The 55432-nt window shown below is 69.5% G+C and carries 55 protein-coding genes and 2 pseudogenes (1 of these 57 cut by a window edge); 41 read left to right on the plus strand and 16 right to left on the minus strand.

Annotated features, from left to right (window positions below; all coding sequences use genetic code 11):
• The first annotated feature begins 115 nt into the window (after nucleotides 1-115).
• Complete coding sequence (locus ACZ573_RS06830; RefSeq protein ID WP_365957164.1) at nucleotides 116-529, plus strand: CBS domain-containing protein; 414 nt, start codon at nucleotides 116-118, stop codon at nucleotides 527-529.
• Between the two features lie 249 nt (nucleotides 530-778).
• Nucleotides 779-1963 carry a zinc-dependent alcohol dehydrogenase gene (locus ACZ573_RS06835; protein ID WP_471300642.1) on the plus strand — a complete coding sequence of 395 codons (1185 nt, stop codon included), beginning with the start codon at nucleotides 779-781 and terminating at the stop codon, nucleotides 1961-1963.
• Between the two features lie 340 nt (nucleotides 1964-2303).
• Here ACZ573_RS06835 and ACZ573_RS06840 read toward each other — a convergent pair whose 3' ends face one another.
• From ACZ573_RS06840 to ACZ573_RS06860, 5 genes are all read right to left on the minus strand, one after another.
• Entirely contained in the window at nucleotides 2304-3104 is an 801-nt protein-coding gene (locus tag ACZ573_RS06840) for a hypothetical protein (RefSeq protein WP_471300019.1), read from the minus strand.
• A 189-nt stretch (nucleotides 3105-3293) separates the two neighbouring features.
• Complete coding sequence (locus tag ACZ573_RS06845) at nucleotides 3294-3854, minus strand: hemerythrin domain-containing protein (RefSeq protein ID WP_471300022.1); 561 nt, start codon at nucleotides 3852-3854, stop codon at nucleotides 3294-3296.
• Between the two features lie 91 nt (nucleotides 3855-3945).
• On the minus strand, nucleotides 3946-4989 hold the full coding sequence (locus ACZ573_RS06850; RefSeq protein ID WP_471300025.1) for a PHP domain-containing protein: 1044 nt from the start codon (nucleotides 4987-4989) through the stop codon (nucleotides 3946-3948).
• The gene (locus ACZ573_RS06855) at nucleotides 4986-5879 is read right to left on the minus strand and encodes an SDR family oxidoreductase (RefSeq protein WP_471300028.1); all 894 of its coding nucleotides are present in this window, start codon (nucleotides 5877-5879) and stop codon (nucleotides 4986-4988) included. The genes ACZ573_RS06850 and ACZ573_RS06855 overlap by 4 nt, the downstream gene beginning before the upstream one ends.
• Before the next feature lie 34 nt (nucleotides 5880-5913).
• On the minus strand, nucleotides 5914-6543 hold the full coding sequence (locus tag ACZ573_RS06860; protein ID WP_471300031.1) for a flavodoxin family protein: 630 nt from the start codon (nucleotides 6541-6543) through the stop codon (nucleotides 5914-5916).
• A gap of 625 nt (nucleotides 6544-7168) precedes the next feature.
• Here ACZ573_RS06860 and ACZ573_RS06865 point away from each other — a divergent pair.
• Complete coding sequence (locus ACZ573_RS06865) at nucleotides 7169-7738, plus strand: cysteine hydrolase family protein (protein ID WP_471300034.1); 570 nt, start codon at nucleotides 7169-7171, stop codon at nucleotides 7736-7738.
• Here the strand turns inward: ACZ573_RS06865 and ACZ573_RS06870 are convergent.
• Entirely contained in the window at nucleotides 7730-10117 is a 2388-nt protein-coding gene (locus ACZ573_RS06870) for a molybdopterin oxidoreductase family protein (protein WP_471300644.1), read from the minus strand. The genes ACZ573_RS06865 and ACZ573_RS06870 overlap by 9 nt on opposite strands.
• A gap of 207 nt (nucleotides 10118-10324) precedes the next feature.
• Between ACZ573_RS06870 and ACZ573_RS06875 the strand changes: the two genes are divergently transcribed.
• Both ACZ573_RS06875 and ACZ573_RS06880 read left to right on the plus strand, forming a co-directional pair.
• Nucleotides 10325-10975 carry an acetate uptake transporter family protein gene (locus tag ACZ573_RS06875; protein ID WP_471300037.1) on the plus strand — a complete coding sequence of 217 codons (651 nt, stop codon included), beginning with the start codon at nucleotides 10325-10327 and terminating at the stop codon, nucleotides 10973-10975.
• Nucleotides 10976-11651: 676 nt separating this feature from the next.
• Complete coding sequence (locus tag ACZ573_RS06880; protein ID WP_471300040.1) at nucleotides 11652-11978, plus strand: plasmid stabilization protein; 327 nt, start codon at nucleotides 11652-11654, stop codon at nucleotides 11976-11978.
• Nucleotides 11979-12105: 127 nt separating this feature from the next.
• Here ACZ573_RS06880 and ACZ573_RS06885 read toward each other — a convergent pair whose 3' ends face one another.
• Nucleotides 12106-12510, minus strand: coding sequence for a cofilin family protein (locus tag ACZ573_RS06885; protein ID WP_471300043.1), 405 nt, complete (start codon nucleotides 12508-12510; stop codon nucleotides 12106-12108).
• Nucleotides 12511-12780: 270 nt separating this feature from the next.
• On the opposite strand from ACZ573_RS06885, the gene ACZ573_RS06890 reads away from it, so the two are divergent.
• The 4 genes from ACZ573_RS06890 (at nucleotide 12781) to ACZ573_RS06905 (ending at nucleotide 14753) form a co-directional block, all read left to right on the plus strand.
• A complete protein-coding gene (locus ACZ573_RS06890; protein WP_471300046.1) occupies nucleotides 12781-13056 on the plus strand; it encodes an isoamylase early set domain-containing protein in 276 nt (91 codons plus the stop codon).
• A 13-nt stretch (nucleotides 13057-13069) separates the two neighbouring features.
• The gene (locus ACZ573_RS06895; protein WP_471300049.1) at nucleotides 13070-13546 is read left to right on the plus strand and encodes a hemerythrin domain-containing protein; all 477 of its coding nucleotides are present in this window, start codon (nucleotides 13070-13072) and stop codon (nucleotides 13544-13546) included.
• A 50-nt stretch (nucleotides 13547-13596) separates the two neighbouring features.
• Entirely contained in the window at nucleotides 13597-13974 is a 378-nt protein-coding gene (locus ACZ573_RS06900; protein ID WP_471300051.1) for a hypothetical protein, read from the plus strand.
• 83 nt (nucleotides 13975-14057) lie between these two features.
• Complete coding sequence (locus tag ACZ573_RS06905; protein WP_471300053.1) at nucleotides 14058-14753, plus strand: DUF6766 family protein; 696 nt, start codon at nucleotides 14058-14060, stop codon at nucleotides 14751-14753.
• A gap of 137 nt (nucleotides 14754-14890) precedes the next feature.
• On the opposite strand, the gene ACZ573_RS06910 is transcribed toward ACZ573_RS06905, so the two are convergent.
• Nucleotides 14891-15223, minus strand: coding sequence for a hypothetical protein (locus ACZ573_RS06910; RefSeq protein WP_471300057.1), 333 nt, complete (start codon nucleotides 15221-15223; stop codon nucleotides 14891-14893).
• Between the two features lie 76 nt (nucleotides 15224-15299).
• On the opposite strand from ACZ573_RS06910, the pseudogene ACZ573_RS06915 reads away from it, so the two are divergent.
• Nucleotides 15300-16214, plus strand: a pseudogene (locus tag ACZ573_RS06915) (IS630 family transposase); the annotation flags it as partial.
• 93 nt (nucleotides 16215-16307) lie between these two features.
• On the opposite strand, the gene ACZ573_RS06920 reads toward ACZ573_RS06915, so the two are convergent.
• A complete protein-coding gene (locus ACZ573_RS06920; protein WP_471300646.1) occupies nucleotides 16308-16814 on the minus strand; it encodes a gamma-glutamyl-gamma-aminobutyrate hydrolase family protein in 507 nt (168 codons plus the stop codon).
• A 144-nt stretch (nucleotides 16815-16958) separates the two neighbouring features.
• On the opposite strand from ACZ573_RS06920, the gene ACZ573_RS06925 reads away from it, so the two are divergent.
• Nucleotides 16959-17561, plus strand: a complete 603-nt coding sequence (locus ACZ573_RS06925; RefSeq protein WP_471300060.1) for a LysR substrate-binding domain-containing protein — start codon at nucleotides 16959-16961, stop codon at nucleotides 17559-17561.
• Nucleotides 17562-17875: 314 nt separating this feature from the next.
• Here the strand turns inward: ACZ573_RS06925 and ACZ573_RS06930 are convergent, their stop codons facing one another.
• Together ACZ573_RS06930 and ACZ573_RS06935 are read right to left on the minus strand one after the other, a co-directional pair.
• Nucleotides 17876-18400, minus strand: coding sequence for a hypothetical protein (locus ACZ573_RS06930; RefSeq protein ID WP_471300063.1), 525 nt, complete (start codon nucleotides 18398-18400; stop codon nucleotides 17876-17878).
• Nucleotides 18397-18891 carry a winged helix-turn-helix transcriptional regulator gene (locus tag ACZ573_RS06935; RefSeq protein ID WP_471300066.1) on the minus strand — a complete coding sequence of 165 codons (495 nt, stop codon included), beginning with the start codon at nucleotides 18889-18891 and terminating at the stop codon, nucleotides 18397-18399. The genes ACZ573_RS06930 and ACZ573_RS06935 overlap by 4 nt, the downstream gene beginning before the upstream one ends.
• A 602-nt stretch (nucleotides 18892-19493) precedes the next feature.
• Here ACZ573_RS06935 and ACZ573_RS06940 point away from each other — a divergent pair.
• The 4 genes from ACZ573_RS06940 (at nucleotide 19494) to ACZ573_RS06955 (ending at nucleotide 24740) form a co-directional block, all read left to right on the plus strand.
• Nucleotides 19494-19904: an acyl-CoA thioesterase gene (locus ACZ573_RS06940; RefSeq protein ID WP_030834061.1), complete on the plus strand. Its 411-nt coding sequence runs from the start codon at nucleotides 19494-19496 to the stop codon at nucleotides 19902-19904.
• Between the two features lie 364 nt (nucleotides 19905-20268).
• Nucleotides 20269-20748: a hypothetical protein gene (locus tag ACZ573_RS06945; protein ID WP_471300069.1), complete on the plus strand. Its 480-nt coding sequence runs from the start codon at nucleotides 20269-20271 to the stop codon at nucleotides 20746-20748.
• Nucleotides 20749-21921: 1173 nt separating this feature from the next.
• Nucleotides 21922-22968 (plus strand): histidinol-phosphate transaminase, encoded by a 1047-nt coding sequence (locus ACZ573_RS06950; RefSeq protein ID WP_471300071.1) that lies wholly within the window; start codon nucleotides 21922-21924, stop codon nucleotides 22966-22968.
• Nucleotides 22956-24740 carry an aldehyde dehydrogenase family protein gene (locus ACZ573_RS06955; protein WP_471300649.1) on the plus strand — a complete coding sequence of 595 codons (1785 nt, stop codon included), beginning with the start codon at nucleotides 22956-22958 and terminating at the stop codon, nucleotides 24738-24740. Before ACZ573_RS06950 ends, ACZ573_RS06955 begins: the two co-directional genes overlap by 13 nt.
• A 12-nt stretch (nucleotides 24741-24752) precedes the next feature.
• Here ACZ573_RS06955 and ACZ573_RS06960 read toward each other — a convergent pair whose 3' ends face one another.
• The gene (locus ACZ573_RS06960; protein WP_471300074.1) at nucleotides 24753-25223 is read right to left on the minus strand and encodes an Lrp/AsnC family transcriptional regulator; all 471 of its coding nucleotides are present in this window, start codon (nucleotides 25221-25223) and stop codon (nucleotides 24753-24755) included.
• Nucleotides 25224-25373: 150 nt separating this feature from the next.
• Here ACZ573_RS06960 and pdhA point away from each other — a divergent pair, with 150 nt between their 5' ends.
• The 15 genes from pdhA to ACZ573_RS07035 all read left to right on the plus strand — a co-directional run bounded on the left by pdhA (nucleotide 25374) and on the right by ACZ573_RS07035 (nucleotide 41271).
• Nucleotides 25374-26510 (plus strand): pyruvate dehydrogenase (acetyl-transferring) E1 component subunit alpha, encoded by a 1137-nt coding sequence (gene pdhA / locus ACZ573_RS06965; protein WP_471300077.1) that lies wholly within the window; start codon nucleotides 25374-25376, stop codon nucleotides 26508-26510.
• 5 nt (nucleotides 26511-26515) lie between these two features.
• Nucleotides 26516-27535: an alpha-ketoacid dehydrogenase subunit beta gene (locus ACZ573_RS06970; protein ID WP_471300080.1), complete on the plus strand. Its 1020-nt coding sequence runs from the start codon at nucleotides 26516-26518 to the stop codon at nucleotides 27533-27535.
• Complete coding sequence (locus ACZ573_RS06975) at nucleotides 27532-28941, plus strand: dihydrolipoamide acetyltransferase family protein (protein ID WP_471300083.1); 1410 nt, start codon at nucleotides 27532-27534, stop codon at nucleotides 28939-28941. The genes ACZ573_RS06970 and ACZ573_RS06975 overlap by 4 nt, the downstream gene beginning before the upstream one ends.
• A 96-nt stretch (nucleotides 28942-29037) precedes the next feature.
• Nucleotides 29038-30744, plus strand: a complete 1707-nt coding sequence (gene paaN / locus ACZ573_RS06980) for a phenylacetic acid degradation protein PaaN (protein ID WP_471300085.1) — start codon at nucleotides 29038-29040, stop codon at nucleotides 30742-30744.
• The gene (locus tag ACZ573_RS06985) at nucleotides 30737-31921 is read left to right on the plus strand and encodes a thiolase family protein (protein WP_471300088.1); all 1185 of its coding nucleotides are present in this window, start codon (nucleotides 30737-30739) and stop codon (nucleotides 31919-31921) included. The genes paaN and ACZ573_RS06985 overlap by 8 nt, the downstream gene beginning before the upstream one ends.
• On the plus strand, nucleotides 31918-32688 hold the full coding sequence (locus ACZ573_RS06990; RefSeq protein WP_471300092.1) for an enoyl-CoA hydratase/isomerase family protein: 771 nt from the start codon (nucleotides 31918-31920) through the stop codon (nucleotides 32686-32688). Before ACZ573_RS06985 ends, ACZ573_RS06990 begins: the two co-directional genes overlap by 4 nt.
• Nucleotides 32685-33551: a 3-hydroxyacyl-CoA dehydrogenase family protein gene (locus ACZ573_RS06995; RefSeq protein ID WP_471300095.1), complete on the plus strand. Its 867-nt coding sequence runs from the start codon at nucleotides 32685-32687 to the stop codon at nucleotides 33549-33551. The genes ACZ573_RS06990 and ACZ573_RS06995 overlap by 4 nt, the downstream gene beginning before the upstream one ends.
• Nucleotides 33542-34387: an enoyl-CoA hydratase/isomerase family protein gene (locus tag ACZ573_RS07000; protein WP_471300097.1), complete on the plus strand. Its 846-nt coding sequence runs from the start codon at nucleotides 33542-33544 to the stop codon at nucleotides 34385-34387. Before ACZ573_RS06995 ends, ACZ573_RS07000 begins: the two co-directional genes overlap by 10 nt.
• Nucleotides 34388-34422: 35 nt before the next feature.
• A complete protein-coding gene (gene paaA / locus ACZ573_RS07005; protein WP_471300098.1) occupies nucleotides 34423-35397 on the plus strand; it encodes a 1,2-phenylacetyl-CoA epoxidase subunit PaaA in 975 nt (324 codons plus the stop codon).
• Nucleotides 35394-35720: a 1,2-phenylacetyl-CoA epoxidase subunit PaaB gene (paaB, locus tag ACZ573_RS07010; protein ID WP_030830736.1), complete on the plus strand. Its 327-nt coding sequence runs from the start codon at nucleotides 35394-35396 to the stop codon at nucleotides 35718-35720. Before paaA ends, paaB begins: the two co-directional genes overlap by 4 nt.
• Before the next feature lie 12 nt (nucleotides 35721-35732).
• Nucleotides 35733-36599 (plus strand): 1,2-phenylacetyl-CoA epoxidase subunit PaaC, encoded by an 867-nt coding sequence (paaC, locus tag ACZ573_RS07015; RefSeq protein ID WP_471300101.1) that lies wholly within the window; start codon nucleotides 35733-35735, stop codon nucleotides 36597-36599.
• A complete protein-coding gene (gene paaD, locus ACZ573_RS07020) occupies nucleotides 36593-37129 on the plus strand; it encodes a 1,2-phenylacetyl-CoA epoxidase subunit PaaD (RefSeq protein ID WP_030302963.1) in 537 nt (178 codons plus the stop codon). The genes paaC and paaD overlap by 7 nt, the downstream gene beginning before the upstream one ends.
• The gene (paaE, locus tag ACZ573_RS07025) at nucleotides 37129-38265 is read left to right on the plus strand and encodes a 1,2-phenylacetyl-CoA epoxidase subunit PaaE (RefSeq protein WP_471300105.1); all 1137 of its coding nucleotides are present in this window, start codon (nucleotides 37129-37131) and stop codon (nucleotides 38263-38265) included. The genes paaD and paaE overlap by 1 nt, the downstream gene beginning before the upstream one ends.
• A 298-nt stretch (nucleotides 38266-38563) precedes the next feature.
• Nucleotides 38564-40027 carry an amino acid permease gene (locus tag ACZ573_RS07030; RefSeq protein ID WP_471300108.1) on the plus strand — a complete coding sequence of 488 codons (1464 nt, stop codon included), beginning with the start codon at nucleotides 38564-38566 and terminating at the stop codon, nucleotides 40025-40027.
• Nucleotides 40028-40365: 338 nt separating this feature from the next.
• Nucleotides 40366-41271: a LysR substrate-binding domain-containing protein gene (locus ACZ573_RS07035; RefSeq protein WP_471300110.1), complete on the plus strand. Its 906-nt coding sequence runs from the start codon at nucleotides 40366-40368 to the stop codon at nucleotides 41269-41271.
• Nucleotides 41272-41300: 29 nt separating this feature from the next.
• Here the strand turns inward: ACZ573_RS07035 and ACZ573_RS07040 are convergent, their stop codons facing one another.
• Nucleotides 41301-42143, minus strand: a complete 843-nt coding sequence (locus tag ACZ573_RS07040) for a LysR family transcriptional regulator (protein ID WP_252308826.1) — start codon at nucleotides 42141-42143, stop codon at nucleotides 41301-41303.
• A gap of 72 nt (nucleotides 42144-42215) precedes the next feature.
• Here ACZ573_RS07040 and ACZ573_RS07045 point away from each other — a divergent pair, with 72 nt between their 5' ends.
• The 6 genes from ACZ573_RS07045 (at nucleotide 42216) to ACZ573_RS07070 (ending at nucleotide 48418) form a co-directional block, all read left to right on the plus strand.
• Nucleotides 42216-43079, plus strand: a complete 864-nt coding sequence (locus ACZ573_RS07045; protein WP_030830723.1) for a PhzF family phenazine biosynthesis protein — start codon at nucleotides 42216-42218, stop codon at nucleotides 43077-43079.
• Between the two features lie 725 nt (nucleotides 43080-43804).
• Entirely contained in the window at nucleotides 43805-44236 is a 432-nt protein-coding gene (locus tag ACZ573_RS07050) for a GNAT family N-acetyltransferase (RefSeq protein ID WP_471300113.1), read from the plus strand.
• 220 nt (nucleotides 44237-44456) lie between these two features.
• Nucleotides 44457-45014, plus strand: a complete 558-nt coding sequence (locus ACZ573_RS07055) for a 2'-5' RNA ligase family protein (RefSeq protein WP_471300115.1) — start codon at nucleotides 44457-44459, stop codon at nucleotides 45012-45014.
• 623 nt (nucleotides 45015-45637) lie between these two features.
• Nucleotides 45638-46141: a hypothetical protein gene (locus tag ACZ573_RS07060; RefSeq protein ID WP_471300116.1), complete on the plus strand. Its 504-nt coding sequence runs from the start codon at nucleotides 45638-45640 to the stop codon at nucleotides 46139-46141.
• 840 nt (nucleotides 46142-46981) lie between these two features.
• Nucleotides 46982-47926: an endonuclease/exonuclease/phosphatase family protein gene (locus ACZ573_RS07065; RefSeq protein WP_471300118.1), complete on the plus strand. Its 945-nt coding sequence runs from the start codon at nucleotides 46982-46984 to the stop codon at nucleotides 47924-47926.
• Nucleotides 47927-48043: 117 nt separating this feature from the next.
• Nucleotides 48044-48418 carry a hypothetical protein gene (locus ACZ573_RS07070; RefSeq protein WP_471300121.1) on the plus strand — a complete coding sequence of 125 codons (375 nt, stop codon included), beginning with the start codon at nucleotides 48044-48046 and terminating at the stop codon, nucleotides 48416-48418.
• A 147-nt stretch (nucleotides 48419-48565) separates the two neighbouring features.
• On the opposite strand, the gene ACZ573_RS07075 is transcribed toward ACZ573_RS07070, so the two are convergent.
• The gene (locus tag ACZ573_RS07075) at nucleotides 48566-49174 is read right to left on the minus strand and encodes a DJ-1/PfpI family protein (RefSeq protein ID WP_471300123.1); all 609 of its coding nucleotides are present in this window, start codon (nucleotides 49172-49174) and stop codon (nucleotides 48566-48568) included.
• A gap of 515 nt (nucleotides 49175-49689) precedes the next feature.
• On the opposite strand from ACZ573_RS07075, the gene panD reads away from it, so the two are divergent.
• From panD to ACZ573_RS07090, 3 genes are read left to right on the plus strand one after another with little or no spacing between them, the layout of a single operon-like run.
• Nucleotides 49690-50109, plus strand: coding sequence for an aspartate 1-decarboxylase (gene panD / locus ACZ573_RS07080; RefSeq protein WP_471300125.1), 420 nt, complete (start codon nucleotides 49690-49692; stop codon nucleotides 50107-50109).
• A gap of 15 nt (nucleotides 50110-50124) precedes the next feature.
• The gene (locus ACZ573_RS07085; RefSeq protein WP_471300128.1) at nucleotides 50125-50466 is read left to right on the plus strand and encodes a GNAT family N-acetyltransferase; all 342 of its coding nucleotides are present in this window, start codon (nucleotides 50125-50127) and stop codon (nucleotides 50464-50466) included.
• On the plus strand, nucleotides 50463-51296 hold the full coding sequence (locus ACZ573_RS07090) for an arylsulfatase (RefSeq protein ID WP_471300131.1): 834 nt from the start codon (nucleotides 50463-50465) through the stop codon (nucleotides 51294-51296). The genes ACZ573_RS07085 and ACZ573_RS07090 overlap by 4 nt, the downstream gene beginning before the upstream one ends.
• 25 nt (nucleotides 51297-51321) lie before the next feature.
• Here the strand turns inward: ACZ573_RS07090 and gndA are convergent, their stop codons facing one another.
• Nucleotides 51322-52767 (minus strand): NADP-dependent phosphogluconate dehydrogenase, encoded by a 1446-nt coding sequence (gene gndA, locus ACZ573_RS07095; protein WP_471300133.1) that lies wholly within the window; start codon nucleotides 52765-52767, stop codon nucleotides 51322-51324.
• 196 nt (nucleotides 52768-52963) lie between these two features.
• On the opposite strand from gndA, the gene ACZ573_RS07100 reads away from it, so the two are divergent.
• On the plus strand, nucleotides 52964-54229 hold the full coding sequence (locus tag ACZ573_RS07100; protein ID WP_471300136.1) for a transglycosylase family protein: 1266 nt from the start codon (nucleotides 52964-52966) through the stop codon (nucleotides 54227-54229).
• A 24-nt stretch (nucleotides 54230-54253) separates the two neighbouring features.
• Here ACZ573_RS07100 and ACZ573_RS07105 read toward each other — a convergent pair.
• Nucleotides 54254-55066: pseudogene (locus ACZ573_RS07105) on the minus strand (DMT family transporter); the annotation flags it as partial.
• Nucleotides 55067-55357: 291 nt separating this feature from the next.
• Between ACZ573_RS07105 and ACZ573_RS07110 the strand changes: the two are divergent.
• Nucleotides 55358-55432 carry the beginning of an SDR family NAD(P)-dependent oxidoreductase gene (locus ACZ573_RS07110; RefSeq protein ID WP_471300140.1) on the plus strand. It continues 1425 nt past the right edge of the window, so 75 of the gene's 1500 nt are visible here — the first part of the coding sequence; its start codon is at nucleotides 55358-55360; the stop codon falls past the right edge of the window.

Consider the following 55432-nt stretch of genomic DNA (forward strand, 5'->3'; position numbering starts at 1 on the left):
TGCCGTGGCGAATCGCCGGGTGTGGGCTGCTTGGCGGATCCGGTAGAGGGCAGGCGCACGGATACCAGGCCACCGGACCTGCCGCGTGGCCGAATCGAGTCCCGGGAGATGCATCGTGACTACCGCACGCGAGATCATGACGCCGGACGCCACCTGCATCGGTGCCGACGACAGCATCCTGGACGCGGCGAAGAAGATGACCGACCTCGGAGTGGGTGCGCTGCCGATCTGTGGCAGTGATCAACTGCTGAAGGGCATGCTCACCGACCGCGACATCGTCGTGAAGGTCCTCGGCGCCGGGAAGGACCCCGCCACCTGCACGGCAGGTGAGCTCGCCCAGGGCGAGGCGGTCACCATCGGTGCCGACGACGACGCCGCCGAGATCCTGCGGACCATGACCGAGCACAAGGTTCGGCGCCTGCCCGTGATCGACGGCCACACGCTCGTCGGCGTCGTCGCCCAGGCCGACGTCGCCCGCTCCCTCCCAGACCCGCAGGTCGGCCAGCTCCTCGAAGCCCTCTCCAGCTGACGCTCACGCCCAGGCGGCTCGTGAAGGGCTCTGGCCGCCCGGGCGAGCGGTAGGCCGAAGCCTGCGACGGAGACGAGGGCATGCCCGGCCCCGGGCCACGAGGGGCCAGTCGACGTCCCCGCGGGATCAGAGACGCGGCCGCCGTTACCGGCGTCGCCCCCAGGTCCCTCTCCCGCGGAGGCGAAAGCGCTGATCCTGCGGCGCCGGCCGCGAGGTGCCGCACTACGCATACGTGACCCAGGAGGCATGATGAAAGCCGTGACCTGGCAGGGCCGCCGCAAGATCGAGGTGGCAACCGTTCCGGACCCGCACATCGCCGATCCCATGGACGCCGTGGTCGAAGTGACGACGACGGGCCTGTGCGGATCGGACCTGCATCTGTACGAGGTGCTCGGGCCCTTCTTGGACGCGGGGGACATCCTGGGCCACGAGCCGATGGGGGTGGTCGCCGAGGTGGGGCCCGAGGTCCGGGAACTGAAGGTCGGCGACCGGGTCGTCGTACCGTTCAACGTGTCCTGCGGGACCTGCTTCATGTGCGAGCGGGGACTGCACTCGCAGTGCGAGACGACCCAGGTCCACGAGCACGGCAGCGGCGCGAGCCTGTTCGGATACACCAAGCTCTACGGGCAGGTGCCCGGCGGGCAGGCCGAGTACCTGCGCGTCCCCTTCGCCGACAGGCTCCCGATCCGTGTTCCCGAAGGGCCACCGGACGAACGGTTCGTCTACCTGTCGGACGTCCTGCCGACCGCCTGGCAGGCCGTCGTCTACGCCGACGTCCCGCCCGGCGGCAGCGTCGCCGTCCTGGGCCTCGGGCCCATCGGCGACATGTGCACCCGCATCGCCGCCCATCGCGGGGCCGGCAAGGTGATCGGCATCGACCTGGTCCCCGAACGGCTCGCCCGCGCCGCGGGCCACGGCGTCCAGGTCTACGACCTGTCCCGCTACGGAGACCAGCTCGTCGACGCGGTCCGCAGTGCTACCGGCGGCCGGGGCCCGGACGCCGTGATCGACGCCGTTGGCATGGAGGCCCACGGCAGTGTCGCAGCCACGGCCGTACAGACCGCGACCGGCCTGCTCCCGGACGCCATGGCTGCCGCCCTGATGAAGAAGGACGGGGTCGACCGCCTGGGCGCCCTGAAGCTGGCCATAGAGCTCGTACGCCGCGGCGGCACGATCTCCCTGTCCGGCGTCTACGGCGGAGCCGCCGACCCGCTCCCGCTGCTCACGATGTTCGACAAGCAGATCCAGCTGCGCATGGGACAGGCCAACGTCCGCCGGTGGGTCGACGACCTGATGCCCTTGGTGACCGACGGCGATCCTCTCGGCGTCGAAGACTTCGCCACCCACCACCTGTCCCTGGACGAGGCCCCGCGGGCGTACGCGGACTTCCAGGCGAAGCGGGACGGCATGGTGAAGGTCCTCTTCCATCCCTGACGGCTGAGAGGGTCAGCGCGCCTCAGCTCTCCTTGCCCCATCGCACCGACTGGAGGTGATGCGGAGGACGCACACATCGTCCCGGCGATCGCCCGGGGCGGTGAGGGCGGTCACCAAACCGCTGAGGCTGGGCTCGGGCGGCGGTGTCGCGGTGACCGCGTGGACGAGGCGGATGAGGCTGGCGCCAAGATCCTCCCCAGGCCTTTCGATCAGCCCGTCCGTGTAGAGCCCGTCCGTGTAGAGGAAGACCAAATGACGACCACACCGCCGGCATTCTGCTCACGCCCGGCATCCCTGCCGCACTGCCCGCCGGCGAACGCCTGAACGCAGACGTCCTGCGCTACCTCCGCACCGGAGTCGAGGCCGGCATGGTGGTCCCCGATGCCGTCGACACCGATGCGACCGGTGTCAGGATGCTGCGTGAAGAGGGCTGAACAGGCCAGCCCGGAGGCGGCAGGCGGGGCCGTACGCACTCGGAAGCGGAAGGAGGCGGCCATGTTGATGGCCGTACCCGGCGGCTGGGAGCGGCTGTTCCCGGACAGCGGGACCGTGGGCGCCGTCTGGTCACCGGCCGACGGCGCCGGTCAGCTGCGTCCGGCCAGCGGGGAGCCCTGCTGGGGCATAGCTGCCCTACCGCGTAGCGGGCCGTCTCGTCGTCCAGCAGGTCCAGCAGCAGCGCCCGGTGGAGGGCGGCGACCGGTTCGGGCAGGTCGGGATGGCGCAGCAGGGGCGCGGCGTCGTGTTCGTGGTCGCCGGGGCGGGTGAGCCGGGCAACGTCACCGGCACCGGCCTGGTCGCGGTCGACGAGGTGGTGGGCGTCGACGGCCAGGGTGGGGGCGGCGAGGAGGCAGGCGGCCCAGCTGACGCCGGTTTCGTCCACCCATGTCCGCCAGTCGGCGTCGGCGTCGTCGCCGTGATCGGCGCCGGTCAGCCGGTCCAGCCGGGCGCTTCCGCCCGGGCCGAGGAGATGCAGAAGCTGGGCGTCGAGCGCGGTCGGGTAGCGCAGGGCCGCGGCGAGGGTGACGGCCTGGCGGGCCTGGGCCTCGGCCAGGGCCTGGCTGAACGCGCCCGGGGAGGGCGGGAAGGCGGTGAGCAGCCAGCGGGTGCCGGCGGCTATGACGGGCGTGAGATCGGCAGACACGGCGGCTTCCTCGGGGGCATGCTCGCCTGGGCCCGGCCGGGGCCGCGAGCTGCGGCGCGCAGCTGCGCCGCTCCGCTCGTGGCTGACCAGCGTAGCCGCAAGCGACGGGCGTGCGGCATGACGCACGTCACGCTCCGTCCGGGGGGCGGGCCGGACGTGTACCCGCGGCCCGCCGTTCCGGAGCGGAGGTCAGGACTTGCCGCGGCCGGTCACGAAGTCGCGTGCCCGGTCCACCAGGCCGGCGCCCGGTGCGAGGAGTTTGCTGGCCGTGGGGCTGCTCGGTGCGGCGGGGTGCGGGCGGGTGGGTGCCATGGCCTTGGCGCGACGGATCTTGTCACCGAGATCGTCCAGCTGCTGCGGGGTGCAGGCCCTCTCCAGCATCGGGAAGAGGTTGCTCTCCTCGTCCTGGACGTGGGCGGCGACCTCGTCCATGAGCTGCTGCAGGAGCGGGCTCATCTGTGCGTCGTCGGTCTTCATCTTCTCCAGCCGCTTGAGCATCTTCTCGACGCGGCCGTGGTCCTCGATCTCCTTGTCCGCCATCGGTCCGCCGCCCTCGACGTGCTCGCGTACGGCCGGGTAGAGGTACTGCTCCTCGGCGACCGAGTGGCGCACCAGTTCGATGGTGATCTCGTCGATGAGATCGCGGAGCTCCTGCCCGGTGCCGGTCATGGCCTGGATCCGGGCGAACATCCCCTCCACCTCGCGGTGGTCGGCCATCAGCTCGTCGATCACATTTCCGCCGTGTCCCATGTCGCCTCCATGTGTGTTCGGGTCGGGCCTGCCCGGCCCGATCCGATCGGTTCCCCGCAGGACGCGCGGGTGTCCGGCCGCAGGGGATGTCTCACCCGCTCGGCGGAGGCAGCACTCGCGGGAGGCGGCTGGTGCACCGCGCGCCGCTTCTGCTGGTCAGCAGCCGACCGAGCGGCCACGTCGTGATCAGCCGATCCGCGCCCAGGCCGATCCGGGCGGCACGTGCGTAACCGGTGCTCTGCCAATGCAGCTGTTCGGGAGCGTGGGCGTCGGTGTCCACGGCGAAGCGGCAGCCCGCGGCGGCGGCCTGCGCGAGCAGGTCGTCCGGCGGGTCGCGCCGTTCGGGCCGGCAGTTGATCTCCACCGCTGTGCCGGCCTCCGCGCAGGCGGCGAACACGGCCTCGGCGTCGAAGCGGGACTGCGGGCGGCCCCGGCCGGTGATGATCCGCCCGGTGCAGTGCCCCAGGACGTCGACCCGCGGGTTGTGCACCGCGGCCAGCAGGCGGGCGGTCATCGGTTCAGGTTCCGAGCGGAGCTTGGAGTGCACGGAGGCCACGACGATGTCGAGCCGGCCGAGGAGATCTTCGTCCTGGTCGAGTGAGCCGTCGTCGAGGATGTCGCACTCGATGCCGGTGAGCAGCCGGAAACCGGGGCCCGTCCGGGAGTTCACGGCGGCCACGGCTTCCAGTTGGGTTTCGAGTCGCTCGGGGCTCAGTCCGTGGGCGATCGTCAGCCGCGGCGAGTGATCGGTCAGGACGGCCCACTGGTGGCCCAGGGCGCGGGCCGCGTCGGCCATGTCCTCGATCGGGCTGCCGCCGTCCGACCAGTCGGAGTGCAGGTGACAGTCCCCGGTGCTCGCAGCCGCGAGGTCCCAGCCGGCCAGGGCGGCGGGGTCGGCTTCGGCCTCCAGGCGGGCCAGGTAGCGCGGCATCGCGCCGGTCGATGCCTGGGCGATCACCTCGGCGGTGACCGGGCCCACCCCGCGCAGTCGTGCGGCCTGGGCGGCGTCCACCGGGCCCGGTGGCAGGTGGCGGACGGCGTCGGCCGCCGTGTGAAAGGCCCGCACCCGGTACGGGGACGCCCCGCGCCATTCGAGGAGGAAGGCGATCCGGCGCAGCGCTTCGTCCGGGGTCATGGCAGGGGTGTTCCACCGGTGGCGTTGACGATTTCGCCGGTGATGTAGGAGGCCCGGTCGGAGGCGAGGAAGACGTACGCGGGTGCCATCTCCGCCGGCTGTGCGGGCCGGCCCAACGGCGACTGCTCGCCGAACTTCGTCGGGTCGGGCATCGTGGCGGGGATCAGCGGGGTCCACACCGGTCCGGGAGCCACGGCGTTGGCCCGGATGCCGCGCTCGGCGAGCATTTGGGCGAGGCTGTGGGTGAAGGAGATGATCGCGGACTTGGTCATGGCGTAGTCGAGTAGGTGCGGGCTGGGCTGGTAGCCCTGTACCGATGCGGTATTGATCACGGAGGCGCCGGCCGGCATGTGGGCCAGCGCGGCCTTGGTGAGCCAGAACATCCCGTACAGGTTGGTCTTCATCACCCGGTCGAACTGCTCGGTGGTGATCGCCTCGATCCCGTCCGGCTGGGCCATCTGGTAGGCGGCGTTGTTGACGAGCAGGTCGATGCCGCCCAGTTCGCCCACTGCCTTGTCGACGAGGGCGGTGCACTCGGCTTCGTGCCGGATGTCGCAGGCGACGGCCACCGCTGTGCGGCCGGCCTGGTGGATCAGTCGGGCGGTCTCCTCCGCCTCCTCGGCTTCCTCGGGCAAGTGCGTGAAGAGGACGTCGGCGCCTTCCCGTGCGAAGGCCAGGCAGACAGCCCGGCCGATCCCGGAGTCCCCTCCCGTGACCAGCGCCTTGCGGCCGTGCAGCAGGCCGTGGCCCTGGTAGGTGTCCTCGCCGTGGTCGGGGCGGGGATCCATCGCCTCCGTCGAGCCGGGATGGCTCTGGTCCTGCTCGGGAAACGGGGGGCGGGCGTGGAGCGACACCGGATCGGTGAGGCGGGGCTGGTCGTGGCAGGGCATCGCGGTCTCCTTCCGGCATGGTCAGTGCGGGGTGTCAGGCAGAGGGCGGGTAGGGGGCGGCCTTGAGGCGGCGCGCGAGGTGCGCGGTGTTCGCGGCCAGGGTCCTGGTGGTGGCGGCGGTCTTCTCGGGCGTCTTGTCGAGGTCCTGGTAGTCGGTGCCCTGCATGGCTTCGCCGACCCAGTAGGTGACGGCGTTCGGAGCGAGGGAGAAGCCGACGTCGCCCAGGCCCTGGAAGAGTTCGGCACTGACGTGATGGGCGCCGTCCTCATTGCCGACCACACACACCGCGGCGGCCTTGCCGTAGGTGAGCATGCGGCCCTCGTCGTCGCTCTCGCCGAGTTCGGCGTCGAGCCGCTCCAGCACGCGCTGCGCGATGCTGGAGGGGTGGCCGAGCCAGATCGGCGTCGACAGGACCAGGATGTCGCAGCCCAGAATCGTGTCGCGGATCTCCGGCCAGGCGTCACCGTCCCCCATGTCGACCTCGACGCCCGGCTTGACGTCGTGATCGGCGATACGGATCACCTTTCCGGTGACCCCGTGATCGGCCAGGGCGGCCATGGTCTGTTCGGCCAGCAACTGGGAGCTGGACGGCTTGGGCGAGGGCGAGAGCGTGCAGACCAGCGCGACGGCGCGCAGCGGGGTGGTTTCGGTAGTGGTGTCCATGTGGTCCGGCTACCCGGATCGTCACCGCGTATCCCGCTCCCTGTGTGGCGAGAGCGTCGATCTAGGGCGGGGAGCGCGTTCCAGCCGCTCCTACCGCCCGGCGGCCCCGGGCGGTAGGAGCGGCCGGCGGTGCCCTTCCGCCTTGAGGGTGTCGGATAGGACCTTGTCGGCCACGCTCTGAGTCATATTCGGCGTCTACCCGTGCCGGGCAGACCACGCCAGGGCACCCCGACAGGGCCGGCTGACCGGTGGCGCCCCGCAGCGGCGGCCGTCCCACGGAGCGCAGCCGCCCTGAGCCGTACGCGGCGTGGCCTACGCGCCAGACATCGGCCGAGGCGGGAAACTGTCGGCCACCTCGTCTCTGTTCTGGATGGAGGACCCCCATGCTGCTGACCCACACCCCCGATGGAGGCGTGCTCGTCGTCCGGCTCGCCCCTGCCCTGGCCGTACGCCACCGCGGGGCCGTAACGCTGGCCGGGGAGGAACACCTGCGAGCCCATCGGCCGGACCACCCTGCGCCGGCTCAGGCATTGTGCGAGGTACGGGCCCGGCCTGCCGCGCCTCCAGGACACAGGCCGCGGCCGTGAGTGGCGGTCGCGTTCCCGGCAGCCGTCCCTTGGGCCGCGTGGCGGACGGCGCTACAGGTCGCACAGCGCTCATCGTGATCGACATGCTCAACACCTATGAGCACGAGGACGCCGAGGCGCTGGTGCGGTCCGTGCGCGAAGCCCTTCCGGGCGTCGGGGCGCTGCTCCGGCGGGCGAGGGATGCGGGGGCGCCGGTCGTGTACGTGAACGACAACTTCGGCCGCTGGCGCTCCCACCACGGCGAGATCCTCGAAGCCGCCCTGGCCGGCCGTTACTCCGACCTGGTGGAGCCGATCGCGCCGGACGAGGAGTCCCTGTTCGTCGTCAAGGCGCGGCACTCGGTCTTCTACGAGACGCCCCTGGCCTACCTGCTGGGCCAGCTCGATGTGCGGCGGGTGGTGCTGTGCGGGCAGGTGACCGAGCAGTGCGTGCTGTACTCGGCCCTGGACGCCCACATCCGGCACCTCGAGGTCGTCGTTGCCCTCGACGCGGTCGCCCGCATCGACGCCGGTCTCGCCGAAGCGGCCCTGCGCATGATGGAACGCAACATGTCGGCCGAACTCCGCCCGAGCGGCGAGATCACCTTCGAGGGCGCCCCTTCAAGCTGACGGCGGCCCGGACGATGTCGGCCGCTCGGGGCCACCGGCTCGTTCGACAAGGGTGAGGGCGGCCGCGGCGGTCTTGAACTGCGGCTGTTTGGAGACGGGATCCCAGGCGGTGGCGATCAGCTCGTTCGCGGCACGTCCCACAGCCCCCGGGGCCGGGGCGTTGCCGGCGGGGGTGTCCCAGTACCCGTAGTGGAAGGGGACGAACAGCACGCCGGGGCGGATGGAGCCGATGCGCAGGCGCCCGCGCAGCGCACCGCACCGCGTGGTGAGCTCCACGAGGTCGCCTTCCGCCAGTGCGAGGCGGGCAGCGTCGGAGGCTGCGATCTCCACCCACACGTCCGGCGCCGCGGCCGCGAGTTGGGGAACCCGACCCGTCTTGGTACGGGTGTGGAAGTGGTAGAGGGTGCGCCCGGTGGTCAGGTGGAAGGGGTGGCTCTCGTCCGGCCACTCCTTCGGCGGGACGTAGGGGGCGGCCCGGATGAGCGCCTTCCCGTCCGGGTTCATCGACCGGTACCGCTCCCCGCCCAGCGGCTCGCCGGTCACCAGGTCCTTCCCGTACGTCTCGCACAGGTCCGGGTGGGCCCAGTCCACGCCGTCGCGGTAGAGGCGGTCGGTGCCGTCGGGGGCGTGCTCGGTGCACGGCCATTGGAGGCCGCTGGGCCCGCGGAGCTTCTCGTAGCTCAGGCCGGTGTAGTCGCAGGGCCGTCCGGCACTGCACCGCTTCCACGCCTCGAAGGCCTCTTCCGGGCCGTTCCAGTGGACCAGGGGTCCGCCGTCCTTGTCCTCGAAACCCATGCGGGCCGCGTAGTCGAGGAAGATGTCCAGGTCCGGGCGGGCGTCGCCGGGCGGGTCCACGGCCTTCTCGGACAGGTGGACGGTGCGGTCGGCGTTCGTGAAGGTGCCGGTCTTCTCACCCCAGGTCGCAGCGGGCAGCACCACGTCGGCGAACTGCGCGGTCTCGGTCAGGAAGAGGTCCTGGACGACCGTGAACAGGGCTTCCTGGGCGAGGACGGAGCGGATGCGTGACAGCTCGGGCAGGGACACGGCCGGGTTGGTGGCGCTGATCCACAGCATCCGTACCGTGCCCTCCTCCGCCAGCCGGAAGATCTCCATCGCGTGGGTGGGCGGCCCGTCGTACGGGATGGCCGACGGCTCCACGTTCCACACGCGGGCGAGGTCGGCCACATGTGCCTCGTTCTGCCAGTTCCGGAAGCCGGGCAGGTCGCCGTCGGCTCCGCACTCGCGGGTGTTCTCGGCGGTGGGCTGGCCGTTCATCTGGAGCACCCCCGCCCCGGGACGGCCGAGCATGCCGCGGATCAGGTGGAGGTTGTTGACCTGGACGGCGGCCGCGGTCGCCTGGTTGGCCTGGTAGAACCCCTGCAGCACGGTCGACAGCAGCCGGTCGGCGGTGCCGAGCACCTCGGCGGCCTCCTCGATCACGGCGGCCGGCAGATCGCAGATGCCCGCGGCCCACCGCGCCGTGCACGGTTCGACCTGCCGGCGCAGAGCCTCGAACCCGACCGTATGCCGGGCGATGAAACCGGGGTCGGTCCAGCCGCGCCGGATGACCTCGTGCAGGAGCGCGTTGAGCAGCGCCACGTTCGTGCCGAGCCGGGGAGCCAGGTGTACGGTCGCCCGGCGCGCCACCGGGGTCAGCCGCGGGTCCACGCACAGCAGCTGCGGCGGGTCGGGGCCGTCCAGCCGGTCCAGGATGCGCATCCACTGGACCACTTGCGTTTCGGCGATGTTGTGCCCGAACAGGGCGATCGCATCCGCGTGGTCGATGTCCTCGTACGAGCCGGGCTGGCCGTCGCTGCCGAAGGACTCCTTCAGCGCCTCCGCCGCCGTCGCCGTGCACAGCCGGGTGTTGCCGTCCAGGTGCGGAGTGCCGATCCCGGCACGGGCCAGCACCGCGAGGGTGTAGTACTCCTCCAGGAAGAGCTGCCCGGACGTGTAGAACGCGATCGCTTCCGGCCCACGGGAACCGATGAGCTCCCGCGATCTGGCGACGATGCGGCCCATCGCCGTCGGCCAGTCGCTCTCCACGAGGCGTCCGTCCTCGCGGACCAGCGGCCGGGTCAGGCGGTCCGCGGAGCCGTTGGCCTGCCACGCGTACAGGTCCTTCGGCTCCAGCCGGCCACGGTTGACGCGGTCGCCGGCCCGGCCACGGACCCCCACGATCCGCCCGTCCCGGACGGCGATGTCCATCGCGTCACCATCGGAATGCAGGAGCGAAGCCGACCGCACCCACCCGTCGACCTCGCCCTCGGCCACGCCCGTTGCCAGGTAGGAGTCGGTACGTACGGGCCACTGCCCGCCCCGCCGGTAGGGGGTGCGGCGTCCCCACGGATCGCCGATCCGATCGCCGGACACATCCACCGGATTCCGCCTCACGACCGCTCCTCTCCACTGGGCGGCGCCTGCACCGGGGCGGCGCGCCGCCGAACCCTCGCTGAGCGGCGCCTACCCGGCGCCGCGCCGCCTCACACCGGCTCGCGCCGCAGGCGTGACACGCGCGGAGCGGGGCAGGTGCCCAAGGCGGACAGGCCTGACCGCACCAGTTGCCGGCCGGAAGGAGAACGGACCATGGCCGCGCCCACTTCGCCGCGCCACGTCACCACGACCGTCGTGCGGCCCCTCGGCACGCCCGTACCGCTGGGATTTCTGGCTCTGGCGGGAGCAGCGTTCGTCACCGCGGGCCTCCAGCTCGGATGGGCGCCGCCCCCTGAACGGCACGCCGCCGCCGTGGTCATGATCGCGTTCGCCTTCCCGCTGCAGATCCTGGCGTCCGTACTGGGCTTTCGCGCCAGGGACACCGCCTTCGGCACGGCCATGGCCGTCCTCGCCGGGAGCTGGCTCGTCCAGGGTGGCCTTCTGAGCGTCGGGCCCGTGCCCGGTGCACGGCACGTCCTCGGCATGTTCCTGCTGGTCACCGCCGCGAGCCTGCTCGTACCGATCGCCGCCGCAGGCACCGGCAAGCTTGCGGCCACGGCCGTCATCGGCTGCGCCGCGCTGCGGCTGTTCGCGGCCGGGATCCACGAGCTGACCGGGGCACCGGGATGGGAGAACACCGCCGGCGTCATCGGGCTCATCCTGACGGTAGCCGCCCTGTACGCGGCGGCGGCCTTCGCGTTGGAGGACGCCCGGCACCGGCCCGTCCTCCCCGTGGGACGCCGCGGCCCCCGCTACGACGCTGTCGGCGAAGGCATCGAGCCAGGAGAACGCCGAGAACTGTGACCGGCACCAGCCCCATCGGGCGTACCGGTACGGCGCCAACCGTTCGGCGGCGCGTGTGCGGAAGGCGACCGGTAGGCGATCGGCATGAATCCGTTCGCCGACAGACCCCCCCGCCCTCCTGGCCCGCGGCTACGCCTGGGTACCCGGACTTCACCGACGTCATGGCGATGGCCACGCCGTCCCGACCCGGCTGATGGTCTGGCCAGCCGTGCTGCTGCACGGCCCGGACGCCGTGGACTCCTTCTACGACGAACGCGACGTTCTACGTCACGGCGCCCTGCCCGGTCCTGTTCCGGGCACCCTCTTCGGCAGGGGACCCCTTCGAGTCCGGTGTATGGCGGGCTCGCCTGGCGTGGTGATCGCCGCAGGGGAGTGGCGCCAGCCTTCTGAAGGTGCTGGTGCCTTCGGCGCGCTGCACGTCCATTTCACCAGGCACGTGCACGACGATCGGCGCTTGCGCGGCACTGCCGTCGCTCGAGGACCGGACCGACCTCCCCGCGTCGGCGCCGGAACTGGACGCATGGCTTCTCCCCGGGCAGCTACGGGCCAGCCCGGGAGTTGCCACCGCCGTCCCGACGTCAGGCGGCCGTCGTCCGCGGGGACCAGCGGGAGATGCGGGAACGTTCCGGGTGCGCACACGATGGCCTAGTACGCACCGTCTATGAAGGGATTCGTCGTGCCCAGAGGATCCAGCTCCAAGCGCGAGCGCCAGTACGAGCACATCAAGGAATCCGGCGAGAAGCGCGGTATGTCCGAGTCCCGTGCCGAGGAAATGGCCTCCCGCACCGTGAACAAGGAACGCGCGCGATCCGGGGAAAGCAAGACCTCGAGCCGCAGCTCGACCCAGGGCAAGTCTGCCTCCCAGCGGGGCGGCCAGAAGTCCAGTGGCGGCGGCCCGTCCGAGCGGACCAAGGACGACCTCTACCAGGAGGCGAAGAAGCGCGGCATCGAGGGCCGCTCGACCATGACCAAGCAACAACTGAAGAACGCCCTAGGCCACTGACTCCGGCCGCCGCGCACTCCCACCAGGCCAGCGGAGCGCCCAGCGTCCGGGCCGGGCTCGCTCCGCTCAGTGGCCGGCACGCAGCCGCGTCCCGGGTGGCGCTGTTCTGCGCCGCCGTCGTGCAGCCTCAGCCGACCAGGGCGACGAGCTTCCGGTACTCCAGCTGGTCCGTTCGTTCAGCGGTCAGGTGGACGCGGGCATCTGCAAGGCAGTCCTTGAGGGACGCGAAGGCCGCTGCGTAGTTGTCCGTCTCACCGCCGCCGGCAGCAGTAGGCTGCCAAAGGATCAACAGCTGTTCGTGTCTGCGTGCGCCCTCCCGGGAGGCGAAGGACAGCTCGTGGGCGACCAAACGCGGCTCCCCGTCCGGCAGGGCCTGGATCAGCTCCTCGTGGGTCAAGTTGGCCTCGACCTCCACCACCAAGGCGCCCGCAGGATCCGCACGGCGCAATACCACCGTGTTGGTCTCCCGTGTCTCCTTCATGTGCCGGAGGGCCTCAATGGCCCCTGCGGAGAGGAACGCACGACTGCTCACAGGAATCTCGCCTCACTTCGTGGCCGCTACCCCGGCTTCAACGGTGCGGGCCCCGCCGGGGTTGCGGTGCGCGGGCTCGCACGACGTGTCCGACGGGGTGACGACAGACGATGCGGAAAGGCGGCCACGAGCGCCGGCCCGGCGGGCGCTTCGCCCCTGCCTCCAGGTGAGTGACCGTCTCCCTTCCGGCGGCGTGTGCGGGGTCGGGGCGAGGAGCACTGTGCGAGGGTGCTCGGGCCTCCGCCAGCACTCGCCAGTCAGGAGTCATCCATGCTCGAACGCAAGCAACTCAAGGGCCGCACGCAGGTCACCTTCGTTCTCCCCGCCGACAGCCCGGACGGTCCGGTCAGCGTGGTGGGGGATTTCAACCACTGGGACCCCGCCGCGCACCCGCTCCAGGTCCGGGGCGACGGCATGCGCGCGGCCACGGTGGTCCTGCCCACGCACAAAGGCCACTCATTCCGGTACCTGGCGGCCGGCGACTACTGGTTCGACGACGATCAGGCCGACGGCCATGACGGCACGAACAGCCGCGTCAACACCTGACGAGGAGTGCCCCATGGATGCGATCGTGCTGCTGCGCGAGGACCACAAGACTGTCGAGAAGCTGTTCAAGCGGTTCGAGAAGACCTCCGACGACGACACGGCCGAACGCCGCCGGATCGCCGACGAGGTGATCGAGGAGCTCACCGTCCACGCCTGGATCGAGGAGAAGTTCTTCTACCCGGCCGCCCGCGAGGCCGCGCCCGACACGACGGACCACATCCTGGAGAGCATCGAGGAGCACCACGCCGTGGTGTGGATGCTGTCGGAGATCAAGGGCATGGACCCGGGCGACGAGCGGTTCAAGGCCAAGATGAGTGTGCTGATGGAGCAGGTCCGCCACCACGTCGAGGAAGAGGAACAGGACTGGTTTCCGGAGGTCCGCAAGGCGATGGGCCGCAATCGGCTCACGGAGCTGGGCGGTGAGCTGGAGGCCGGGAAGAAGCAGGCCCCGCGCGATCCCCTGGCCGTTCCCAGCGCCGACTCGCAGTGATCCGACCACGGCACCGGACAGCCGGCCGCCCCTGCGGCAGACTGGTCCTGGTGGCTGCGGCGGTACTCGCAGCGGCCGGGTGCGGGGCCCCTGCGGCACGACAGAACGCCGCAGCCGCGGCAGGAGCCGCCTTCGAAGCCGCCGTCGCGGCCGGCGACCACGTCCGGGCCTGCGGGCTACTGGCTCCGCAGACCCGCAAACAGCTGGAGCAGGACGAGCAGAAGGCCTGTCCCGCCGCATTCGCGTCGCAGGAGTTGCCCAGGACGCGCGGTATCCAAGGCGTTGAGGCGTACGGGCGGCAGGCGATGGTGCGTATGACGGGCGACACCCTGTTCCTGTCGCTGTTCACCGGAGGCTGGAAGGTCGTGGCCGCCGGCTGCACACCGCGGCCCGACCAGCCCTACGACTGCCTGATCAAGGGGGCATGAGGCGTGCGGATCCTGTTCGTCGCCACCCTGGTGGTCATCCTGGGCGGGCTCGGCTACTTCATCACCATCGGGGTGCTCCAGCGATGACCGGCAGCCGCGAACCGCGCAAAGGGTTCTGGCGGGAGAACAGCCTGACCCTCGTCTTCGGCATCGCCTTCCTGGTGGTGCTCGTCTGCCAGGCCATCGCCGGGCACGCCGAGTTCAACGAACAGATGACGGTCGACGGCCTCCAGCCGCTCAGCTTCGGCGAATACCTGACGTCATCCGACTTCGCCGTGGACGTCACCGAGAACTGGCAATCGGAGTTCCTGCAGTTCTTCCTCTATATCTTCGGCACGGTCTACCTCGTCCAGCGAGGCTCCCCGGAGTCCAAGAAGGTCCACAAGGCCGGCGCCGAAAGCGAGCGGGAGCAGCGCATGGGCGACCACGCGCGCCCCGACTCGCCGCACTTGGCGGGCACCAAGGACTGGCGCCAAACCCTCTACGCCCGCTCCCTGGGCACCGTCATGGGCACCCTGTTCGTGCTCTCCTGGCTGGCCCAGTCCATCACCGGCACCGCCGCCTACAACGACCAGCAGCTCCGCCAACTCGAGGACCCCGTCAGCTGGGCCGGCTACGTGGCCACCCCCGACTTCTGGAACCGGACCCTGCAGAACTGGCAGTCCGAACTCCTCGCCGTCGCCGCCATGGTGGTTCTGTCCATCTACCTCCGCCAGCGCGGCTCCCCTGAATCCAAACCGGTCGGGGCCGCCCACACCACCACCGGCATCGAAGGCTGACCAGCCCCGGACGGCCAGCGCATCCACCCTGCGTGGCGCCTCATCGCCCTGACTCCAGGCGCCCTGGAAGGCGTCGTAGACCCAGAGCGCTTTCCCGAGCTCTTCCTGCGCCAGGACGGTTCGTGGAGGGGGGTTGGTCAGGCCGGCTGGTCACCGAGGTAGAGGTAGCAGGCACAGTCCATGCAGTCTTCGGGGCTGCCGATAGGTAGGCCGGTGGGCAGGAGGTTGTCCTCGTACTTGCCTCGGCTGGCGAGGTAGAGGGCGAAGCCCCAGGTGTGCAGGACGCCGGTGAAGCGCAGGCGGCATAGCGGCAGCGGTTCCTCCTCGCCCGGCAGTTCCCTCGCCACGTAGGCGAATCCTGAGCGGAAGCGCACCTGGACGCGGGCGAGCTGGGGCCAGCCTTCCTTGGCGCGGACGTTCAGACGGTGGCGCAGGTGATCCTGCATGGACTCGGGCGGATTCTTCGGCACGGGTCCATCCTGCTGGGTCACCCCCGCATACGCCATGATCATCACTTTGGTCGGGGCGGGCGGGGGTGTGGCCGGGATGGTAGAGGCGGTCGTAGTGGAGTTGGACGAGAGGGTGCGCGAGCGTCTGATCCGTACAGCGATTTCCCTGAAAGCGCAGGTGCGGGCGGTGCTCCGGGCGCGGATCGTGCTGGCGGCGGCTGAGGGCCTGAGCAATGGGGCCATCGCGGGGGACCTGGCGGTCAGCGTGAACACGGTCCGTAAGTGGCGTGGACGGTTCGCCGCTCTGGGCCGGGACGGGCTGAAGGACGCCGCCCGCTCTGGCCGGCCCAAGGTATACGGGCCCCAGGTGGCGTTGGCGATCGTGGCCGCCACCAGTGCGCCCCCGCACCCGGAAGCGACATGGTCGCACCGCACGATCGCCGCCCAGGTCGCCGGCACTGTCTTCGTCACCATTTCTGCCTTCCAAGTCGGCCGGATCCTGGCCGACTTGGACCTCAAGCCGCACCGGGTCCGCGGTTGGCTCACCCGCCGGGACACCCCTGACTTCCGGGACCGTGTCGCGGACGTGTGCGACCTGTACCGTGACCCGCCTGAAGGGGCGGTGGTGCTGTCCATCGACGAGAAGACCGCGATCGCCGCCCGCGCCAGGCGCCACCCCGGTCGTACCGCCAGGCCGGGCAAGCCCGCTCGCGAGGAGTTCGAGTACCGCCGCCACGGCACCGCCGCGCTGGTCGCCGCCCTGGACGTGCGCACCGGCGAGGTCCTCACCGAGATCATTGCCCGCAACGACGCAGCGACGTTCACTGCCTTCCTCGACCAGCTCGACACGGCCATCGCCCCAGACCACTACATCCATGTCGTGCTGGACAACGGCTCCTCCCACACCGCCAAGCACACCAAGGCGTGGCTGGCCGACCACTCGCGCTGGCACGTGCACTGGACCCCGCCGCACGCCTCCTGGCTCAACCAGATCGAGCTGTTCTTAGCGCAGGGCAGGCAGCGACGCTGCCGGTGTGCTGGCAGCTGCCGCTCCGCTGCCGGATGTGGTGGCCGAGCTGACAGCGGCGCGAGGCGTTACAAGACGTTAGGCCGCGACCGCCAGGCCTGCGCCGAGGAGGTCGGCTGCCTGGTGGTGGTGCGTGGCCACCTGCCTGGTCCCGGGCAGGAGTGCGGCCAGACGGGTGCCCGGCACGGTGGTGATGGCATGTGGCGCGAAGAGTCCGAGATACCCGTTGTGGGCGTCGTGACCCACCTTCTCGGGCAGGTGCTGGATCAACGTGCCGCCCGCGTGAACGTTCATCAGCTGCATGCCCCTGCAGATTCCGAGGACGGGAATGTCATGGTCCAGACTGTTCTTGAGGACAGCGCGCTCCCACCGGTCGCGGGCGGGGACCGGAGTGCCCGCTAGTGGGTGGGGCTCGGCCCCGTACAGGGCGGGTTCCAGGTCCTCACCTCCGGCGAGGATGACGCCGTCCAATCGCGCGATGACGTCCGCCGCCGCGCCCGGCGCATCGGGCGGCAGAAGGACGGCCCGGCCTCCGGCAGCCTGAACGCATGTGGCGTACGCCGCGGGGAGCAGTGCGGCGGGCAGCTGCCACTCTCCCCACCGCGCGTCGGGAAGATGTCATTTCTTGTGCTTAAGGAGGAACGCCAGCAGGATTCTGCCACCGGGCAAAGTGTGATCCGTCTCGCTCCCTGCCGTGGCCGTCCCCTTTCCCCCGAGGTGTGCCGTCCCGTGCGTCCCACGCCGGCCGGCCAGGTCCTCCTCGATGCCGAGCAAGGGGTACGCTCCGCGCTGGCCGCAGCTGCCCTGGAACTCGACGCCCTGCGCGCCGGCACCTCCGGCCGGATCCGGCTCGGCGCTTTCGCCTCGGCCGCCACGAGTATCGTCCCGAAGGCTCTCGCGCAGTTGCAAACGTCGTACCCCGACGTCCGGGTCAGCCTCTCGCAGCTGGAGCCCGAGGCCGGCTACGGCCGGATCAAACGGGGAGACGCCGACCTTGCCCTGACTTATGACTACGACTTCATTCCCCAGCCGCCGCCGCGCACACTGCGCCGGACCCTGGTTGCACGGGACCCCGTCGTGGCGGTGCTTCCCGCCGGCCACGAGCTGGCCAGCCGTGAGGTCATCGACCTGGCGAGCCTGGCCGGCGAGACGTGGGTCGCAGCGCCCGAGGCCGCGCTGCGGCTGGAGCTGCTTGCCCAGATGGCCAAGACATCAGGCTTCGAGGCCCGACTGGAGTACGAGGGCGACGACTTCAACACCATCCTGGGCTTCGTTGCCGCGGGCCTGTGTGTCGCGGTACTGCCTCGCTTGGCCCGGGCAGTCATTGCCTGAGCCCCCGAAGCCGTTCGGCGGTGCACTCGCACATTCGATCATTTGCGAATGCATGGATCGTGGCGCCCGTCACCCAGGTCGGGTGCTGCCAAACAATCGCCCTCGGGAGGCTCCTGGGGAGCTGACCGCTGTCGTGCAGTGACGGGACGCGGAGACCTCTTTCCGCATCAGCGCTGCCGTGATTCGACGTGGCGACATCGTGGCGCTGACCGATCACCGGTCTCGTGGCCGCGAACATGGCAGCCCGGCGTGGGCATGAACGTCGCCCCCCGACATGGACGCCTCCGCGGTGGAGGAACACCGCCGACAGCCGATCACGCCGGTGGGCGGTCGACCTGGACTGGTCGACGTGACCGATCAGGACTGGCCATGGGCATGAAGACCCGATCTCCGCCGGCCACGACCGAGTCGAGCCATGCGCCCGCCACGACGAGCACTCCCGCCGTGCCCGGCCGTCCCTGCCGGCTCGCAACCCGAGGCCCAAGCACGCGCAAGAAACGGGTGGCGGCTGTGAGCGGGCGCATCATGAGGGTGAGGCGTCGGATACGGCCCTCATCGTCGAGATCGAGATACTGGGTCTCCTCCAATCGCAGGCGACCGACATGACCCGCGGCGCGCAGAACCGCGTGCCGTCCTTCCTGGAACTGTGCCTCGTAGTGGATGCCGGTGAACACTTCGAACACGCTCGTCAGGAGTTCCTCGAGTTCACGGTGCCCCCGAAACGTGAACCGGTCGGTCAGTGGCGAAACGAGCTCGACGTCCTCGGACAGAGCGGCTACTGCCGCTCTCGCATCCCCCGCCTCGCCGGCCATTCGCCAATCTGCGACGTGATCAGTCATGCCATCCCCGCAAGGCGCTCGGCAATGACGAGAGTGCCGGGCGCTGCGCGCCCGCCCGGGCCCGGCTGGACCGAGACGCCCTCCGGATGAACCGTTCCACTGCAGGTACGACACGTGACGGACACCTCTACGACCTCTCCGCAGTGGTGCCGAAACACGATCGGCGGCCCATCCGGCGCGTGCCAGCGGTCGCCCCACGGGATGAGTGCCAAAAGCACCGTCACGAGCTCCCGTCCCGATGTGGTGAGCACGTAACGGAACCGCTGAGGACGCGCGGAGTACTCGACCCGTTCCAGCACATCGCCGTCCACGAGTCTGTCGAGCCGATTCTTCAGCAGTGCGCGGGACACGCCAAGGTCGCGGACCAGCTCATCAAATGTGTCAATGCCGAGAGAGATGTCGCGCAAGACCAGCGGTGACCACCAGTCACCCGTGACATCCAGGGAGCGCGACAGCGAACAGTGGAACGCTGCGAATGAGGCACGAGGCATGGCCACAACCTAGTGCATTCATATTCTGAACGCACTCACGAACTCGTTCGGCGGCTGCGCTGGGGCAGCTCCGGGAATTGCCATCACCCTCGCGGGCGCGAGATCCCGCACTTCGCGTGCGACCGCTGGTTTGCCCTGAGCTGCATCGGGCGGCGGCTGGCGCATGGCGTGATAGCGCTTTCGGCGAGGCGATGCCGGCACTCCGATGGCGGGATGCCGTCCTGCCAGCGCCCACGATCAGTCCGCGAATACTGTGCCGCCCGACTCATGTGGTGATCAAGTGGGAGTTTCCGAGTAATACCGTTGGAAAAAAATGACTGTTTATGGCCGTGTTATGTTTGCCGGGCTTTAGCGGCTGCGGGCCGCGGGTCGGCACCACGGGCTCGCCCTTGACGGAGCTGCAGCGGGTGGGTGGGACCGTGCGCGCCTCACTCCACCGCACTGCTGCGGACCGGGCCGAAGCAGGGTCCGCGGGGCTTTGTCCTTCACGGGAACCCGTGAGCGGGACGACCACCGACCATGCCCGAGTGCACCGCTGAAGAAATGCCCATCGCCCTGCCCCGATTCCGGGCGGGTAATAATGACGAAATGAAATGACTGGAATGACTCGCCATCAATACCGCTGCTCAGTCCGTTGGTCGGACATGGACGTCTACGGGCACGTCAACAACGCCGTCTTCCTCACCTATCTCGAGGAAGCGCGCAGCGACATACTGGGTGGCCAGGCCGCAATAGCCGGTGTGGACACCTTCACAGCGGGCTGCGTCAGCGCGAAGCACGAGATCGAGTACAAGGCGCCCTTGGAGTGGCGCGAAACGCCGGTCACCGTCGAGGTCTGGGTTACCGGCCTCAGGGCGGTGTCCTTCAGCCTCGCCTACGAGGTGAAGGACGAAGGGACTCTGTATGCGAGGGCAGCCTCCACGATGGTTCCCTACGACCTGGAGGGCAAGCGCCCGCGGCGCCTCACCGAGGCTGAACGCGCCTACCTCACAGGTTTTCTGCCGCAGCAATGACCGCTTGACCGAGCCGGCCGGCGGCACACCCACATGGGCGACGACCGCCGACCACGCCCGAATTGGCCCACTGAACAAGCGCCATCGTCATCCCGTGATGCCGGGCAGGGAATAACGACGTAATGAAATGACTCGAATGACACCCTGCTGCTCGGCTTGGGGGCGCGACCTCGCCGTTCTCAATCCGTCTCCGCCCCGCGGCTCATCGATCGTGCCGCGGGACGAGTAGGTCACAACCTCCGATGAGGCGGGAAGTCTGACCCGCCTCACTCGCACAAGAAAGAAACAAGTGAAGAATCGCTTTGTCCCATTCTGTGTTGCGTGTCTGTTGAGTCTGAGTGCGTGTTCCGCAAATGGTCAGGGAATGCAACCCGCCGAGATGCCGTCGAGCACAACTCAGGCGGCGCAATACCCGAACACGGATGCAGGCTTCCGGAAGCTGATCATAGCTGCACGTTTTGACAAGGATGTGGTGACTTCATTGGAGCCGAACGCCGCTGACTACGCAGCGGTCTTCGAGCCGGAGTTCGCGGCCAAAGCCGAGAAGATGTACGAAGAGTGGATCTGGTCCAAGCCCCCCACCACGCTTGACGTCGACCCTGAAAAGACCGAAATCAAGGTGGCGAAGGCTACCACGGACGCCATCAGAGATTGGCCGAATGAGGTTAGCGAAGAATTCCCCGGTGGATACGAGAGGGTGGCCCCTCACCTCAAACCGGGAACGACGATCTACCGGTGGAAGTATCTGGAGCCAGGCGAAGTACTCGGTAAGGCGTACGACGGAATGGCACACGTCAATGGGCGCTGGGTGTGGTTCCCGAAGCCGTGGCGCGTCCTCGACTAGCCTGACCCGAGACCGTGTCCACGTGGCGAGGCGTCATTGGCCTCGGTCTGGGGCGGGGACGTCATACGCGCCGGTCAGTGGTTGCGCCTGGCGGGCGCCCGGTGCTTCGGGCGTCTGCGATCAGTCCGCCCGGGCGCTCAGGGCGCCCGGACCGTCGGCGGCGACGAGGGGATCACGGCAGGCAGCGTCCGGAGGTCACGATGCGGCGGTGAGGGGAGGCAGCCCGTGCTGTGCGCTGCGCGTTGATCAGGCACCTCATCGACTCCATGGCCTGGGTGGCCGATCCGCGGGCGGGCCCGGTTGAGGCGGTCGGCTCACACCCCGCTGGTGCGGCAGGCTGGGGTATGGGCCGCTGATGTCGCCTGCGGCGGTGCCGAGTTGGTGGAGCCTGTTCTGTCAGGCCGGCTCCGCTCTGGTCGTCGACTGCAGCGCGGTTCCGGGCCCGCAGGAGAGGCGGGAGTCTACCGCGCGCGTAGTGAGCATGGCTTATCCAACACAAAGGTGTCTTTACTTGCGCTTACTTCCGTGCGATTGCAGGATTCTGCCGCGGGCAGGGAGCGTGAGTCGCACGTGCCACCTGCCGCAGCCTCTTCGTCGAGCAGCGCGCGTGGTTCCCGTGTGTGATGCCTGTTCCCGAGTCCGGATATGTCACCTCCTCACGGTCCGACATCCCGGGCGGGGGGCGGAGCAGACAGAGAGCACCGGCGGGTGCCCTGCGGGCAAGAAGGAACAACGAGTGCACCCACCACTCGGCCGTTCCCGCACTGTCGGCCGTCAGCCGCGGGAGTCGCCACCGGTGACGGCAACTACCTTGGGGGAGTGGCGACTTGGGCTTGGTCCTCTTCATCGGAGCGGACGGGTGCAGGCACCTCGTGAGTGCGTGGGGACCAGTTCTGACGGACCGTGTCGGCGGCAGGCGTCGGGGCAACCAGTGAGTCCTGCCTGTAGCCGAGAGTAGTCATCGACGCCTGGTGGGCCGCTCCCAGTCTGTCTCGTGACGGGGGGCCGAACCAGCAGGCGAGGAGACGGCTTGCCGTGCCGGTTGCCGGATTGATGCGATCTGTCGCCGAATTCTCCAAACAGTTGAGCGTTTGACCTCTGCTGTTCACGCTTTACCTGTCAAGCGCCCGGAGGCACGGCCTCGGGCCCCACCGATTCAGAAGCGAGTCGAGCATGGTGCGTGTCCGTACATCCTTGGCACAGTTGCCCGCCTATGTCCCGGGCCGCAAATTGCCCGGCGCGGTAGTGCTGGCCAGCAACGAATCCCCGTACGGGCTGTTGCCCGGTGTAGCCGCAACGCTTACGGAGCTGGCCGGCGGCATGTCGCGCTACCCCGACCTGAGCGCCACCGCACTCGTGCAGGCGATAGCCGGGCACCACGAGGTCGAGCCGGATCGGATCGCGGTGGGCGCCGGATCCTCGGAGGTCTGCGGACAGCTGCTGCACTCGGTAGTCGGCTTCGGCGACGAGGTCGTCTTCGGATGGCGGTCCTTCGAGGCGTACCCGATTCTCACGGCGGTCGCAGGCGGTGTGGCGGTACGGGTCCCACTGCTCGACCACGCGCTGGACCTCGACGCCATGGCCGCGGCGATCACCGACCGGACCCGGCTGGTCTTCGTCTGCAACCCAAACAACCCCACCTCGACCGCAGTCGGAGAGCGGGCGCTGCTCGACTTCGCGGACCGTGTCCCGGAAGACGTGCTGATCGTCGTCGACGAGGCCTATCGTGAGTACGCGGATCCGGCGCTGGTCCCCGATGCCCTGGCCCTGCTCGGCGACCGCCCGAACGTGGTGGTTCTGCGGACGTTCTCCAAGGCCTACGGACTGGCGGGACTGCGCGTCGGCTACTGCGTGGCGCCGCCGTGGATCGCCGCTCATGTGCGCAAGGCGCAGGTACCGTTCAGCGTCAGCGCCCTCGCCCAGGAGGCCGCCGTCGTCGCCCTCCGCGAGCGCGCGGAAGTCGCCCGGCGGGCCGCCCTCACGGTCGTCGAACGGGAGCGCGTGACCCTGATGCTGCGCGCCCTCGGCTTCGAAGTTCCGGGCTCGCAGGCCAACTTCGTGTGGCTACCGCTCGCGGACGAGAGCGCTGACTTCGCCGTCCACTGCCTTGGGGGGCACGTCGTGGTCCGCCCGTTCCTCGGGGAAGGTGTCCGGGTGACGATCGGACTGCCGGAGGAGAACGAGGCTTTCCTCGATCTCGCCGCGACCTGGAGAGGCTGAAGGCCGTGCGCCCCAGTCCGTATGAGCGGCATCGCGAACTGCTTCAGCAAGCCGTGCGGGCCCTCGCCGCCGGTGAATGCCGGCGGCCCTTCACGGAGGCGACCGGACAGGATGCTGCCGACGCGGGCATGAGATCGGTCCGAACAGCTGTGAAGGTCTTCGACTCCCTGCTGGGACGGCCCTTCGAGCTCGACCAGCCCGGCGAGCTGGGCCGGGTGTGCACCGAGTCCTCGCCATACGGAATCGGCATGGGCATCGGTTACCCGCGATGCGACCCCGCAGCTCTGGTGGCGGCTGCCGCCCAGGCGACGGCCGGGTGGCGCGCCGCCGGCCCCCACCGACGCGCCGGGCTGGCCGTGGAGATACTGCGCCGGCTGAACACCCGCAGCCATGAGCTGGCCCTTGCGGCGCAGCACACCACGGGGCAGCCGCCGCAGGCGGCGTTCAGGTCCGCGGGGCCGCGCGCCCAGGACCGTGCGCTGGAGGCCGTGGCCCTTGCCTTCGCGGAGTCGGAGCGCGTTCCAGCGGACCTGAGCTGGGAGAGCGGTCAAGGGACCCAAGGGAGCGGGCAACCGTCGCCGATGCGGGGCACCAGCACACTGGTGCCCCGCGGAGTGTCGCTGCTCATCGGTTGCCCCGACTATCCGCTCTGGAACGGCTACCCGGGCCTGTTCGCCAGCCTGGTGACCGGCAATCCGGTGATCGTCGCCCCGCATCCGCGTTCCGTGCTGCCGCTGGCCATCACCGTGCGCGTCGCCCGGCAGGTGCTGGTGGAGGCCGGTCACCCACCGGACATCGTGACCCTGGCGGTGGCGGAACCAGCGGAACGGCTGCACGAGAGGCTGGCCACGGACCCGGCGGTGCGCATCGTCGACTTCACCGGATCGGCGCAGTTCGCCGGCTGGCTGAAGGAACACGCCCGCCAAGCCGCCACGTTCGTCGACCGGACCGGCCTGAACACGGTGATCGTCGACTCTACCGGCGACTACCGGGATCTCGTGCGCGGCCTCGCCCACTCCCTGTGCCGGTGCAGCGGCACGGTCCGCACCACGCCGCAGAACATCCTGGTGCCGACGACGGGCATCGCGACCGACCAGGGGCGCAAGAGTCTGGGGGACTTCGGCGCCGACCTGGGCGAGGCCGTGGACCGCCTGCTCGGGCATCCCGCACGTGTGGCCAGGCTGCTGGGCGCGATCGCCAGCGATACGGTGCGGGCGGGGCTGGCGGAGGCCACGCGGTACGGCACCGTGCTCCATGCCTCCGGAGCGCTGCGCCATCCGAACCATCCGGCCGCCGATGTGCGCAGCCCCCTGCTCGTCCGCCTGGCGGCGCAGGACGAACGGATCTACGCCAGGGAATGGCCGGGACCCGTCTCATTCCTTGTCGGTACCGACTCGACGTCGCACAGTCTGGCTCTCTTCCGCCGCACGGTGGGCCGCCACGGGGCGTCGTACGCCACGGTGCACTCGACCGACCCGCTGGTGCTGGCGGTCGCCGAGACGGCAGCACTGGACGCCGGGGTGCACCTGGTGCAGAACCTCGCAGACGACTTCCCCGCGGACCCCTCCTCAGCAGGCGCGGATTTGCCCCCCGAGGGCGCCCACTTCGTCACCGGGCGGTTCCGGGTGGTGCGGTCTCGGCAGCATGCGGCCGGGACGGCCCCGGCTCCTGTCGTGGAGGCGGCCCCGAGACCGACCCCCATCGGGGCTGCGGAGTCGCCTCGGGCTCCGGCGCCGGACGCGGGTTCCGCAGCCGAGCTGGTCGACGTCTGAGTGACCGAGCAGTCAGGCAGTCCAGTGCGTCCCGCGTCCCCGCACCTCGTCGAAGACCAGCCAGGTGCGGGTCGAGCGCACTCCCGGTACCGCCTGGATGCGCTCCAGCACGACCCGGCGCAGCACCGAGTTGTCCGGAGTGCGGACCAGCACCAAGACGTCGAAGTCGCCCGCAACGAGGGTGACATGCTCGACGTAGGGGATCTCGCGCAGTTCCCGGGAGGTGTCCCGCCACGCATTCTGATCGATCGTCAGCGTCACGTACGCGCTCGTGCCGAGGCCGGCCCGCTGCGGATTCAGCCGCGTGCTGAAGCCCGTGATGACCTCCTCGGCCATGAGCCTGTTGATCCGCGTGTACGCGTTGGCCCGCGAGATGTGCAGCTTGTCCGCGAGTGCCTTGATCGACACCCGGCCGTCGTCGAGGAGCCCCGCCAGGATGTGCCGGTCGGTGTCGTCGAGCCGGACGGCAGTTCGTCCGGTCATCGACTCCGAGGGTGAGTTTTGCTCGGACACTTTGCCCTCCCAGAGTGCTTGGTTCGGCAGTCCGTCGCCGGTTCGCCAGGAACCTTGAACACATATTCAGCATTGATGACGATACTCGCGTCAAGTGTCCAGAGAAAGTGAGTGCCCTCCATGTCCGTGAAGAGCCTCCGCCAGACGGTCCAGGGCCTCCTGCCGTCCCTCGTGCCGGTGCGGTTCGTGGCCGAGGACGGCACGCCGGTGGCCAAGCCCGCGGCCGACTACACCGAGCCTGCGCCGGATGCGCTGCGCGAGGCCTACCGGCGGATGGTCGTGGGACGCAGGTTCGACACCCAGGCCACCGCGCTGACCAAGCAGGGGAGGCTCGCGGTCTACCCGTCCAGCCGGGGCCAGGAGGCCTGCCAGATCGGAGCCGTACTCGCGCTGCGGCCGGACGACTGGTTGTTTCCCACCTACCGTGACTCCGTGGCCCTGGTCGCCCGCGGCATCGACCCGCTCGAGGTGCTGACGCTGCTGCGCGGCGACTGGCATTGCGGATACGACCCGGCCGCCGCCCGCGTCGCCCCCCAGTGCACCCCGCTGGCCACTCAGGTGCTGCACGCGACCGGCATGGCGGAGTCGTTGCGGCGCACAGGCGGCGACGGTGTGGCGATGGCCCTCGTCGGGGACGGGGCGACCAGTGAGGGGGACTTCCACGAGGCGCTGAACTTCGCTGCTGTCTTCCGCGCGCCGGTCGTCTTCTTTGTCCAGAACAACAAGTACGCGATCTCCGTGCCGCTGGCCCGGCAGTCCGCGGCGCCCGCCCTCGCGTACAAGGGCATCGGACACGGGATGCGTTCCGAACAGGTCGACGGCAATGATCTGGTCGCCGTGCTGGCGGTGCTGACCGCGGCGGTCGAGCACGCCCGTGCCGGGCACGGACCGGTCCTGGTCGAGGCGCACACCTACCGCATGGACGCGCACACCAACGCCGACGACGCGACCCGCTACCGGGACGCGGCGGAGGTCGAACGGTGGAGCGCCGCCGATCCGGTCAGCCGTCTTGAAACGTACCTGAGGGCCCGCGGCGCCCTCACCGACGAGGACGTAGCGGCGGTGCGGGAGGAGGCCGAGGCCCTGGCGACCGAGCTGCGCGGGGGCATGAATGAGGAGTCCGTGCCCGACCTGCTGGAGCTCTTCGACCACGTCTACGCCGAGCCGACTCCGCAGCTGCGCGAACAGCGCGCCCTGCTCGCGGCCGAGCTGGCCGAAGACGCTGCTTCCCCCGCACTCGATACCCAGGAGAACTGACGGCCATGGCCAAGGTCACGATGGCGCAGGCGCTGAACACCGCACTGCGCGACGCACTGCGCGAGGACGAGCGCGTGCTCGTTTTCGGCGAAGACGTCGGTCCGCTCGGCGGCGTCTTCCGGATCACCGACGGGCTGACCCGCGACTTCGGCGAGCAGCGCTGCTTCGACACCCCGCTGGCCGAGGCCGGCATCGTAGGACTGGCCGTCGGCATGGCGATGGGCGGCTTCCGGCCCGTGGTGGAGATGCAGTTCGACGCCTTCGCCTATCCGGCCTTCGAACAGATCGCCTCACACGTGGCCAAGCTCCGCAACCGGACCCGGGGGCGGCTCGCACTGCCGATGGTGATCCGTATCCCCTACGCGGGCGGCATCGGGGGAGTCGAGCACCACTGCGACTCCAGCGAGGCGTACTACGCGCACACCCCGGGCCTGAAAGTCGTCACCCCGGCGACGGCCGAGGACGCGTACTGGCTGCTGCGCGACGCCATAGCCGACCCCGACCCGGTGGTCTTCCTGGAGCCGAAGAAGCTGTACTGGTCGAAGGAGGACGTCAACCTCGAGCGGCGCGGAGCGCTGCCGTTCGGGCAGGCGGCGATCCGGCGGAAGGGCCGCGACGCCACGGTCGTCGCGTACGGGCCGTCGGTGTCGGTGGCCCTGGCCGCGGCCGAAGCGGCGGCGGCCGATGGCATCGAGCTGGAGGTCGTGGACCTGCGCACGCTGGTGCCCTTCGACGACGAGACGGTCACGGCATCGGTACACCGGACCGGGCGCTGCCTGGTCGTCCAGGAGGCCCAGGGCTTCGCCGGCGTGGGGGCGGAGATCGCCGCACGGGTGCAGGAGCGCTGTTTCCACTCGCTGGCCGCGCCGGTCCTGAGGGTGGCCGGCTTCGACATCCCGTATCCGCCGCCGAAGCTGGAGCACGCGCATCTGCCCAGCGTCGACCGGATCCTCGACGCCGTCGACCGTCTCCAGTTCGGCGACGAGCCGGACACCCGGCATCTGCTGAAGGGAACGGCCGCATGAGCACCGCAGCGCTTCAGGAGCAGCTGTTCCGGCTGCCCGATCTCGGCGAAGGGCTGACCGAGGCCGAGATCATCGAGTGGAAGGTCGCGGTCGGTGACACGGTGACGATCGACCAGATCGTCATCGAGGTCGAGACCGCCAAGGCCGCAGTCGAGGTGCCGGTCCCCTACGCGGGCACCGTGCTGCAACTGCACGCGGAGGCGGGTACGGCGCTGGAGGTGGGGAAGCCGCTGATCACGGTGGGTAGGCCGACTTCCGGCCGGCCCGACGGCGCGGGGGAGGGCCTGGGCGCCCAGCCTCCCGTCGATTCGACGTCGGCCGACCCTGCGGCTGACCGATACCGGGAGGAGGAGCAGGCCGGGTCCGGCAACGTCCTGATCGGCTACGGCACCGGGCACGGCCCGGCACCGCGTCGCCGCCGCCGACGCGGGGGCGCCGCGACGGGAGGCGGCACTGGTGCCGAGGCGGCACCGTCCGGAGAGCTGCACGCTCCCCGGGTCATATCCCCCCTCGTACGCAGGATGGCGCGGGAACACGGGATCGACCTCGCCGCGTTGGCGCCATCGGGTCCCGCAGGGGTCGTGCTCAGACGAGATGTCGAGCAGGCCGTTGGGCGGGCCGGCCAGCTGGCGACGGACCCCGATACCGCACCGGTCACCCCGGACCGGCAGCAGTCGGCGGACCGCGCACCGCACGCTCGGCCGGCGCCGGCCGGCCCTGAGCGCATCCCGCTGCGCGGAGTCCGCCGCGCGGTCGCGGACAAGCTTTCCCGCAGCCGCACCGAGATCCCCGATGCCACCACCTGGGTCGACGTGGATGCGACGAGCCTGCTCCAAGCCCGGAAGGCCATGCAGGCCGCAGACCCCGGCCGCCGCATCGGGCTGCTTGCCCTGCTCGCCCGAATCTGCGTCGCCGGACTGCACCGCTTCCCGGAGCTGAACTCCACCGTTGACACCGAGCGGCGGGAGATCGTCCGCTTCAGCGAGGTGCACCTCGGCTTCGCCGCCCAGACCGAACGCGGCCTGGTGGTCCCCGTCGTCCGCGACGCACAGCGGATGACGACCGCACAACTGGCCGCCGAGCTCGCCCGGTTGACCGGGCTGGCCCGCGACGGGGCCCTGCCGCCCGACCGTCTGACCGGCGGGACCTTCACCCTCAACAACTACGGCGTGTTCGGGGTCGACGGATCCACGCCCATCATCAACCACCCTGAGGCCGCTCTGCTCGGCGCGGGCCGCATCGTGGACAAACCATGGGTGGTGGACGGCGAGCTGGCCGTCCGCAAGGTCATGCAGCTCTCCCTCAGCTTCGACCACCGGGTCTGCGACGGCGGTGTGGCCGGCGGGTTCCTGCGCTTCGTGGCCGACTGCGTGGAACGCCCGGCGATCCTGCTCGCCGACGTCTGATCCAACCCTGCTTCCCCCGCTTCCCCGCTTCCCCCTGCGTCCGCCCCGGGCGCCTCGCACCCATCAACCTACCGAACGTTCGGCCAGGAGCTCTCAGTGCCCACCGACCAGAATCCCGACTTCTTCGTCCGCCACGCGGCTCTGCTCGACCAGGCGGTGGAGTGTGCCGCCGACCGCACCTACTGGACGCCGTACCAGGAAGCCCCCAGCGCCTCTGCGTACGGAGCAGAGGTATCGCGGCTGGGCGAGGCCGCCTTCCAAGGCCTCCTCGGCCGCCCCTTCCGCATCGAAGGACATCCGAGCACCGGCACCGTCCCCGCCACCGAAGTCTCGCCCTACGGCTTCCCGCTCGGCATCAGTTACCCGTACCTGCCGCCCGAGGTGGCCGTCGCGACGGCCAAGTCAGCCGCAGTGGCATGGCGCGCCGCGAGCCCGGACACCCGGGCCGGCGTCGCCGCCGAGATCCTTGCTCGGCTGAACGAGGCGACGTTCGAGATCGCGTACGCCGTCCAGCACACCACCGGCCAGCCCTTCACGATGGCGTTCCAGGCCGGCGGTCCGCACGCCCAGGACCGAGGCCTCGAAGCGGTCGCCCACGCGTGGAACGAGCAGACACGCCATCCGGTCGCGGCCCGCTGGAGCAAGCCGCAGCGCAAGGGCGGCCCACTCGTCATGGACAAGACCTTCACCACCGTGGGACGCGGTGTGGCAGTGCTGATCGCCTGCAACACCTTCCCCACCTGGAACGGCTATCCGGGACTGTTCGCGAGTCTGGTCACCGGCAACCCGGTGGTCGTCAAGCCTCATCGACGTGCCGTGCTGCCACTGGCAATCACCGTGCGGATCGCCCGTGAGGTGCTGGCGGAGGCCGGCTTCGATCCGGACGTGGTACTGCTCGCCGCCGCGAAGCCCGACGAGCGCACCGCCCCCGCCCTGGCCACCCACCCCGATGTGCGCATCGTGGACTACACCGGCTCCAGCGAGTTCGGCGACTGGTTGGAGACCAACGCCCGCCAGGCCGCGGTCCACACCGAGAAGTCCGGACTCAACACCGTCGTCGTGGACTCCACGGACGATTACGCCGGTCTGCTGCGCAACCTCGCCTTCTCCCTGTCGCTCTACAGCGGCCAGATGTGCACCACCCCGCAGAACATCCTCGTTCCCCGCAACGGCTTCCCCACCGACCAGGGGCGCCGTACGGCAGACGAGTTCGCCGCCGACCTCGGCGCCGCGCTGGACAGGCTGCTCGGCGACCCGGCCCGTGCGGCCGCCACCCTCGGCGCGATCGTGAACGACGGTGTCCTGAAGCGCGTGGCGGAGGCGGCGGAACTCGACCGTGTCGCCCATCCGTCGAGGCAAATCACCCACCCGGACTTCCCGGACGCGGCCGTCCGTTCCCCGCTGTTGGTCCGGCTCGAGGCCGAGACCGACGAAGAGACATACACGAGCGAGTGGTTCGGGCCGGTCTCCTTCGTCATCGGTACCGACTCCACCGCGCACGGCCTGCGACTCCTGCACGACACCGTACGGTGCCACGGCGCGCTGACCGCCTCCGTGTACGCCACCGACAAGGGTGTGCTGGAGGCGGCACGAGCCACCGCGTTGGAGGCGGGCGTGAACCTGTCGGAGAACCTGACCGGTGCGGTCTTCGTCAACCAGTCCGCCGCCTTCAGCGACTTTCACGGCACTGCGGCCAACCCCGCGGCCAATGCCGCCCTCACCGACCCGGCGTTCGTCACCGGACGCTTCTCGGTCGTCCAGTCCCGGCGCCACGCACCCGCAGAGGAGCACGCCGATGCGTGATGAAGAGGTCTACCTGATCGACGGGGCCCGCACTCCGCTTGGCCGCCACCGAGGCGCCCTGGCCTCCGTACGCCCGGACGACCTGGCCGCCCTCGTGGTTGGCGAGGCGGTACGTCGCTCGGGCATCCCGGCCGACACCGTGGACGAGGTGATCCTCGGCGCCGCGAACCAGGCGGGCGAGGATAACCGGGACGTGGCCCGGATGGCCGTCCTGCTGGCCGGACTGCCGGACACCGTGCCCGGATATACCGTCAATCGGCTGTGCGCGTCCGGGCTGACGGCCGTCGCCTCGGCCGCCCAGGCGATCCGTGCGGGGGAGGCCGACCTGGTCGTCGCGGGCGGAGTGGAGTCAATGACCCGTGCCCCCTGGGTGATGGCCAAGCCCGGCACGCCCTGGGCCCGGCCCGGTGAAGTCCACGACACCTCCCTGGGCTGGCGCTTCACCAACCCGCGCTTCCCCGCCGCGACCACCCTGTCCATGGGCGAGACCGCCGAGGAGGTCGCCGCCCTGGACGGCATCACCCGCCTTGAGGCGGACACCTTCGCGCTGAGGAGTCACCGCAGGGCGGAGGCCGCCCAGAGGGCGGGCCGCTTCAAGGAGGAGATCGTCCCGGTGCCGGTGGTGGACGGCGAGGTGACCCAGGACGAGGGGCCTCGGCCGTCCACATCGCTGGAGAAGCTCGGCGGACTGCGCACGTCCTTCCGCAGCGGCGGCATCATCACCGCGGGCAACTCCTCGCCGCTGTCCGACGGGGCCGCTGCCATCGTGGTGGCGAGTTTGGCGGCGGTCGAACGGTACCGGCTCACCCCCCGGGCCCGCGTCGTCACCGCCGCCTCGGCCGGGGTCGAGCCCCGCCTGATGGGGCTCGGGCCCGTGCCGGCCACCTTGAGGGCGCTCGGCCGGGCGGGCTGGCGGCCCGACGACCTGGACGCCGTCGAGGTGAACGAGGCCTTCGCCGCCCAAGCGCTGGCAGTCGTCCGCCGCCTGCAGCTCGACGAGGACCGCGTCAATGCCGACGGCGGCGCCATCGCCCTCGGACACCCGCTCGGCTGCTCCGGCGCCCGCATCCTGCTCACCCTGCTCGGACGCATGGAACGCGAGGACGCTCGACGGGGACTGGCGACCATGTGTGTGGGGGTTGGGCAGGGCGTGGCGATGCTGGTGGAGCGCGTATGAGCACGCGGGAGGACACGGCGTACGAGACCCTGCGGGTCGAGGCCGGCACGGACCGGGTCGTCGTGACCCTGCACCGGCCGGAGGCTCGCAACGCCATCAGCAGCGGCATGATCTCCGAACTGCATCGCGTGTGCGAGGACCTGGAGCGCGCGCCGAGGCTGCTGCTGCTCACCGGGCACGGCGGGGTCTTCGCCGGCGGCGCCGACATCGCCGAACTACAGCGGCGCGGCCGGGAGGAGGCGCTGCAGGGAATCAACAGCCGTCTGTTCGAGCGGGTACGCAGGCTGCCCCTGCCCACCGTGGCCGCGGTGGACGGCTGGGCACTGGGGGGCGGCGCCGAGCTTGCGTACGCCTGCGACATCCGGATCGCCGGGCCAAACGCCGTCTTCGGCAACCCCGAACCTGGCCTGGGCATCCTCGCCGCCGCCGGGGCCTGCTGGCGGCTGCGGGAGCTGCTTGGCGAGTCGGTGGCCAAGCAGGTCCTGCTCGCCGGGCGGAACCTCGACGCACCTGCCGCGCTCGCCTGTGGGCTGGTCACGGACGTCGTACCGGCCGAGCGGCTGAACGCCGAGGCACACGCCCTGCTGGACCGCATGGCCCGTTCCTCGGCGCTCGCCCTGCGGCTGACCAAGCTCGTCACCGACGCCCCGGGTGCCCATCCGGTGGCTGACGACCTCGCCCAGGCCGTGCTGTTCGAGGGCCGCGACAAGGAGGAGCGCATGACGCGATTCCTGAAGAAGAACGAGAAGAACGGAGGCCGGGCATGACCTTGGCATCAGCACCGCCCGCCGTCGTGGGGGTGATCGGCGGCGGCCGGATGGGGACCGGTATCGCCCAGTCCTTCGCGGTCGCAGGGTCGTCCGTGGTCGTCGTGGAACACGACGAAGCGGCCGCGACCGTCGCGCTGAACCGCATCGCCGCCGGCCTGAGGCAGGCCGCCGAGCGTGAGGGGCCCGGCGGATCCGCTACCGGTGAGGCACTGGACCGGGTCACCGCCGTGACCTCGATCGCCGAACTTCCCGCCGACGCCGATCTCGTCGTCGAGGCGGTACCCGAAGACGCCGCGCTCAAGGCCCGGCTGCTCGCCGCCGCTGAGCGGGCCGTGGGGGAGCGGTGCGTACTCGCCACCAACACCAGTTCGCTGCCGGTCACCGAACTCGCGGCGGCCCTGAAGCGGCCGGGACGCTTTCTAGGCATGCACTTCTTCAACCCGGTGCCCGTCTCCGCGCTCGTCGAACTGGTCCTCACTCCCGACACCACCGGGGAGACCCTGACAGCGGCGGTCGGCTGGACACACGCCCTGGGCAAGCAGGAGGTCGTCGTCCAGGACTCGCCGGGATTCGCCAGCAGCCGTCTCGGCCTGGCCCTCGGTCTGGAGGCCGTCCGCATGGTCGAGGAGGGGGTCGCCGAGCCGGAGGCCATCGACACGGCCATGCGCCTGGGATACCGGCACCCGATGGGGCCGCTGCGCCTCACCGACGAAGTAGGTCTCGACGTACGGCTGGCCATTGCCGACCACCTGCACAGGACGCTCGGGGAGCGGTTCGCCCCGCCGGCGTTGCTGCGGGAGAAAGTCGCCCGCGGCGAGCTGGGCCGCAAGACGGGGAAGGGGTTCTACTCATGGCCGTGACCGATGGTGCGCCCACCGAGGCTCAGGAGCCGGGCCGTCCCGCCCGTCACGGGGTCGCCTACGACGTCACCGACGCCGTGGCCGTCATCGAGCTGCGCGGTCCCGGGAGCGGCAACGCGCTCGACACCCATATGCGCAGCGCCCTCCTCATGGCGGCACGCCGCCTGACCACGGACACCGCACGCGGTGTACGGGCTGCCCTGATCACTGCCCGCGGAAGGCATTTCTGCGTCGGCCAGGACCTCAGGGAGCACGCCCGGCAGCTGAACACCGCGCCCGAGGCGGCCTTCGCGAACCTTCCCAACGACTACAACCCGCTGCTGAAGGAGCTGCATGGGCTTCCGGTCCCGCTCGTCGTGGCCGTCGAGGGCGCGTGTGTCGGGGCTGGGCTCGGCATCGCGCTCTGCGCGGATCTGCGCGTTGCCGCCGAAGGAGCCCACTTCGCGACTGCCTTCACCGGCATCGGCCTGGCCTCCGACTCGGGGGTCGCCCGCGGCCTCGCCCGCCAGCTCGGTCCTTCGCGGACCGCAGGACTCATGCTCCTCGGAGACCGCTTCTCCGCACAGGACGCCGAACGCTGGGGCCTGGTCCACCGCGTCGTGGCGGACGGCTCGGCCACGGCTGAGGGGCTGGCCGTCGCCCGCTCCCTCGCAGGCGGACCCACCGCCGCCCACCGAGAGATCAAGGCACTGCTGCGGTCCGCGGCCACCGCCACGCTGCCGACCGCGCTGGAGCGCGAAGCCGTGATCCAGCGCCGGCTCGGCGCCACCGAGGACCACCGCGAAGCCGTCACGGCGTTCCTCGAACGCCGCAGCCCGGCGTTCCGCGGCCATTGACCCACTCATCGAGTACGACGGGACACGCATACCCCATGAACACCCCCACCGTCACACCATCCGGGCCCCAGGGCCCCGAGGCCACCTTCGAGGACACCATCGCCCGCGACCAGCGCATCGAGCCCCGGGACTGGATGCCCGACGGCTACCGCACCACGCTGATCAGGCAGATCGCCCAGCATGCCCACTCCGAGATCATCGGTATGCAGCCGGAGGGCGAGTGGATCACCCGGGCACCCTCGCTGCGCCGCAAGGCCATCCTCTTCGCCAAGGTGCAGGACGAGGCCGGGCACGGGCTGTACCTCTACTCCGCGGCTGAGACCCTCGGGGCGGACCGCACGGACATGACGGCGCGTCTGATCGACGGCCGCCAGAAGTACTCGTCCATCTTCAATTACCCGACCCAGACCTTCGCCGACGTCGGCGTGATCGGCTGGTTCGTGGACGGCGCGGCGATTTGCAACCAGGTGCCCCTGTGCCGTACGTCGTACGGCCCGTACGGGCGCGCCATGGTCCGCGTGTGCAAGGAGGAGTCCTTCCACCAGCGGCAGGGGTACGAACTCCTGCTGACGATGATGCACGGCACCGACGAGCAGCGGGAGATGGTGCAGGACGCGGTGAACCGCTGGTGGTGGCCGTCGCTGATGATGTTCGGCCCGCCGGACGCCGACTCGCCCAACTCCGCGCGATCCATGGCCTGGAAGATCAAACGGCACTCAAACGACGAACTGCGACAGCGGTTCGTCGACATGACCGTGCCGCAGGCCCAGAAGCTCGGCGTCACCCTGCCCGACCCCGTCCTGCGGTGGAACGAGGAGCGCGGTCACCACGACTTCGGCGCCCCCGACTGGGACGAGCTGAAGCGCGTGGTCTCCGGCGACGGGCCGTGCAACGCCGAGCGGATTGCCCGGCGCCGGGCCGCCCACGAGGAGGGCGCCTGGGTGCGGGAGGCGGCCTCGGCCCATGCGTCCAAGCAGGCGACCCGGGTGCGTGAAGGAGCGGCGGCATGAGCGGCACCGACCGGACTTCCGCCGGCGGACCCGTCCGCATACGGGACGAGTGGCCGCTGTACGAGGTGTTCGTCCGGGGCAAGCGTGGACTGAACCATGTCCACGTGGGCTCTCTGCGGGCGCCCGACGACGCGATGGCCCTTGTCCACGCCCGCGACCTGTACACCCGGCGCAACGAGGGCGTGAGTGTCTGGGCCGTGCGGTCCGACTCCATCGCCGCCTCCACCCTCGCCGAGAAGGATCCCTTCTTCGCGCCCAGCGGCGACAAGGTCTACCGGCACCCGACCTTCTACGACATCCCCGACGACGTACCCCACATCTAGGAGCGGCCGCCAATGAGTCACGAGGATCTGTACGTCGACCACGACAACGCGCAGTGGGCGTTCGGCACCGGTTTCACCGACCCCCTGCACGGCGTCGACCAGAGGGTGCCGGACGGCATCGACGCCGGAGACCTGGCCGCCTGCTGTCTGGCCCTGGGCGACGACGCCCTGGTGTCCGCCCAGCGGCTCGCCGAGTGGTGCACACGCGCCCCGGAACTGGAGGAGGAACTCGCCCTGGCCAACATCGGCCTCGACCTGCTCGGCCAGGCCCGGCTGCTGTATGCCAGGACGGGACGGGCCGACGGTACGGGCCGCGGCGAGGACGCGTACGCCTACTTCCGTGATCCAGACGGCTTCCGCAACCTACGGCTGGCCGAACTGCCCGGCGGCGACTTCGCCTTCACGATCACACGGCTGCTCGTGTTGTCCGTCTGGCGGCTGGCCGTCTTCGAGGAGCTCACCAGCGCTCCTGATCCGGTGCTCGCCGCCATCGCCGCCAAGAGCGTGAAGGAGCTCTCCTACCATTGCCACTACGCCGCGGTGTGGACCGTGCGCTTGGGCGACGGGACTCCCGAGTCCCGTGACCGTCTCAGAACGGCGCTGTTCGACGTCGCGCCCTGGCTGGGAGAACCACTGACCGACCGGACCGCAGCCGGTCTGGGCGCCGAGTCCACAGTGGTCGCCGACCGGACACTGCGGCATCTCGCCGACGTCCTGGTGCGAGCGGGATTCGACCCCTCCGAGGTCCTGCCTCTCGGCCCGGCGTCCGCCCCTGCCATACCCGGCTCCGGCCGCGACGCTGACCGTACCGAACACCTGGCGCCGCTCCTGACCGAACTCCAGAGCATCGCCCGCGCACACCCGCAGGCGCAATGGTGACGCTCGCAGATGCCGGCGAGCACCGCCGAGATGCGGCGCACCGCGCCTGGCGTACCGCCTGCGAGATCCCCGATCCTGAACTGCCCATGCTGACCCTCGCCGACCTCGGAGTGCTCCGCGGTGTCGAGGTGGAGCAGGACGGTACGGTCGTCGTGCGGCTCACCCCGACCTACTCAGGCTGTCCCGCCGTGGCCGAGATGCGGGCGGAAGCCGCCACCCGGCTGCAGGCGGACGGCTTTCCCGCCGTTCGGGTCGTCACCGTGCTCGACCCGCCCTGGACTACCGACTGGATCACATCCCAGGGCCGCCTCAAGCTCGCCGAACACGGCATCGCACCACCGGGGCCTCGGCGCCTCAGCGAATCCGGGCCGGTGTGGCTGTCCCTCGGGCCGGCCCCGTCGGATGTGCCCTGCCCGCGCTGCGCCTCGGTCGATACCGAGGAGATCTCACGGTTCGCCGCAACCGCCTGCTTGGCGCTCCGCCGCTGCGGCACCTGCCTGGAGCCCTTCGAGCACCTCAAGGACCTTTGATGACGACCCCCTCCCGTCCCCCCGTCACGGCGCGGACCCGTCTGCGTCCCCCCTTCCACGCCCTGCGCGTCGCAGCGGTTGAGGGGCTGTGCTCCGACGCCGCCGCGCTCACCCTCGCGATACCGGACCGTCTGGCCGAGGAATTCGCGTTTCTCCCCGGCCAGTGCCTCACCGTGCGCCGGGAGATCGACGGCCGCGACGAGCGCCGCTCCTACTCCATCTGCTCCCCCGTCGGGGAACCTCTGCGCATCGGCATCCGCGTCGTACCCGGCGGCCTGTTCTCTTCCTGGCTCGTCCACGGTGTGCGCCCGGGAGACACTCTTGAGGTGATGGGGCCGGTCGGTGCTTTCACGCCCGACCTCACCGGAGCCGGACAACCCGGTGATTCCGGTCAACCCGGTGGCCTCGGCCACTTCGTGCTCATCGCTGCCGGGTCCGGCATCACACCGATGCTGTCGATCGCCGCCTCAGTACTCGGCGCCGACGGCTCATCCCGCATCACCCTCCTCTACGGCAACAGGCGAACCGATACGGTGATGTTCGCGGACGAACTGGCAGATCTGAAAGACCAGTACCCGGCCCGCTTCCAGCTCGTTCACGTGTTGTCCCGCGAGCCGCGCCAGGCCGAAATGCTCTCCGGCCGCCTCGATGCGGCGCGGCTCACCGCCCTGCTCGATGCCCTGGTCGACACCGACGGCGTCGACCAATGGTGGCTGTGCGGTCCGCACGGCATGGTCCGTGACTCCAGCGCCATCCTGGCCGGGCTCGGCGTCCCGGCTGACCGAATCCACCAGGAACTGTTCCACGCCGATGAAGAACCGCCCGCTGCCCGCCACGAGGTCTCGGCGATCGGTCTCGCCACGAGCCAAGTCACCGTCGTCCTGGATGGCAGGGTCACCACGTTCCCGGCCCCCCGGGACCGCACCGTCCTCGACGCTGCCCAACAGCTCCGCCCCGACCTGCCGTTCGCCTGCAGAGGCGGCGTCTGCGGGACGTGCCGCGCCCTGGTGACCCAGGGCCGGGGCGACATGCGCCGCAACTACGCCCTGGAGCCCGCGGAGGTGGCCGCGGGATACGTCTTGACCTGCCAGACCCGCCCCGCATCGGACGAGCTCACCGTGGACTTCGACATGTGAGCGCGAACATGTCGACAACGTTCGGTTTTCTCGACGATGAACGATCGGAAACCTGCGCTGGAAAAGGCGCATGCCGTTCGGCACAGTGAGCCCGGGTCAATCAATCGCTCTTTTCGAACAGAGGTTCGGTAAGACAGGGTGAAAGCCTGCTTGCCGCCTTGGTCCCCGACGCGGGAGACCGCGCAAACTCGGGCCGCCCGCAACGTTCGTTGACCGACGGCGTGCGCCTATCGAAATCTTGAGCGGACCGGCAGTAACGGACCGCACTGCATCAACTTATGGAAAGTGAGAGCAAGGCGTGAGTGAGCAGCCGCTCGTAAAGCCCGGAGCGCCATCCAGACCGGCCCGGCCCAATGTCGACGCTGGAGACGCCGGTTACAGCAAGTCGTTGAAGTCCCGGCACGTCAGCATGATCGCTATCGGGGGTGCCATCGGCACCGGCCTCTTCCTCGGTGCCGGCGGCCGCCTCGCCGAGGCCGGCCCGTCGTTGTTCGTTGCGTACGCGGTCTGCGGCTTCTTCGCCTTCCTCGTCGTTCGCGCGCTCGGCGAACTCGTCCTGTACCGGCCCTCGTCCGGCGCCTTCGTGTCGTACGCCCGGGAGTTCCTTGGCGAGAAGGGCGCCTACACCGCAGGCTGGATGTACTTCCTGAACTGGGCCACGACCGGTATCGCCGACATCACCGCGGTGGCCACCTACACCCACTACTGGGGCATGTTCTCCGACATACCCCAATGGGTGATCGCGCTGATCGCCCTGGCGGTCGTCCTCGCGGTCAACTTGATATCGGTGCGGATCTTCGGTGAGCTGGAGTTCTGGTTCGCAATCGTCAAGGTCGGCGCCCTCGTCCTCTTCATGTGTATCGGCATCTTCCTGCTGGTGACCCAACACCCCGTCGGCGGTCACAACCCCGGTCTGTCCGTGATCAGCGACAACGGAGGCGTCTTCCCCAACGGTCTGCTGCCCATGCTCCTGATCACCCAAGGCGTCATCTTCGCCTACGCCGCAGTCGAGCTGGTCGGCGTTACGGCGGGTGAGACCGAGAACCCCGAGAAGATCATGCCCAAGGCGATCAACTCGATCATGTGGCGCGTGGCGCTGTTCTACGTCGGCTCGGTCATCCTGCTCTCGATGCTGCTTCCGTGGAACAAGTACGTCGCTGGCGAGAGCCCCTTTGTGACGGTGCTGTCCAACATCGGTGTCCCCGCCGCGGGCGGCGTGATGAACCTCGTCGTCCTCACCGCGGCCATGTCCTCGCTCAACTCCGGCCTCTACTCGACCGGCCGCATCCTGCGCTCCATGGCGATGTCCGGCTCGGCGCCGAGGTTCACGAGTGCGATGAGCCGCAGCCAGGTTCCCTACGGTGGCATCCTGCTCACGACCGGTATCTGTGTGCTCGGCGTCGGCCTCAACTTCGTCGTACCGGCAGAGGCGTTCGAGATCGTCCTGAACTTCGCGGCGATCGGCATCCTGGCCACGTGGGGCATGATCATGATCTGCCACCTGCTCTTCTGGCAGAAGACGCAGCAGGGCGAGCTGACGCGTCCTGGCTACCGGCTGCCCGGCTCGCCGTGGACCGAGATCGTGACCCTCGGCTTCCTGGCCTCCGTCCTGGTGCTGATGTATGCCGACGGCGGGGCCGCACGCACCACCGTGCTGTGTCTTCCGCTGATCGTCGGAGCCCTCGTCGCCGGGTGGTTCGGCGTGCGCGGCCGGGTGGCCGGCATGCGCAGGGCAGCCGAGGACGCCCAAGCCAGGCCATGACCTCGACGGCGACACATCGGGGCGGCTCGCCCACGCATCAGTGGCGTGACATCACCTGCCTGATACGGGCCGTGCCGCCAACCTGCCCAGGATGCATTCAACGTGACCTCGTAACGCTCTTCAATGGCCCGGTGGTCGCCTTACGATCCGACCGCGCCCCAGGGATTCCTGGCCACCGCACACCCCTCGATACGGCACCCAGCCCTAGAGCCGGCGGCGCTGATCCTTGTAATCCGCCGCAGTCAGCCCGAGTCAACCGCGAGGCGTAGCGTGACATCACACTCTGCGCGTCCGGCACAAGCTCTCCCACGAGAAAGCCAGCTGTTTCAGGCGCTGTCATGTTCGATCTTCACCGGCTCAGACTTCTCAGGGAGCTCAAGCACCGCGGCACGCTGGCCGCCGTTGCCGCTGCCTTGTCCTACAGTCCATCGACCATTTCTCAGCAGTTGTCGCTGCTGGAATCCGAGGTCGGCGTCCGGCTACTGGAACACGTCGGTCGGCGGGTACGCCTCACCCAACAGGCGGAGATTCTCGTCGCCCACACCGAGGCTGTCCTGGAGCGGCTGGAACGCGCAGAGACCGACATCGCGACATCCTTGACCGATTTGACCGGAACACTCCGCATCGCCTCCTTTCAGAGTGCGGCGCTGGCCCTGGTCCCCACCGCACTGAACTTGTTGCATGCCGCTCATCCGCTGCTGCGTGTCCATCTCACTCAGATGGAGCGGGAAAGTGCCATTTCTGCTCTGCTGGCGCGTGACTTCGATCTGATCATCGACGTGGAGTACCCCGGTATTCCCGGTCCCCGGCCCGCGGAGGTGGAGCAGGAGGAGTTGTGTGAGGACACCCTGCATCTGGCTCATCCGGCCATTGGGGGCATGGCCGACCCCATGGTGGCTCTCCTCAGCCTGGCAGGACAGCCGTGGATCATGGAGCCCGAAGGAACCATGGCTCGCCGCTGGTCGATGGCACTGTGCCGCGAAGCAGGCTTCGAACCCGACATCCGTTACGAGTCCACCGATCACTTCCTGCATCTGCGGCTAGCCGAACAGGGTCATGCGGCCGCGCTGCTTCCGGGTTTGGCATGGCACGGCCGTCCCCCGACCGTCCCCATACAGCCACTGCCACGGGCTCATCACAGACGCAGACTGCTCACTGCCGTGCGTCGCGGAGGCGGCCAGCACCCCACCATCAAAGCCGCCCGACAGGCACTGCTCCAGGCTGCTGAGCAGCTCGTGCTGTGATCGCATGAGCCGCGGGGGCCCTGCTCTTGTCAGGCCAGACGTCTGAGCACGTCTTCGACCGCGTCGATGAGCGGATCGCCTTCAGTGCCTGCCCGCCGTATGAGACCCAGTTCGACGTCAGGAAGTTCTGGCAGGCCGCCGTACGCGGCGGTGCCGGGTTCCACGCAGGCGGGCAGTAGAGCCGCAGCGCCGAGGCCGGCCCGGACGGCGGCTTGCACGGCGGCCAGGCTGGTGCTTTCGAAAACAACACGCCATGTACGTCCGTTGGCTTCCAGCGCGTCGAGCACCGGCGTGCGCCAGCGACACGGCAGGGAGAACAGCACGAGAGGGAGGGGGTCAGCGCCTGGATCCAGTCCGGGCCCGACGGCCCATCTCAGCGGCAACCGAATCGTCCAGCGCGGTAGGCCGGGCAGGTAGGACGGATCACACAGGGCGATGTGGATGCGTCCGGAGGAAAAGGCCTCCCTCATGTACGGCCCAGGAGCGCTGACCACTTCCAGCGTCGCTTCGGGGTTAAGGCGGGCAAAATCGGCAAGTGCCTGGGGAAACGGTGCAGCGGCGAGGTCCTCGATCAGTCCCACACCGCAATGACCCGTCACCGTTCGCCTTGTTGCGGTGAGCGCCTGGGCAGACAGGGCCAGGATCCGCTCGGCATAGGGCAGCAATGCCTCGCCGGCCTTGGTCGGGCTCACTCCGGTGGCCGTACGGTGCAGCAGTGGCTGTCCGACAGAGCGTTCGAGCTTCCGCAACTGCTGGCTGAGGGCCGGCTGGCTGTACCCGAGCGCGGCTGCGGCGCGACTGATACTGCCGAGGCGGGCGCAGCTGACGAACATCCGCAGCAACGACGTCTCTAGATCGCGGTCGAAGGCCATAACCGCACGTTATACGGCCCCCTGTTCATTGGGTAGTTCCATCTGAAGGAGCGAATCATTAGCGTCAGTCCCATGCACTACTTCCACGTCGATGTGTTCAGCTCTCAGCCCTTCAGCGGCAACAGCCTCACTGTCTTCCCCGATGCCGCCCAGCTCAGCAGCGGCCAGATGGCGGCCATCACGCGGGAAATGCGCCACTTCGAATCGATCTTCCTGACAGGTGAGGACGCGGGAGACGGAGCTTGGCGGGCCCGCGTCTTCGACCTCGTCGAGGAACTCGACTTCGCCGGCCACCCTGTCATCGGAGCCGCCTGCGTCCTGCACGCGCTGCACGGCAGTGGCGACCGTGAGACGTGGACGATGAAATTGAAAGCCCGCACGGTGGAGATCACCACACATCGGCGTGGTCCTGGGCGGTACGCGAGCGTGCTGGATCAGGGCGCTCCCTCCTTCCTCGGCCAGCCGGACCGCAAGGACCTGGCGTCTTGGTTTTCGCTGAATGAAGAAGACCTGGATGCGGATCTCCCGCCCGAGGTGGTCTCCACCGGCCTGCGCTACCTGGTGCTGCCGGTACGCAGCGGCGCACTCGAACGGGCCCGGATCGCTTTCGATCTCGACACGCCGCTTTCCAGTCTCGGCGCACAGTTCGCCTATCTCCTCGATGCCGACACCTTGGAGTCACGGCACTGGAACAACGACGGCATCGTCGAGGACGTGGCGACCGGAAGCGGAGCAGGATGTGCCGCCGCCTATCTGCGCCGCCACGGCCGCATCCGCGACGGGGAAAAGGTGGTCCTCAGACAGGGCCGGTTCACTGGCCGTCCCAGCCAGATGACGATCAGCGCGCAGGGCCCAAGCGGGGACGTCCGCTCGGTACAGGTCGGCGGCGAGGTCTCGTTCGTCGCGAACGGACGTTTGGAGGAGCTGCCAGCATGAGCGGCTTGCTGGAATACTTCCGGTCCGACAGCCGTCGTCTGGTCGCTGTCGGGTGAACCCATCCGGGGGAGCGGGCCAGATTCGACGCCATCTTTTTGCGGAGTCGGTCACGACTTCTCTCTGATGGCTCGGCCGTAGAGCGTCGGCGATGTCACGTAAAGGATGCCGCGTCCGGCAGAGCAGTTTCTCGACCTGAGGATTCAAACTGGCGGCCCATTCAGACCGCCTAGCGCCGTCTGGCAGGTTCGGCCGCTTTGGTATATCGCTGCACTGCATCTCCTGATGTCGCCCGCGGCCACGACGTCACCACGCCTGCGAAGGTTTGGAAGACGACTGTAGCTTCGCAAAAGCGCTCCGCCTCCACCAGCGCGTAGGCAAGCGTTCAGGTCGGCGAGGTGGACGCGTGCTGCAAGAACCCGGGGCTGAGACAGAGCCGGGTTGCCCGCCCCAGCGCTACGGTTTCCCTCGGCGTCTCGGCCGACACCCTCGGCAGCCAAGCGCTCAAGCCGGACTGCCACCATAGGAGGCGGTCGCGCCGAGAGTTCCCCCAGCCAGTGGCACTGGCACAGCAAACGTAAGCCGCATCTCGTCAGGGGAAGACCCATGCTCAGATTCCTAGCCGCCGAAGCCGATTCGACGTCCACAAGAGCAGGACAACACGGGCCGGACTCGGATGCCGAATTCCGCGCCGGTTGGTCAGTTGCACAGACTGGATCAATACACTCATGAACGCTGAACTTCCCACCGGATATGAGATATCCGCAGACCCCGCCCGCCTCGATCCTGCGCTGATCCACCACTGGCTGTCACAGGACTCCTACTGGGCCATTGGCCGATCCAGGGAAAAACAGGACATGGCGATCGCCTGTTCCCTCAACTTCGGCGTCTACGACAGCGCCTCAGGCGCCCAGGTCGGTTATGCCCGTGTTGTCACTGACTCGGCCACCTTCGCCTGGTTGTGTGACGTCTACATCGCACGCGACGCACGTGGAAAGGGCCTGGGAACCGCTCTGGCCACTGCGATCCGGGACCATCTTTCTCCTTACGGCCTGCGTCGAATCCTGCTGGCCACGGCGGACGCGCACGCGGTCTACGCCAAGGTGGGCTTCGCATCACTGGAGAAACCGGAGAAGTGGATGACACTAGGGGAGCAGTGAGCCCCTCGGCGAAACGGGCCTCCAGCCGCGATACGGGGAACGCGAGACCGGACCAAGGCAGGCGGTACGAGCTGCCGCAATGCGGTGCGCGGGGAAGCCAAGCGCCTCGCCGTAGTTGCGGTTCGACGGATTCGGAACACCGCTCCGCCGACTCGTCCCAACACGCTGCGACCCTCTTCGGCGTGTGGTCCTATGATTCCGGAAGGGAGCAGGGAGAGGCATGCCGGAAGACCAGTCGGGCCTGTATCAGGCAGGCGAAACGGTGCTGTTGGTCAAGGTGCCCGAAGCCGAGCCGCTCATCGGCCAATGGCGCCAGCGGTTCGACTCCTCGGCCGGAGCCAGGCTTCCGGCGCACGTGACGGTACTCTATCCATTTCTGGACCATGGCCGCATCGATGCCGACGTGCTCGGCGCGCTAGAGTTGGTCGTTGGTGCGCACTGCGCCTTCGACGTTCGGTTCGAAGGCCTTGGGCGGTTCCCCGATGTGCTCTTCCTGGTGCCGACGCCGGAGGGTCCGCTGCGGGCTCTTACTCAAGCCGTCTGCGAACGATGGCCTGAGGTCCCGCCCTATGGGGGCCGGTTCGTCGAGGTCGTTCCGCACCTGACGGTGGCCCATGGTCAGGAGCGGAGCGTATTCGACGAGGCCGAGGCCGCCCTCACGGGCCGTCTGCCGGTCACCGCCCGCGTTTCGGCGGTTCAACTTTTGGTTTGCGACGGCGAGTCCTGGCATGAGCAGGCGGCCTTTCCCCTGCGCGGCCGAGGCGAATCATGTCGATGAGGTCGTCGCGGCTGGTGAGGTTGCCGTACCGAAGGTCGCAATCCGCCAGAAGGGGTACTTGGAGTTGGATTGTTCCGGACGGGCTGTGGGAGATCGCGGAGCCGCTGATCCCACCGTCAAAGGTGCGGCCGCAAGGCGGGCGCCGGCGCGAGCGCATCATCGGCCCGGCGCGCGGCGGGCCACCGCCTCGTACAGACGCCACTCGGCCCCCGTGCGGGCCTCCGACACCTGCCAGGCCAGCACCGAGACGCCGGGCAGCAGCACCCTGCGTCTGTCGTTGGCTCCATCTCACGACGCGCATACCCCCGAGCCTCCATCGGGGAGGCCATAGCGCTGATGGCGGCAGCCGTCAGCACGGGGCCGACGACCTGACCCGTGCTCATGAGTCCCTGATGCCCCAAGCGTTCCAAGCAAATTAGGTGTATCTGGCTGATACTGATCCGGCTTGCCGCAGCGCTGCCTATCAAGTCGATCGCCTTGCCGAGGTCGGTCAGTTCCCCCGTCAGCAGGCGAGGGAGGTCGACCCCCCTCCCTACGCGCGAGTCGTCAAGCAAGTTGATATGTAAAGAGTTTGACTAGTTGATGGGGGTCGGCTCTATTCTTCCATCCAGGAGGCGTACCTCTTGCATGCCCGTATAGGGCCCGCTGCGGGCACAGCGGTTCTGTGCCACGCGTGGTTCTTCTTCGGTTTCCTCTATGAGGAGATCGTCGATGTCCCGAACATGATGATGGGCGCACATGCTGTGGAAGCCCAGTCTTTGTGGGACCCGTACCATTCGGTCACCAACCCGGTCTTCTACTATGCCATCGTGGCTGTCCCGGTACTGGGCTCGCTGGCCTTTCTCTGGCTGAAGCGGGGCGGGCTGTCGCCCGCGAACCAGACTCGCCTGCGACTCGCCACCTGCGGCCATCTCGCCATGGCCGCGCTCACCTTCGTCGCCGTCACACAAATCAACGGCACGCTGTATTTCGGGCCTCCGATCAACGACCCGGCGCGCGTCGACACACTTGCCTGGGCCTGGTTCGGAGTCAACGCTCTGCGCATCGGGGCCACAGCCTTCGCCACGGTCAAACTCCTCGACTTGTACCTGAACATCCGCGGTACGTCGACACGTTATCCCGCATGACCTGCCTCTCGACTGCCCACCACCGAGGTATCACGGCAGCCGCGTCAACGGGATACACCAGCCCGCAGGCCAGGGCCGAAGCTGGCTCTCACCGTGGCAGCGTGCATTGACGATCCGGCGCGGGCTCGGGCATCGGCTGCTTCCCCGCGGGGTGCCCGTCGCGATCGTCAAGGGCTGGAGGTGGTCACGGCTGAAGCGCCAGGAACGCCGGGCCGGCCGCGTTCGCGCTGCAGATCAAGCCTCGCCACGATCGGGAGCTTTCCTTTCGCAGGGTGGGGGCCACCACGTAAGGGCTGTCCTTCCCACAGCGGGCGGGTGGGCACGGCGGGCTGCCGCATGGTGCTGGAGGCCGGGCGCGGCCGAGCTGGTTGAAGGGCGACAAGGTGGCGGACCCACTCCTCACAATCGGTGGCGTCACCGGGTGACAACTCGCGTCGCGCCCACCTCCGTGCCACCCGTGGAACTCTTCGAAGCCGTGGATCAACGTGAGTAACGTGACGGTGGCGACGGGCCGCTCACGGAAACCGTCAGCGCCTGAACCTGACTTGAGGCTAACGTTCGATTCTCTCGACGATGAATGATCGGAAACTTGCGCTAGAAAAAGTGCTGGCCGATCGGCACAGTAGCTCCGCGTCGATCAACTTGTCGGCTCGCTGGAAGTCGGCGCCAGAGCGTCCCCCGCTGGCGTTGTCACACGACCAGCAGGTCGTACAGGAACCGCAGGGCCGACCTGGGCAGAACGACATCTTATGGTTGTTGACGGTGCCCAAATCGTCCAATTCGGGGATGAGGCTACGGGCGACGCGAAGACGACTCTCTTCTCTCTTCAAAGGTGAACGCATGAGCCAGCATGTGACAGTCCTGTGCTGGAACCTCAAACGCAACGGTGCTGGTGACACCACCAAGCGGCGGCGTGCTCACGAGCTGCTGGCATCCCTCGACCCTCACCTCGTCCTCCGCCAAGAGATGGATGGTGCTGCGGCGGACGGCAACCGGATCATGTACGAGGTTGAGGCTGTCCTTGGCTTGCGCGGCTGGCTCGGCCCCCGAGCCTGCACGGCCGTCTTCGCGAACCCGACGCTGTTCCAGCCGCTGAGGGAGTGTGAGGACGTCGGCCCTGTTTGGGTTCATCCACCCACGGTTGCGGTCTTCCGCTTCACACCGGGGGGCAGCCAGTCCCTGCCCCTTGTTGTGGCTTCTTATCATCTGAACCACGCCTCGGCCACAACCCGCCAGGCCGAGGTGGAGCGGCTGACGAAGTGGGCCGACCGCAAGTGGACGATGCCGGACGGCGAGCGGATGCTGATGCCTGCCCTCATGGGCGGTGACAACAACTCCTACCCGGTGCCCGGTCTGGAAGGGGACCTCCCCCTGCCGGATTTGGAACAGATCGCCGACCGGCCGCACCGGCTCCACCGCTCCCACATCGGCCCCGATGGGCAGCGGCTGTTGGACACCTGCCCTGACGAGGCTCTGCGCACCGCCGGCCTGGAGGACGTGGCCCGCTATTGGGCGAGCACCCGCGATGGCGACAAGGCAGCCGCGTCCCGCACGATGAACGCCAATCCGACGCACGGCCCGGACACGCGGATCGACAGGATCTACGCCACGCCCGCCCTACTCGGAGCGGTGAGGGATGTCGACGTGATCGAGGTCGAACCGGGTATATCAGACCACCACATCGTCCGTCTGACCCTTGACGCCGACCGCCTGACCGACGCCCTCACCTACCGGCCCCGGAGGCAAGCCGCGCCAGCTGTAGCATCCGAAACGATCGACGACTGAAGCGCCCAGCCTACGACCAAACCGGGACCGGCGCCTGCCGTGGGCCGGCCGCGCTCGGCACCATGCCCGCAAGATCACGTCCACGGGTATTGCCGACGTAAGCCCCAAAGCCGGCACATGGAGGCCGCGGCGACCGACGACGCGCTGGCTCTGTGCGTGCTGCTGATGCAGGTGAGGCTGATCAGCGCCGCGCGCCGCGCGCCGCGCGCCGGACCGGGACTGGGTGGCGGCCCGGGGCCGAGTGGCGAAGGCGTCACGGATGCTCGATGGGGTGTTCCGGCTGTGGAGCGAGCAGCAGGACCTGGACCTCAGCACGACCAGCGTCGCTATGACCCGGTCGACAAACACGAGATCATGGTCTGGGCCGGCGCCGGCCGCACGCAGCCGGTCGTGGCCTCGGCGTTCGGACAGCGCACTGTCCCGCAGCGTCGACCACGGACCGGCCAGCTCGTCGATCAAATCGGCCAGGTGCTGAACGGGAGACACCGGTGAAGACAGACTGCGAGAGGGCCTCGCGGGCCCAACCAGCTGTAAGCATCCGGTCATGATCGCGCAACCCTGTGACAGCCCCACAACCTCAACGCGGCCTTCGCTCCCGTCGCTGTAGCTGCCAGGGGGTCAGAGGGCTGGCCACGGGTGTCAGCCCAGTGCGACCTCGCCTGCGTGGAGGGCACCCATCACGCGCTCGACAGTCTCATGGACTTCGCCGACCGGAGCCGCGTAGCCGATAGCGCCGCGCGCGGCTTCCTCACCGAGCGTCCGGGTGATCACCCACGCGGCAAGATACTGCGATGCCAGGCAGCCGCCCGCCGTGGCGATGTTCCCCTCCGCATGGAACGGTGCGTCCAGCACAGTGACGTCGCAGGCCTCGACATAGGGCCGGCTCGTCATATCCGTACTGGCCGGCATCCCAGCCAGCAACCCGAGTCGCGCAAGTACCAGCGCGCCGGAGCACTGAGAACCGATCAGCTGCCGCGACGGCTCGAGGCGCAGCATGGCGAGCATACGGTCATCGGCGACAACGTCGCGCGTCTTCACCCCGCTGCCGATCAGCACAACGTCAGCCTCGGTGACGAACTCCATCGGACGCTGGCCGGTCACCTCGACTCCGTTCATCGACGTGATCACGGGCACGGGTGTGGTGATGAAGGCCTCCAGGCCGTCTTTGCGACACCGGTTGATCAACGCTGAGGCGATGAAACTGTCAAGCTCGTTGAACCCGTCGAAGGTGACCACGGCTACCTGCATCGCAACTCCCTGAGTATGACGTCCGGGCATCAAGCCTCTCGAATGCGCCAAGCCCGGGTCACGGGCCAATCGGCGGCTGGTGGCATACCTGCCACAGCTCTCACAGTCCAAGACCGCCAGCTGAACGCCCGAGGTCAATCGTGCTCGTCCTCGTAAGTCCCGGACCACCCCAGCGGAACCCCGGTTCGTCCGTAGCCACGGCGATCAAGTTTCTGCCTTCGGTGCCAGGGTCCGCGCAGCGAGTTGTCCGGTATCCCTGACACGCCTGATGCATCGTCAGGTAGGTCAGCATCTGGTCAGCATCGTTCCCAGAATATTTTGAAGTGGCTGTCCGATTCGACGCCTGGTCGGCGGCGCCGCAACAGCCTGGCCCGCACGGATGCCCAGTCAGCGAGCCTTCTCGGCAGCGGGAATCGATGTTCCTTTTAATCTTCGATCTAACGCGTGTCAGTGTAGAGTGAGACCGCCCCTGACCTGCAGAAAGCCGGCAGGGAGCCGTCTTCTAGGAGTTCAAAATGCTGCGCACCATGATCAAGTCCAAGATCCACCGGGCTACCGTCACCCAGGCCGACCTGCACTACGTCGGCTCCGTGACCGTCGACGCCGACCTGCTGGACGCGGCCGACCTGCTGCCCGGGGAGCTCGTCCACATCGTGGACATCACCAACGGCGCGCGGCTCGAGACCTACGTCATCGAGGGGGAGCGCGGGTCCGGGGTCATCGGGATCAACGGCGCCGCCGCGCACCTGGTGCACCCCGGGGACCTGGTCATCCTCATCAGCTACGCGCAGGTCGAGGACGCCGAGGCCCGGGTGTTCGAGCCCCGCGTGGTGCACGTGGACGGCGACAACCGGATCGTCGAGCTGGGTGCGGATCCCTCCGCCCCGGTGCCGGGTACGGACCAGCGGCGCAGTCCGCACGCCGTGGCCGTCTGAGGGGAGCAGGGGATCATGCCGATCGAGTTCCAGGACGATCGTGAGGCCGGACGGCTGCTCGCCGTCGAGGACGGGGCGGTGGTCGGCCACATCGCGTACTTCGTGGTCGCCGACGCGCCCCACGCCCTGGTCGCGGTGCACACCATCGTCGAGCAGGGGCATGAGGGCCGCGGTATCGCAGGCGGGCTGGTGAAGACCTTCTACGGGATCGCCGCCGCCGAAGGGGTGCCCGTGGTGCCGCTCTGCCCCTACGCGGCGAGCTGGGCCGCCAAACACCCCGACGAGGCGCCCGAGCCGGCCGCCGAGGTCGTCCAGGCGGCCAAGACGCAGCTCGCGGCGGCCCCCGGCCTCTGGTGACCGATCTGCTCCTGCTGCACACCTCACCCGTGCACGTCCCGGTCTTCGACGCCCTGCGCGACCGGAACCATCCGGGGGCCGTACTACGGCACCTGGTGGTTCCGGAGCTGCTGGACCGGGCCCGCGCCGAAGGGCCGGAGTCGGTGGCTCCGGCCCTTCGGGGGCTGCTGCCCGCACAAGCGGGGCCGCCCGTGCTGGTGACCTGCTCGACGATCGGGGCCACCGCGGAGTCGCTGGCCCTGGGCGCCCCGGTGCTGCGGGTGGACCGGCCGATGGCGGCCGCCGCGGTACGGGCGGGGGCGCGGATCGCCGTACTGGCCGCCCTGGAGTCCACCCTCGCCCCGACCCGGGAGCTGCTGGCCGAGGAGGCCGGTGACCGGCCCGTGTCGATCGTCACGCACCTGGTCGCCGGGGCCTGGGAGCGCTTCGAGGCCGGGGACACCGCTGGCTACCTCGCCCGCGTCGCCACTGCCGCCGAGTCCGTCACCGGCGCGGACGTCATCGTGCTGGCCCAGGCCTCCATGGCCGGGGCCGCTGACCTGGCCGCGGGCCCGGTCCCGGTGCTCTCCAGCCCGGCTCCGGGCCTGGCCGCGGGACTGGCACTGCGCCAGGGGAGGCATACAGGCCGGAATCCCGGGAAGGTGGGCCGTATGGTGCGAAAGCGAGACGCAGAAGAGACGCAGCCGCCTGTGCCCGGGCCGGGCCCCTTCCCCGATCCCGAGCCCATTCCGCGGCCCGTGCCGCCCGTGCCCGCCCCGGTGCCCGAGCCGGACCCGGTCCCCGCGCCGCCGGGGCCCGCGCCGATCCCGCAGCCCGGGCCCCTGAGCTAGTACGACGACTAGTACGACGAGCGGCCTACGAGGTGCGGACCTCGGAGCGGTCGCCGCTCCAGAGGGTGTGGAACGAGCCCTCGCGGTCGGTCCGCCGGTAGGTGTGCGCCCCGAAGAAGTCCCGCTGCCCCTGGGTGAGGGCCGCGGGCAGCCGCTCCGCGCGCAGCGCGTCGTAGTAGGCCAGTGAGGCCGCGAAGGCGGGAACCGGGATGCCCTGGCGCACCGCCGCCACCAGGACGGACCGCCAGCCGTCCTGGGCGGCCGCGATCTCCTCGGCGAAGTGCGCGTCCGCCAGCAGGCTCGGCAGCTCCGGCCGTGCGTCGTACGCCGCCCGGATCCGGTCGAGGAACGCGGCCCGGATGATGCAGCCGCCGCGCCACAGCGAGGCCACGGCGCCCAGGTCCACGTTCCAGCCGTACTCCTCGCTGCCGGCCCGGATCTGGTGGAAGCCCTGGGTGTACGAGACGATCTTCGATGCGTACAGCGCCTGCTCCACCTCGGCGGCGAAGGCCTCCGCAGCCTCCGGCGCGAGCGCGGCAGCCGTCGGGCCCGCGAGCCCGCGCGCGGCCGACCGCAGGTCCGCGTGGCCGGAGACCGCGCGGGCGAAGACCGCCTCGGCGATCCCCGACACCGGTACCCCGAGGTCGAGCGCGATCTGCACGGTCCAGCGGCCGGTGCCCTTCTGCTCGGCGGCGTCGGCCACGACGTCGACGTACGGGCGGCCGGTCGCGGCGTCCGTGTGCGCGAGCACCTCCGCCGTGATCTCGATCAGGTACGAGTCCAGGCGCCCCCGGTTCCACGCCCGGAAGGTCTCCGCGATCTTCGCGGGGGAGTAGCCCGCCACCTCGCGCAACAGGTGGTAGGCCTCGCCGATCAGCTGCATGTCGGCGTACTCGATGCCGTTGTGCACCATCTTGACGAAGTGTCCGGCACCGTCGGGCCCCACGTGCGAGGTGCACGGTGTGCCGTCGGCGGCCTTCGCGGAGATCTTCTCCAGCAGCGGTCCGAGGGACGCGTACGACGTGGTCGAGCCGCCGGGCATGATGCTCGGGCCCAGCAGCGCTCCCTCCTCGCCGCCGGAGATGCCGACCCCCACGAAGTGGAGGCCCAGCTCCCGCAGTTCCCGCTCGCGGCGCCGGGTGTCCTCGAAGTGCGCGTTGCCGCCGTCGATGATGACGTCGCCCTCCTCCAGGAGCGGGGCGAACTCGCGGATCACGGCATCGGTCGGCTCCCCGGCCTTCACCATGATGACGATGCGCCGGGGGCGCTCCAGCGCGTCGACGAACTCCTTCGCCGACCCGGCCGCCACGAAAGTGCCCTCGTGCCCGAACTCCTCCACCAGTGCCGTGGTCTTGGCGGCCGTGCGGTTGTGGACGGCCACGGTGAATCCGTTGCGGGCGAAGTTGCGGGCGAGGTTGCTGCCCATGACAGCGAGTCCGGTGACGCCGATCTGGGCTGTGCTGGTGCTCATCGGTGCGCTCCTGCTTGCTTCGGTGTGCCTTCGGTGGGCGGGGAGCACCGAAGCTACCCCCACGCGGACGCCGGTGGATCTTTTACTCACCGAGATACAGTCAAGTTCCTTTGGCATGCGCCCCGTTGCGCCTCTTGTCACGCTGTGATCGCGACGTTAAGTTGTGCGGTTCCTGATGTCTTCGATGGGGGCTCCCATGGGTGTACGGGGCCGGCACCGCCGGTATCAGCCGAGCAGCATCAACCGGGCCTCCCTGGCCGTGACCGCCGGCGGTGCCGGGATCGCGCTGCCGCTCATCGGGGCCGGAGTCGCCCACGGCGCCTCCGTGGACACCTGGAACAAGGTCGCGTCCTGCGAATCGACGGACAACTGGCGCATCAACACCGGCAACGGCTACTACGGCGGCCTCCAGTTCAGCCAGAGCACCTGGCGGGCCTTCGGCGGCACCGCCTACGCCCCGCGCGCCGACCTGGCCACCAAGGACCAGCAGATAGCCGTCGCGGAGAAGGTGCTCAAGGGGCAGGGGCCCGGCGCCTGGCCCAGCTGCGGGAAGCAGGCCGGACTCACGCGCAGCGGCCCTGCGCCCGCCGTCACCCCGCAGACGCAGACGCAGACGCAGACGCGGGGACAGGTACCCGTCGCGCGGACGGCCCCGGAGCAGGGCGGCGGACCGCGCCCGACGGGGACCTCCGTCCTGCCGAACCCGTACGTCGTCGCGCCCGGCGACTCGCTCTCCGCGATCGCCACCGACCAGCACGTCGAGGGCGGCTGGCAGGCGCTGTACGAGACCAACCGGACCACCATCGGCGGCAACCCGAACCTGATCTTCCCGGGCCAGCGGCTCACCCTGCGGGTCACCACGGCGCCCGCCCTGCCGCCGCCGCCCAGGCAGGACCCCGAGAAGCCGCCGCGGACCGCCGACCCGGTGACCCCCGTGGAACCGGCCGCCGAGAAGCCCGCCGAGAAGCCCGCGCCCAAGCCGGTGGAGAAGCCCGTCGAGAAGCCGGTCGAGAAGCCGGCGCCGGAGCCCGCCTCAGCGCAGCAGAAGCCGGAAGCGGGCGGATTCTCCGCCCCCGTCGACGCGGCCCTCGGCACCGCGTACCGCGTCGCTGGATCCTCCTGGTCCAGCGGCTACCACACGGGCGTCGACTTCCCGGTGGCGACCGGCACCACCGTCAAGTCGGTGGGACCCGGCCAGGTCGTCTCCGCCGGCTGGGCCGGAGCCTACGGCTACCAGGTCGTCATCCGGCACACCGACGGCCGGTACTCCCAGTACGCCCACCTCTCCGCCCTCGGCGTCAAGGCCGGCCAGCAGGTCTCCGGAGGCCAGCGCATCGGCCGCTCCGGCTCGACCGGCAACACCACGGGCCCGCACCTGCACTTCGAGATGCGCACGGGACCCGGCTACGGCTCCGACATCGACCCGCTCAAGTACCTCCGGGGCCACGGGGTCCGCATCTGACCCGCGCACGTGCGAGGGCACGACGGTGAGCAGGATCAGGCCGGCCGCCGCGAGCACGGCGCTGGCCACCGCCGCCGCCGCGCCCGCGGCCCCGTACCGGAAGCTCTCGCCGAACAGCGTGATGCCGACCGTCGCCGCCACCACCGGGTTGACCACCGTCACCGTGGCCAGCGGCGCGGTCAGCCCGGCGCCCCGGTAGGCCGCCTGCGACAGCAGCAGCCCGCCGGCCGCCAGTACCGCGACCGCCGCGAGGTCGGGCCACAGGCCGGCCGGCGCGTCCGGCCCGAAGTCCTCGGCCACCGACTTGGTGAACACCGAGGCCATGCCGAAGGCGGTACCGGCGGCCGCGGCCAGCAGCACGCTGTGCAGCACCGCCCGGTGCATCCGGTGCGCCGCCAGGAACAGGGCCAGCGCCACCGCCCCGGTCAGCATCAGCAGCATGCGCCGCTCGTCCTGCGCCAGCGACTGCTCCGCCCGCCCCTCGCCGCCGGTCAGCGCCAGCAGCCCGGCCAGGCCGACCGTGGCCAGCACCGCCCCGCGCCAGGCGGCGGCGCCCGCCCGGCGCCGTACGAAGACGGCGGCCATCGGCAGGGCGAAGACGATGGTCAGGGCGCCCAGCGGCTGGACCAGGCTCAGCGGCCCGTACGCGAGAGCCACCACGTGCAGCAGCGCACCGAGGCCGTTCAGTCCCACCGCCACCCACCAGACGCCACGGCGCACCGGGGCGTACGGGCGGTCCGGCGTGGTCGCCGCGACCCGTTCCTGGACGATCGCGCCGCCCGCGTACGCCAGGGCGGACACGAGACAGAGCAGGACCGACAGCGCCAGTGCACTCATAAGGTCCACAATGCCCGACCCACCTGCGCTATTCCTCCGTCCACAGGTGGTGATCAGTCGTACTCCCGACGTAGTACGGGAGTACGCAGCGTGGCCCCTCCGGGAGCGGAATGCGACCCCGGCGGTGCCCCCCGCGTCACCGTTTCACCGCGCACGGTGACGCTCCGCTGCCGGTGCGTGAGAGCGGCGGGAGCGGGTTTGGCTCCGGGCGTGTGGGATCCGTACAGTTGCCCTTTTGAGGACTTCCGCAGCAGGCGGATGCGGACGAGTGATCAAGGAACGGCAGCGGCAATGACGGTGACCGAAGACATCCAGGACTACGGCCACGACGACGGGCACGCCTACGGGCCCGGTATCGACCCCGAC

The organism is Streptomyces sp. NPDC040545, from assembly GCF_055595065.1.

What these genes read in the sequence shown, in the direction of transcription:
- paaE (WP_471300105.1), top strand. Translation starts at nt 37,129, where the DNA reads ATGACGACCCCCTCCCGTCCCCCCGTCACGGCGCGGACCCGTCTGCGT.
- paaA (WP_471300098.1), top strand. Translation starts at nt 34,423, where the DNA reads ATGAACACCCCCACCGTCACACCATCCGGGCCCCAGGGCCCCGAGGCC.
- paaB (WP_030830736.1), top strand. Translation starts at nt 35,394, where the DNA reads ATGAGCGGCACCGACCGGACTTCCGCCGGCGGACCCGTCCGCATACGG.
- ACZ573_RS06950 (WP_471300071.1), top strand. Translation starts at nt 21,922, where the DNA reads ATGGTGCGTGTCCGTACATCCTTGGCACAGTTGCCCGCCTATGTCCCG.
- ACZ573_RS06945 (WP_471300069.1), top strand. Translation starts at nt 20,269, where the DNA reads ATGCAACCCGCCGAGATGCCGTCGAGCACAACTCAGGCGGCGCAATAC.
- ACZ573_RS07045 (WP_030830723.1), top strand. Translation starts at nt 42,216, where the DNA reads ATGCACTACTTCCACGTCGATGTGTTCAGCTCTCAGCCCTTCAGCGGC.
- ACZ573_RS06835 (WP_471300642.1), top strand. Translation starts at nt 779, where the DNA reads ATGAAAGCCGTGACCTGGCAGGGCCGCCGCAAGATCGAGGTGGCAACC.
- ACZ573_RS06860 (WP_471300031.1), bottom strand. Translation starts at nt 6,543, where the DNA reads ATGGACACCACTACCGAAACCACCCCGCTGCGCGCCGTCGCGCTGGTC.
- ACZ573_RS06970 (WP_471300080.1), top strand. Translation starts at nt 26,516, where the DNA reads ATGGCCAAGGTCACGATGGCGCAGGCGCTGAACACCGCACTGCGCGAC.
- ACZ573_RS06990 (WP_471300092.1), top strand. Translation starts at nt 31,918, where the DNA reads ATGAGCACGCGGGAGGACACGGCGTACGAGACCCTGCGGGTCGAGGCC.
- ACZ573_RS06850 (WP_471300025.1), bottom strand. Translation starts at nt 4,989, where the DNA reads ATGACCCCGGACGAAGCGCTGCGCCGGATCGCCTTCCTCCTCGAATGG.
- ACZ573_RS07050 (WP_471300113.1), top strand. Translation starts at nt 43,805, where the DNA reads ATGAACGCTGAACTTCCCACCGGATATGAGATATCCGCAGACCCCGCC.
- ACZ573_RS07000 (WP_471300097.1), top strand. Translation starts at nt 33,542, where the DNA reads ATGGCCGTGACCGATGGTGCGCCCACCGAGGCTCAGGAGCCGGGCCGT.
- ACZ573_RS06960 (WP_471300074.1), bottom strand. Translation starts at nt 25,223, where the DNA reads ATGACCGGACGAACTGCCGTCCGGCTCGACGACACCGACCGGCACATC.
- ACZ573_RS07065 (WP_471300118.1), top strand. Translation starts at nt 46,982, where the DNA reads ATGAGCCAGCATGTGACAGTCCTGTGCTGGAACCTCAAACGCAACGGT.
- ACZ573_RS06855 (WP_471300028.1), bottom strand. Translation starts at nt 5,879, where the DNA reads ATGCCCTGCCACGACCAGCCCCGCCTCACCGATCCGGTGTCGCTCCAC.
- ACZ573_RS06930 (WP_471300063.1), bottom strand. Translation starts at nt 18,400, where the DNA reads ATGACTGATCACGTCGCAGATTGGCGAATGGCCGGCGAGGCGGGGGAT.
- gndA (WP_471300133.1), bottom strand. Translation starts at nt 52,767, where the DNA reads ATGAGCACCAGCACAGCCCAGATCGGCGTCACCGGACTCGCTGTCATG.
- ACZ573_RS07055 (WP_471300115.1), top strand. Translation starts at nt 44,457, where the DNA reads ATGCCGGAAGACCAGTCGGGCCTGTATCAGGCAGGCGAAACGGTGCTG.
- ACZ573_RS06890 (WP_471300046.1), top strand. Translation starts at nt 12,781, where the DNA reads ATGCTCGAACGCAAGCAACTCAAGGGCCGCACGCAGGTCACCTTCGTT.
- ACZ573_RS06975 (WP_471300083.1), top strand. Translation starts at nt 27,532, where the DNA reads ATGAGCACCGCAGCGCTTCAGGAGCAGCTGTTCCGGCTGCCCGATCTC.
- ACZ573_RS07035 (WP_471300110.1), top strand. Translation starts at nt 40,366, where the DNA reads ATGTTCGATCTTCACCGGCTCAGACTTCTCAGGGAGCTCAAGCACCGC.
- ACZ573_RS06875 (WP_471300037.1), top strand. Translation starts at nt 10,325, where the DNA reads ATGGCCGCGCCCACTTCGCCGCGCCACGTCACCACGACCGTCGTGCGG.
- ACZ573_RS06940 (WP_030834061.1), top strand. Translation starts at nt 19,494, where the DNA reads ATGACTCGCCATCAATACCGCTGCTCAGTCCGTTGGTCGGACATGGAC.
- ACZ573_RS07070 (WP_471300121.1), top strand. Translation starts at nt 48,044, where the DNA reads ATGGAGGCCGCGGCGACCGACGACGCGCTGGCTCTGTGCGTGCTGCTG.
- ACZ573_RS07040 (WP_252308826.1), bottom strand. Translation starts at nt 42,143, where the DNA reads ATGGCCTTCGACCGCGATCTAGAGACGTCGTTGCTGCGGATGTTCGTC.
- ACZ573_RS07085 (WP_471300128.1), top strand. Translation starts at nt 50,125, where the DNA reads ATGCCGATCGAGTTCCAGGACGATCGTGAGGCCGGACGGCTGCTCGCC.
- ACZ573_RS06845 (WP_471300022.1), bottom strand. Translation starts at nt 3,854, where the DNA reads ATGGGACACGGCGGAAATGTGATCGACGAGCTGATGGCCGACCACCGC.
- ACZ573_RS06995 (WP_471300095.1), top strand. Translation starts at nt 32,685, where the DNA reads ATGACCTTGGCATCAGCACCGCCCGCCGTCGTGGGGGTGATCGGCGGC.
- ACZ573_RS06935 (WP_471300066.1), bottom strand. Translation starts at nt 18,891, where the DNA reads ATGCCTCGTGCCTCATTCGCAGCGTTCCACTGTTCGCTGTCGCGCTCC.
- ACZ573_RS06985 (WP_471300088.1), top strand. Translation starts at nt 30,737, where the DNA reads ATGCGTGATGAAGAGGTCTACCTGATCGACGGGGCCCGCACTCCGCTT.
- pdhA (WP_471300077.1), top strand. Translation starts at nt 25,374, where the DNA reads ATGTCCGTGAAGAGCCTCCGCCAGACGGTCCAGGGCCTCCTGCCGTCC.
- paaC (WP_471300101.1), top strand. Translation starts at nt 35,733, where the DNA reads ATGAGTCACGAGGATCTGTACGTCGACCACGACAACGCGCAGTGGGCG.
- ACZ573_RS06905 (WP_471300053.1), top strand. Translation starts at nt 14,058, where the DNA reads ATGACCGGCAGCCGCGAACCGCGCAAAGGGTTCTGGCGGGAGAACAGC.
- ACZ573_RS06895 (WP_471300049.1), top strand. Translation starts at nt 13,070, where the DNA reads ATGGATGCGATCGTGCTGCTGCGCGAGGACCACAAGACTGTCGAGAAG.
- panD (WP_471300125.1), top strand. Translation starts at nt 49,690, where the DNA reads ATGCTGCGCACCATGATCAAGTCCAAGATCCACCGGGCTACCGTCACC.
- paaD (WP_030302963.1), top strand. Translation starts at nt 36,593, where the DNA reads ATGGTGACGCTCGCAGATGCCGGCGAGCACCGCCGAGATGCGGCGCAC.
- ACZ573_RS07075 (WP_471300123.1), bottom strand. Translation starts at nt 49,174, where the DNA reads ATGCAGGTAGCCGTGGTCACCTTCGACGGGTTCAACGAGCTTGACAGT.
- ACZ573_RS07100 (WP_471300136.1), top strand. Translation starts at nt 52,964, where the DNA reads ATGGGTGTACGGGGCCGGCACCGCCGGTATCAGCCGAGCAGCATCAAC.